This is a genomic window from Streptomyces sp. NPDC019937, assembly GCF_040631655.1.
Classification (GTDB): Bacteria; Actinomycetota; Actinomycetes; order Streptomycetales; family Streptomycetaceae; genus Streptomyces.
The window spans coordinates 1-57,671 of record NZ_JBEYAL010000044.1 but is presented as its reverse complement, the minus strand read 5'-3'; the positions used below and the strand labels follow the sequence as shown (position 1 = coordinate 57,671).

46 protein-coding genes (1 of these 46 running past the window's edge) are annotated in these 57,671 nt (G+C 72.6%); 26 read left to right on the top strand and 20 right to left on the bottom strand.

The genetic code is table 11. The features are described 5' to 3' along the window. Positions 1-115, bottom strand: the start of a protein-coding gene (locus tag ABZ562_RS33845; protein WP_361487170.1) for an acyl-CoA dehydrogenase. The gene continues 1,712 nt to the left of window position 1, outside the view; only the first 115 of its 1,827 coding nucleotides appear in the window; it begins with the start codon at positions 113-115; its stop codon lies beyond the left edge, outside the window. A gap of 158 nt (positions 116-273) precedes the next feature. On the opposite strand from ABZ562_RS33845, the gene ABZ562_RS33840 reads away from it, so the two are divergent. Both ABZ562_RS33840 and ABZ562_RS33835 read left to right on the top strand, forming a co-directional pair. Continuing rightward, entirely contained in the window at positions 274-771 is a 498-nt protein-coding gene (locus ABZ562_RS33840) for an SseB family protein (RefSeq protein WP_055545813.1), read from the top strand. A 131-nt stretch (positions 772-902) separates the two neighbouring features. Then, positions 903-1,874, top strand: coding sequence for a pirin family protein (locus ABZ562_RS33835; protein WP_361487167.1), 972 nt, complete (start codon positions 903-905; stop codon positions 1,872-1,874). Between the two features lie 85 nt (positions 1,875-1,959). Here the strand turns inward: ABZ562_RS33835 and ABZ562_RS33830 are convergent, their stop codons facing one another. Further along, positions 1,960-4,356 (bottom strand): SdrD B-like domain-containing protein, encoded by a 2,397-nt coding sequence (locus ABZ562_RS33830; protein WP_361487214.1) that lies wholly within the window; start codon positions 4,354-4,356, stop codon positions 1,960-1,962. 705 nt (positions 4,357-5,061) lie between these two features. On the opposite strand from ABZ562_RS33830, the gene ABZ562_RS33825 reads away from it, so the two are divergent. Further along, positions 5,062-5,742, top strand: coding sequence for a hypothetical protein (locus ABZ562_RS33825; RefSeq protein WP_361487212.1), 681 nt, complete (start codon positions 5,062-5,064; stop codon positions 5,740-5,742). An 18-nt stretch (positions 5,743-5,760) separates the two neighbouring features. Here the strand turns inward: ABZ562_RS33825 and ABZ562_RS33820 are convergent, their stop codons facing one another. Further along, entirely contained in the window at positions 5,761-7,104 is a 1,344-nt protein-coding gene (locus ABZ562_RS33820) for a right-handed parallel beta-helix repeat-containing protein (protein WP_361487164.1), read from the bottom strand. 67 nt (positions 7,105-7,171) lie between these two features. On the opposite strand from ABZ562_RS33820, the gene ABZ562_RS33815 reads away from it, so the two are divergent. After that, entirely contained in the window at positions 7,172-8,323 is a 1,152-nt protein-coding gene (locus ABZ562_RS33815; protein ID WP_361487162.1) for a Dyp-type peroxidase, read from the top strand. A 21-nt stretch (positions 8,324-8,344) separates the two neighbouring features. On the opposite strand, the gene ABZ562_RS33810 is transcribed toward ABZ562_RS33815, so the two are convergent. After that, a complete protein-coding gene (locus ABZ562_RS33810) occupies positions 8,345-10,465 on the bottom strand; it encodes a SpoIIE family protein phosphatase (RefSeq protein WP_361487159.1) in 2,121 nt (706 codons plus the stop codon). A gap of 118 nt (positions 10,466-10,583) precedes the next feature. Between ABZ562_RS33810 and aspS the strand changes: the two genes are divergently transcribed. The 3 genes from aspS to ABZ562_RS33795 all read left to right on the top strand — a co-directional run bounded on the left by aspS (position 10,584) and on the right by ABZ562_RS33795 (position 14,287). Further along, positions 10,584-12,413 carry an aspartate--tRNA ligase gene (gene aspS, locus ABZ562_RS33805; protein WP_361487209.1) on the top strand — a complete coding sequence of 610 codons (1,830 nt, stop codon included), beginning with the start codon at positions 10,584-10,586 and terminating at the stop codon, positions 12,411-12,413. Positions 12,414-12,481: 68 nt separating this feature from the next. Then, entirely contained in the window at positions 12,482-13,288 is an 807-nt protein-coding gene (locus ABZ562_RS33800) for a L,D-transpeptidase family protein (protein WP_361487206.1), read from the top strand. A gap of 84 nt (positions 13,289-13,372) precedes the next feature. Further along, the gene (locus tag ABZ562_RS33795) at positions 13,373-14,287 is read left to right on the top strand and encodes an intradiol ring-cleavage dioxygenase (RefSeq protein WP_361487156.1); all 915 of its coding nucleotides are present in this window, start codon (positions 13,373-13,375) and stop codon (positions 14,285-14,287) included. 84 nt (positions 14,288-14,371) lie between these two features. Here ABZ562_RS33795 and ABZ562_RS33790 read toward each other — a convergent pair whose 3' ends face one another. The 3 genes from ABZ562_RS33790 to ABZ562_RS33780 all read right to left on the bottom strand — a co-directional run bounded on the left by ABZ562_RS33790 (position 14,372) and on the right by ABZ562_RS33780 (position 18,607). Further along, entirely contained in the window at positions 14,372-14,761 is a 390-nt protein-coding gene (locus ABZ562_RS33790) for a DNA-binding response regulator (protein ID WP_361487153.1), read from the bottom strand. Positions 14,762-14,864: 103 nt separating this feature from the next. Then, positions 14,865-16,619 carry a methionine--tRNA ligase gene (metG, locus tag ABZ562_RS33785; RefSeq protein WP_361487151.1) on the bottom strand — a complete coding sequence of 585 codons (1,755 nt, stop codon included), beginning with the start codon at positions 16,617-16,619 and terminating at the stop codon, positions 14,865-14,867. 152 nt (positions 16,620-16,771) lie between these two features. Continuing rightward, complete coding sequence (locus tag ABZ562_RS33780) at positions 16,772-18,607, bottom strand: VWA domain-containing protein (protein ID WP_361487148.1); 1,836 nt, start codon at positions 18,605-18,607, stop codon at positions 16,772-16,774. A 290-nt stretch (positions 18,608-18,897) separates the two neighbouring features. On the opposite strand from ABZ562_RS33780, the gene ABZ562_RS33775 reads away from it, so the two are divergent. Next, the gene (locus ABZ562_RS33775; RefSeq protein WP_361487147.1) at positions 18,898-20,961 is read left to right on the top strand and encodes a PhoX family phosphatase; all 2,064 of its coding nucleotides are present in this window, start codon (positions 18,898-18,900) and stop codon (positions 20,959-20,961) included. Positions 20,962-20,976: 15 nt separating this feature from the next. Here ABZ562_RS33775 and ligD read toward each other — a convergent pair whose 3' ends face one another. Beyond that, on the bottom strand, positions 20,977-21,900 hold the full coding sequence (gene ligD / locus ABZ562_RS33770) for a non-homologous end-joining DNA ligase (protein ID WP_361487144.1): 924 nt from the start codon (positions 21,898-21,900) through the stop codon (positions 20,977-20,979). 140 nt (positions 21,901-22,040) lie between these two features. Here ligD and ABZ562_RS33765 point away from each other — a divergent pair, with 140 nt between their 5' ends. Then, positions 22,041-23,105 carry a LysR family transcriptional regulator gene (locus ABZ562_RS33765; RefSeq protein WP_361487203.1) on the top strand — a complete coding sequence of 355 codons (1,065 nt, stop codon included), beginning with the start codon at positions 22,041-22,043 and terminating at the stop codon, positions 23,103-23,105. Here ABZ562_RS33765 and ABZ562_RS33760 read toward each other — a convergent pair. The 3 genes from ABZ562_RS33760 to ABZ562_RS33750 form a co-directional block, all read right to left on the bottom strand. Next, a complete protein-coding gene (locus ABZ562_RS33760) occupies positions 23,102-24,127 on the bottom strand; it encodes an endonuclease/exonuclease/phosphatase family protein (protein ID WP_361487141.1) in 1,026 nt (341 codons plus the stop codon). The two genes, ABZ562_RS33765 and ABZ562_RS33760, sit on opposite strands and share 4 nt — an antisense overlap. A gap of 140 nt (positions 24,128-24,267) precedes the next feature. Then, positions 24,268-25,806: an ATP-dependent DNA ligase gene (locus ABZ562_RS33755; RefSeq protein WP_361487138.1), complete on the bottom strand. Its 1,539-nt coding sequence runs from the start codon at positions 25,804-25,806 to the stop codon at positions 24,268-24,270. Positions 25,807-25,919: 113 nt separating this feature from the next. Then, positions 25,920-26,564 carry a hypothetical protein gene (locus ABZ562_RS33750; protein WP_361487135.1) on the bottom strand — a complete coding sequence of 215 codons (645 nt, stop codon included), beginning with the start codon at positions 26,562-26,564 and terminating at the stop codon, positions 25,920-25,922. A gap of 276 nt (positions 26,565-26,840) precedes the next feature. Here ABZ562_RS33750 and ABZ562_RS33745 point away from each other — a divergent pair, with 276 nt between their 5' ends. The 7 genes from ABZ562_RS33745 (at position 26,841) to ABZ562_RS33715 (ending at position 35,108) form a co-directional block, all read left to right on the top strand. Then, positions 26,841-29,630, top strand: coding sequence for a SpoIIE family protein phosphatase (locus ABZ562_RS33745; RefSeq protein ID WP_361487132.1), 2,790 nt, complete (start codon positions 26,841-26,843; stop codon positions 29,628-29,630). 225 nt (positions 29,631-29,855) lie between these two features. Further along, positions 29,856-31,520 (top strand): ATP-binding protein, encoded by a 1,665-nt coding sequence (locus tag ABZ562_RS33740; protein WP_361487129.1) that lies wholly within the window; start codon positions 29,856-29,858, stop codon positions 31,518-31,520. 14 nt (positions 31,521-31,534) lie between these two features. Further along, positions 31,535-31,966 carry a roadblock/LC7 domain-containing protein gene (locus ABZ562_RS33735; RefSeq protein ID WP_361487127.1) on the top strand — a complete coding sequence of 144 codons (432 nt, stop codon included), beginning with the start codon at positions 31,535-31,537 and terminating at the stop codon, positions 31,964-31,966. Beyond that, positions 31,963-32,325, top strand: coding sequence for a DUF742 domain-containing protein (locus tag ABZ562_RS33730; RefSeq protein WP_361487125.1), 363 nt, complete (start codon positions 31,963-31,965; stop codon positions 32,323-32,325). Before ABZ562_RS33735 ends, ABZ562_RS33730 begins: the two co-directional genes overlap by 4 nt. After that, the gene (locus ABZ562_RS33725; RefSeq protein WP_361487123.1) at positions 32,306-32,926 is read left to right on the top strand and encodes an ATP/GTP-binding protein; all 621 of its coding nucleotides are present in this window, start codon (positions 32,306-32,308) and stop codon (positions 32,924-32,926) included. The genes ABZ562_RS33730 and ABZ562_RS33725 overlap by 20 nt, the downstream gene beginning before the upstream one ends. Next, a complete protein-coding gene (locus ABZ562_RS33720) occupies positions 32,923-34,194 on the top strand; it encodes a cytochrome P450 (protein ID WP_361487120.1) in 1,272 nt (423 codons plus the stop codon). The genes ABZ562_RS33725 and ABZ562_RS33720 overlap by 4 nt, the downstream gene beginning before the upstream one ends. Before the next feature lie 275 nt (positions 34,195-34,469). Continuing rightward, on the top strand, positions 34,470-35,108 hold the full coding sequence (locus ABZ562_RS33715; RefSeq protein WP_361487117.1) for a TetR-like C-terminal domain-containing protein: 639 nt from the start codon (positions 34,470-34,472) through the stop codon (positions 35,106-35,108). 37 nt (positions 35,109-35,145) lie between these two features. Here ABZ562_RS33715 and ABZ562_RS33710 read toward each other — a convergent pair whose 3' ends face one another. The 4 genes from ABZ562_RS33710 to ABZ562_RS33695 form a co-directional block, all read right to left on the bottom strand. Further along, the gene (locus ABZ562_RS33710) at positions 35,146-35,733 is read right to left on the bottom strand and encodes a DUF305 domain-containing protein (RefSeq protein ID WP_361487201.1); all 588 of its coding nucleotides are present in this window, start codon (positions 35,731-35,733) and stop codon (positions 35,146-35,148) included. A 98-nt stretch (positions 35,734-35,831) separates the two neighbouring features. Beyond that, on the bottom strand, positions 35,832-36,497 hold the full coding sequence (locus ABZ562_RS33705) for a DUF3105 domain-containing protein (RefSeq protein ID WP_361487114.1): 666 nt from the start codon (positions 36,495-36,497) through the stop codon (positions 35,832-35,834). A gap of 73 nt (positions 36,498-36,570) precedes the next feature. Next, complete coding sequence (locus ABZ562_RS33700; RefSeq protein WP_361487111.1) at positions 36,571-37,050, bottom strand: hypothetical protein; 480 nt, start codon at positions 37,048-37,050, stop codon at positions 36,571-36,573. A gap of 94 nt (positions 37,051-37,144) precedes the next feature. Beyond that, positions 37,145-37,504, bottom strand: coding sequence for a metalloregulator ArsR/SmtB family transcription factor (locus tag ABZ562_RS33695; RefSeq protein WP_361487108.1), 360 nt, complete (start codon positions 37,502-37,504; stop codon positions 37,145-37,147). Positions 37,505-37,572: 68 nt separating this feature from the next. Here ABZ562_RS33695 and ABZ562_RS33690 point away from each other — a divergent pair, with 68 nt between their 5' ends. Next, a complete protein-coding gene (locus ABZ562_RS33690) occupies positions 37,573-38,616 on the top strand; it encodes a cation diffusion facilitator family transporter (protein WP_361487105.1) in 1,044 nt (347 codons plus the stop codon). Between the two features lie 18 nt (positions 38,617-38,634). On the opposite strand, the gene ABZ562_RS33685 is transcribed toward ABZ562_RS33690, so the two are convergent. Next, positions 38,635-38,979, bottom strand: a complete 345-nt coding sequence (locus ABZ562_RS33685) for a hypothetical protein (RefSeq protein ID WP_361487103.1) — start codon at positions 38,977-38,979, stop codon at positions 38,635-38,637. A gap of 264 nt (positions 38,980-39,243) precedes the next feature. Here ABZ562_RS33685 and ABZ562_RS33680 point away from each other — a divergent pair, with 264 nt between their 5' ends. Then, positions 39,244-39,954, top strand: coding sequence for a hypothetical protein (locus tag ABZ562_RS33680; RefSeq protein WP_361487100.1), 711 nt, complete (start codon positions 39,244-39,246; stop codon positions 39,952-39,954). Between the two features lie 67 nt (positions 39,955-40,021). Here the strand turns inward: ABZ562_RS33680 and ABZ562_RS33675 are convergent, their stop codons facing one another. Continuing rightward, positions 40,022-41,758, bottom strand: coding sequence for a cellulose-binding domain-containing protein (locus ABZ562_RS33675; protein ID WP_361487098.1), 1,737 nt, complete (start codon positions 41,756-41,758; stop codon positions 40,022-40,024). Positions 41,759-42,056: 298 nt separating this feature from the next. Continuing rightward, positions 42,057-43,907, bottom strand: coding sequence for an asparagine synthase (glutamine-hydrolyzing) (gene asnB / locus ABZ562_RS33670; protein WP_361487096.1), 1,851 nt, complete (start codon positions 43,905-43,907; stop codon positions 42,057-42,059). 331 nt (positions 43,908-44,238) lie between these two features. On the opposite strand from asnB, the gene ABZ562_RS33665 reads away from it, so the two are divergent. From ABZ562_RS33665 to ABZ562_RS33635, 7 genes are all read left to right on the top strand, one after another. Further along, positions 44,239-46,221, top strand: coding sequence for a TerD family protein (locus ABZ562_RS33665; protein ID WP_361487094.1), 1,983 nt, complete (start codon positions 44,239-44,241; stop codon positions 46,219-46,221). 153 nt (positions 46,222-46,374) lie between these two features. Next, positions 46,375-50,586: a bifunctional nitrate reductase/sulfite reductase flavoprotein subunit alpha gene (locus ABZ562_RS33660; protein WP_361487092.1), complete on the top strand. Its 4,212-nt coding sequence runs from the start codon at positions 46,375-46,377 to the stop codon at positions 50,584-50,586. Between the two features lie 109 nt (positions 50,587-50,695). Next, a complete protein-coding gene (locus tag ABZ562_RS33655; protein WP_199830837.1) occupies positions 50,696-51,088 on the top strand; it encodes a helix-turn-helix transcriptional regulator in 393 nt (130 codons plus the stop codon). A gap of 37 nt (positions 51,089-51,125) precedes the next feature. Further along, complete coding sequence (gene modA, locus ABZ562_RS33650; protein ID WP_361487089.1) at positions 51,126-51,962, top strand: molybdate ABC transporter substrate-binding protein; 837 nt, start codon at positions 51,126-51,128, stop codon at positions 51,960-51,962. Then, positions 51,959-52,792 carry an ABC transporter permease gene (locus tag ABZ562_RS33645; protein ID WP_361487087.1) on the top strand — a complete coding sequence of 278 codons (834 nt, stop codon included), beginning with the start codon at positions 51,959-51,961 and terminating at the stop codon, positions 52,790-52,792. The genes modA and ABZ562_RS33645 overlap by 4 nt, the downstream gene beginning before the upstream one ends. Beyond that, complete coding sequence (locus ABZ562_RS33640; RefSeq protein WP_361487084.1) at positions 52,789-53,880, top strand: ABC transporter ATP-binding protein; 1,092 nt, start codon at positions 52,789-52,791, stop codon at positions 53,878-53,880. The genes ABZ562_RS33645 and ABZ562_RS33640 overlap by 4 nt, the downstream gene beginning before the upstream one ends. Before the next feature lie 13 nt (positions 53,881-53,893). Next, complete coding sequence (locus ABZ562_RS33635) at positions 53,894-54,640, top strand: hypothetical protein (protein WP_361487082.1); 747 nt, start codon at positions 53,894-53,896, stop codon at positions 54,638-54,640. Positions 54,641-54,715: 75 nt separating this feature from the next. Here the strand turns inward: ABZ562_RS33635 and ABZ562_RS33630 are convergent, their stop codons facing one another. Together ABZ562_RS33630 and ABZ562_RS33625 are read right to left on the bottom strand one after the other, a co-directional pair. Next, positions 54,716-55,747: an NAD(P)-dependent alcohol dehydrogenase gene (locus tag ABZ562_RS33630; RefSeq protein ID WP_361487079.1), complete on the bottom strand. Its 1,032-nt coding sequence runs from the start codon at positions 55,745-55,747 to the stop codon at positions 54,716-54,718. Continuing rightward, positions 55,744-56,595, bottom strand: coding sequence for a PhzF family phenazine biosynthesis isomerase (locus tag ABZ562_RS33625; protein ID WP_361487077.1), 852 nt, complete (start codon positions 56,593-56,595; stop codon positions 55,744-55,746). Before ABZ562_RS33625 ends, ABZ562_RS33630 begins: the two co-directional genes overlap by 4 nt. An 85-nt stretch (positions 56,596-56,680) precedes the next feature. On the opposite strand from ABZ562_RS33625, the gene ABZ562_RS33620 reads away from it, so the two are divergent. Then, positions 56,681-57,580, top strand: a complete 900-nt coding sequence (locus tag ABZ562_RS33620) for a LysR family transcriptional regulator (protein ID WP_361487074.1) — start codon at positions 56,681-56,683, stop codon at positions 57,578-57,580. Positions 57,581-57,671: the final 91 nt, after the last annotated feature.

The following is a 57,671-nucleotide window of genomic DNA, read 5'->3' as shown; positions in this document are numbered from 1 at the left end:
TGGCGGTCTCGACGTCCATCTCCGCGAACGGTCCGGTGCCGTACAGCTTGTCGCGGCCGAGCACCTCGAAGAGGTTGAACTCGATGTCGCGGAGATTCGACTTGTAGTGCCCCATGGCGACGGCTCCGTAAGGCTCGGGAGAGGCGGGACCTCTTCGTGGCGCGGTATCGATCAGCAGTCCGGCGCAGTCAATCCGGTTCCGCCATGATGCTACCCGTGGGTAATAAAGGGCAACCCTCAACCGGGTAACTGTGACTCAGTACGCTTCGGGGCATGTACGGCTACGACCAGAACGCGAGCGCAGGGCAGGGCTACGCCGCTCCGCCACCTCCGCCGCAACAGCAGCCGCATTCGCCACACCACTCACAGCCGGGTCCCGGCTACGGTGGGCAGCCGCTGTACCCCGAGCCCTCGCCGCCGTCCCTCGCGGACGCGGTGCGCGCCTTCACCACGGGCTCGATGGCGGCGGAGGACTTCCAGCAGATCTTCGCGACCTCCAAGGTCTACTGCCCGCGCGGTGACAACCCCGGCTTCCTCGCGCTGCACAACACCCAGCAGCCGGTGATCCCGATGTTCACCTCGCTCAAGGAGCTGCGGCGGTACGCGGGGAAGGAGTCCAAGTACTTCGTGATCACCGGTGCCGAGGTGATCGACCTGCTGCCGACCGGCTACGGCTTCGTCCTCGACATGGAGGGTGAGCACCGCATGGTCTTCGACGCGAAGGCGGTGGAGCAGATGGTCGACTTCGCCATGCGGCGCATGTATGGCTAGACGCCATCGCTTCGCGGATGGCTGACCCGCACCTCACGCCCCTCGTGTCCCACTAGGGCGGGAATAGGGTCCCTCTTGCGAGTCGTTCAGCCTTCAATTAAGTTGAATGGTGAACGACCGAGGAGGCCGTCATGCCCGCAGTGACCGTAGACAACCCCCTGACCCTGCCCCGGGTCGTCGCGCCCGCCGAGGCGCGCCCCCGCCCGGTGCTCGGCGTCACCACCGCGCCCAGCGGCTTCGAGGGCGAGGGATTCCCGGTGCGGCGTGCCTTCGCCGGGATCGACTACCAGCACCTCGACCCGTTCATCATGATGGACCAGATGGGCGAGGTGGAGTACGCGCCGGGCGAGCCCAAGGGCACCCCCTGGCACCCCCACCGCGGCTTCGAGACCGTCACGTACATCATCGACGGGATCTTCGACCACCAGGACTCCAACGGCGGTGGCGGCACCATCACCGACGGTGACACCCAGTGGATGACGGCCGGCTCGGGCCTGCTGCACATCGAGGCGCCGCCGGAGCACCTCGTCGTGTCCGGCGGCCTCTTCCACGGCCTCCAGCTGTGGGTGAACCTCCCGGCCGAGGACAAGATGATGCCGCCGCGCTACCAGGACATCCGCGGTGGCCAGGTCCAGCTGCTGACCTCCCCGGACGGCGGCGCGCTGCTGCGCGTCATAGCCGGTGAGCTGGACGGTCACGAGGGACCCGGCATCACGCACACCCCGATCACGATGGTGCACGCCACGCTGGCGCCGGGCGCCGAGATCACCCTGCCCTGGCGCGAGGACTTCAACGGCCTCGCGTACGTGCTCGCGGGCCGTGGCACGGCCGGTGCCGAGCGCCGCCCGATACACCTGGGCCAGACCGCGGTCTTCGGCGCCGGCTCCTCGCTGACCGTGCGCGCGGACGACCAGCAGGACTCCCACACGCCGGACCTGGAGGTCGTCCTCCTCGGCGGCCGGCCGATCCGTGAGCCCATGGCGCACTACGGCCCCTTCGTGATGAACACCCGCGCCGAGCTGCAGCAGGCGTTCGAGGACTTCCAGAAGGGCCGGCTCGGCACGATCCCCGCGGTGCACGGGATGTCCGAGGACGGAATGTAGGGACGCAACGCGACCGGTGGTCCGCCCGCCCGCGACAGCGCGGGCGAGCGGACCACCGGTCTTCGAGCGGTCTTTCAGCGGTGTCTCACTGCCGCCTGGCGCGACGCTTCCGGGCCACGAAGGCGAAGGCCGCGCCCGTACCGGCCAGCAGCGCGGCGAGCGAGATCATCTGCACCACGCCGGACCTGCCCGTGTTGGCCAGCGAACCCGATACCGATCCCGATCCTGGGCCTGAACCTGAGCCCGAGCCGGTCTGAGGGCCCGGCCTGTTGGGTGGCAGGGACGCGGGCGGCTCGGCACCCGACGGCACGGACGGCGTCGGGCCGGACGACGGCGGCTCATGGCCCGGCGGCTCGGACGACGGCGGCGGGGTGCTCGGAGGCGGAGTGGTCGGCGGTTCCTCCTTGGGGATGTACACGCCGGCGTCGATCGTGTGGTCGACCTCTCCCGGCTTGTCCGGCGCCGTGACGGGCGCCTGTCCGGCGCACGGCTGCCCGGTCTTCGGCGGGGTCACATTCGAGTCGTGTGCCCGCTTCTCCCCGGCCCGGGGGAGCGTGAACCGCAGCTCGGTGGCCGGCGGCTGAGTCGGCACCTTGCCGGTGTCCGCGGTGCACACGTCGAACTGCACCGTGTACTTCGCGCCCGGCTTCAGCTCGTAGTCGGCGCCGACCCCACCGAAGTAGTACTCGCCGGCGGCGTCGGTCCTGGTCGTGGCGACCTGCTTGCCATCGGCGTCCAGCAGGTTGATCGTCGCGTCCGGCAGCGGCACCTCGGCGGGACCCTCGGGATCCTGGATCCCGTTGTGGTCGCCGTCGAACCACACCCGGTTGCCGATCTGGATCGGCGCGTTCGCCGCCTCGTAGGCGACATCGCCGAGCCCACCGGCCTTGCCGAACCCGCTCTGTTGCTGACTGACGAACTGGTACGCGTTGGCGGCCGGAGCGTTGCCCGGGCCCTGACCGGTCGTGACGTTGTGGTAACCGGTCCCGGAGGTCGCGACGTTGACGGTCGGGTCGAACTCCGTGCTGATGACCCACTGCTGCTGCGGGATGTAGGCCACCGACCCCAGCGAGGTCTCCGCGTGAACTCCGTTGCCGAAGAAGTCGCCCGGGAAGTACTCGACGACACTCGCGTCCTGGCCGCCACCGGTGGCGGGGCCGGCATGGTTCGGGCAGCTCCCGGTGCCTTCCCACTCGTATGCACCGGTGGGAGTGGCACAGGCCATGTTGATGTCGCCGCCGGCCATGCCGCTTTCCGGGGCGTCGTTGCCCGGCCTCGGATCCAGTCCACCCCAGCTCACGATGTCCATGAACCGGTCGCGGAAACCGAGGACCATCGAACCGTCGCGGGTGAAGGCGAGGGAGGCGAGCTCCGGCTGCGGATCGATGAAGACGTTGCCCACCTTCCGCTCGTCCCACGTGGCCAGGGAGGTGTTCCACGGGTTCCAGTGGGTGGCCTGCTCGACATCGTTGGAACCGAAGACGGAGCCGCGCTTGGCGGTGAGCGGCTGGGTCAGCACGGTGTCGAACTGTCCGCCGTCGTAGGCGTAGACGACGGCTTTCAGGTCTTCGCGCTTCTGTGTGCTCTCAGCGCTGCACACGCCACCGACGTAGAGCTTGTTGTCGTGGACCTGAAGGCTGAACGGCCGCCAGTCGCCGGGGCTCGCGCAGCCCGGGTCCGGGATGCGCACCGTCGCCTTGGGCGCGGACGCGGTGGTCCCGGTCGCGTCGAAGCTGACCAGGGACCGGGTCCGCAGGTTCATCGCGTACAGCGTCGAGCCGTCCTCCGACAGGGCCAGGCCGCCGACGCTCTCCTTCCCCGGCGCGTCGGTGAACCCGGCGTCCTTGTTCATGTTGGTGGCGTCGTGCGGCGTCTCCGCCGCGCCCGGCACCTTCGCGAACAGGGTCGGCGCGCTCCCGCCGTCGGACGGCGTGGTGTAGATCGCGTCACCGCCGCCCGGCCCGTACGGGGTGTACCGCCGGGCGAACGCGCCCTGGAAGATCCGCTTCTGGTACTTGTCGTGGGCCAGCGCGAACGTCGTGCCCACCTGGTCCTGCGTGTTGAGCGCGGTCGGGCACGCCGTGTCACCAGGACACGTACCTCGTTTGTCCGTCCCGAACGCCACCAGTGCCCGGGTGTCCTGTGCGTTGGCGGTGTTCTGGATCGGCACGAAGTACCGCGTGTCCGGCAGCGCGTAGTCGGCCGGGTTCCAGACCCCGGTGATCACCGAGTCGTCCTTGCCGTCCGCCACGTCCACGAACGTCGTGAAGCTGTCGAAGTGGTTGTCCGCCGTCGAGGCCGGAGCCGCCCGCAGATAGGTGTCGTACGGCGCCGGGATGGTGACGTCGACGCGGTACTGGCCGCCGGTCAGCGCCGTCGACGGCGGGACCAGCACCTTTCCGGTGGCATCCGTGGTGCCGGTGACCTTGTGGCCGGCCGGGTCGGTCACCTCGACCTTCATGCCCCGCTGCGGCACATCCATGGCCGTGTTGATCACGCCGGTGCCGAAGAAGTCCCGCAGCACCTCGACGGTCAGTGTGCCGTCGCCGGTCGAAGCGGCGGCCGTCCCGGCCGTCCCGGCCGTCGCGCCCAAGGCGCTGCCCAGCAGCGCGAGAACGCATAAGCCCCCTCGCGCCGGACCTAATCTCGTACGCACTCTCACATCCATCTCGCTCCCCTCATGTGAATCGAACACCCGTTTACAGCTGTGCATCCGCGTTCCGGTCCGGGGCGTGCGGCCATGAAAAAGCGCCCACCGCTGTTTCGATGGGCTCGGCCGCACTCGGCCGTCGTGGCGGATGGCGGGAATTCGGGGAGCCGGGAGTGCCTTCCCCAGGCCAGTCGCACTCGTCCTCGCTTCCCCCTGGCTTCGAACGCCTATCGGAGTGGCTCTCTCATGGGCCCCCGCGCAGGAGGTGATATGCCCCCGAAACGATTACGGTCAACGCTTCATGGAAATAGCGCAAGAGTCCGAATAGTCATCCTGAATTGCCCCACCAGGCACGATACTGTAGCGGGTGGGCATCAAGATCGGGGGAATCAGAGGATGAATAGGCGGAACGAGTTAGCGCTGCGCCGCGTGGGGAGCGTGGGACTCCAGCGCATTCTCTCGCGGCGCGCGGGCGGCCGCCGCCGGTGGCCGCGACCGCTCTGGGTGGCGGTCGTCCTCGGCGGTGTGGCCGTCGCGGTGGCCGCGTTCCTGGCCGCCGACGGCGACTCCGCCCCCTCCGGTCCCAAGGCTTTGACCTCGGACCAGGCGAACCTTCTGGCGGTCACGCGGTTCCGCAACTACCAGGAGGGCGGGCGTGCCGTGACGATCGACGTCCCGGGCACCGCCGGCCGGCTCGTCGTCACCGGATCCCTCGACTTCCGCGCCAAGACCGGTTACGGCGTGGTGCGCGGCACGGGGCGCGACGCGTCCAGCGACGGGCTGATCCAGTGGACGGCCACCACCGTGCTGGTCCACCCGATGGCGAACCCCCCGGCGAAGGCACCGGCACGGCCGCCGGGGTCGGGCTGGTACAGCCGCCCGCTGCGAACGTCCGGCAGTTCGCTGGACAGTTCGCTGGCCATCGCGCTGAAGCTCGGCAATGACCGGCCGGACAACGCCGAACTCCTGCCCCAGAACGGTGCCGCCTGGGTGGGACGGGACCGGCTGGACGGCCATCAGGTGGACATCATGACCGGGCCGAGCGCCCGTGCCAGATCCGGTACGGCGGGTACCGTGCGCTACTGGATCGGCTCGGACGGCACCATGTACCGGGTGCGCGTCGCCGTGGCTTCCGCGTCGCGGCCGGTGGTCATCGATTTCGACACCCACACCTACGTTCCCGTCCGGCCGGTGCCCCAAGGCACCCCGGCGCGGTAGCCGCCGCGGCGACGCCGCTCAGGGCGTCTTCACCCGCGCGCCCGCGGCGAGCAGCGACGCCGACGGCAGCCGGATGCCCGCCGTGTCCGGGAGCGCCGGAACGGCCGGAACGGCGGTGGCGCCCGTGGTGGTGGCCTTCGGGAACCGCGGCTGTCGCGGGGGCGCCGCCACCTCGGTGAACGGGATACCGCCGGGTGCCGCCGGCTTCGCCCAGGTGCCGGACGGGGAGGGCGACCGGGCGGGGCGCGGGCAGGACGCGGTGGTCGCGAGCCGGGCGGGCACCGTCGTGCGCAGCTCGTTGCCGCGCAGGCAGTTGCCCCGTCCCTTGGTGGCGGTGGGGAACGTCCAGCCGACGTCGAGGCCGTTGGCGGCGAAGGTGTTGTCCAGGATCCGGTTGCCGTCCGGCCGCAGATCGGCGGTCGCGGTGATCATCAGCCCGGCGTTGCTGTTGCCGGTGACGCGGTTGCGGACGAACCGGTTGCCGCTGCCGCCGTCGATGCCGATGCCGATGCCCCACCCGCCGTCGGCCTGTTCGGGGGTCGCCGCCTGCTGGTTGGCCGCGATCAGGTTGCCCGCGATGACGGCGTCCTTCTGCGGGAGCAGCTTCTCCTGGTGGTCGGAGTTGGTGGTGAGCCCGACCCGGTTACCGGCGAAGCGGTTGCCGGTCACGTACATCTCGCCGCCGGCGTTGGTGCCTTCGTAGCCGACCGCGTTGAGTTCGGCGATGTTGTCCCGGACCGCGATGCGACAGGGCCTGCACTGTCCGACGTAGATCCCCGAATCGGCCGAGCCCGACGCGTACGAGTGCTCGATGACACCGTTCTGCGCGGAGAACGCGTAGATGCCGTACAGCCCGTTGCGGGTCGCGGTCACGTGGGAGACCAGGAAGGACTTCAGGAAGGTGACGGGTTCGTCGCCGGTGTCGTAGCCGCCGGACTGCCCCGGCGATCCGGCGGCGGCCTTCGCCGAACCGGTGACCAGGACCCCGTTCTGGGTGTTGTTCTTCACGGTCAGGTTCTCCACGGCCACCCCGGGAGCGGTGACGACGACGCCGTTCGGCTGCCTCAACCGCCCGTCGATGACGACCTTGTCCCGCACCGCGCCGCGAAGGGTGACGCGAGCCTTGGAGATCTTCACCGACTCGTGGTAGACGCCCGGCGCGACCAGCACGAGATCGCCGGGCCGGGCCAGGGACACCGCGTCCGAGATCGTCGGGGCGTCGGCCGGCACCTTGATCGTCACGTGCTCACCGGGCGGCCGCCGCCCGTCGCTCGATCCGCCGTCGTCGGCGTCGCAGCCGACCAATAAGGGTGCCAGTGTGCCGAGCACCGCGGCCATCAGGCGAAGCCGGAGACGAGGCATGGCCTCATCCTGGCACGGACGCCGTCCCGGCCGGAGGTGCCGGAACGGATATGGCACAGTTCACATTGTGCGCCAAGCCGACTTCAATCCGCCACGTCGCTTATTTCTCGGTGCCACCGGTACGGCCGCGGCCGCCGGCCTCACCGCCGGGTGCCAAGCGCGTCCCGCCCCGCCGGACCGGTCCGACGCCCCCGCGCCGACCCCGCCGGTGTCACCAACGGGCCGGTACCAGGCGGGCATCGCGCGCCCGCAGCCGGCCCAGCCGAACCTGCTGGCCGTGGTGGCCGACCTCGACGACGCCGCGCCGGTCCGCCCGTTGCTGGCCGAACTCGGCCGGGCCGTCCGCACGCTCACCACGGGGTCCGACGCACGGCTGATGGGCCTGCCGCCCGGCGATCTCACCGTGACGATCGGGGTGGGCCCCCGGCTGGTGCGCACGGTCGATCCCGCCCTCCCCGGCGCGACGGACCTCCCGCGGTTCTCCCGCGAGCGGATCGCCCCCGAGGCACGCGGCGGCGACCTGCTGATACAGATCTGCGCCGGCGACCCCATGGTCGTCACCGTCGTGGCCGCCGCGCTTCTGGAGCAGGCCGGTGACCGGATACGGGAACGCTGGCGGCAGTCCGGACGCCGCGGTGCGAACGTGCCGGTGCGTCAGGGCCTCGCCGCGCCACGGAACCTGTTCGGGTTCGTCGACGGCATCGTGGGCCCCCACACCAGGGCCGAACAACAGCGCCACCTGTGGCTGGCCGGACCGGCTCCGGTCGCCGGCGGCACCCTGGCCGTCCTGCGGCGCATGGAACTCGACCTGTCGCGGTTCGCCAGGCTGCCGGTCGCCGAACAGGAAGCCGTCTTCGGCCGGCACCGGGCCACCGGCGTGCCCCTCTCCGGCGGCACCATCGCCTCGGGCCCGGACCTCGGCGCCAAGACACCGGACGGACGCTACCTCGTCCCGGCGGACGCCCACGCCCGCAGAGCGCACGCCAACGTGGTCGGCGTCGGCCTCATGCTCCGTCGCTCCTACAGCATCGACGAACCCGCCCCCGGCCTGCTCTTCATGAGCTTCCAGAACGACATACGCACGTTCACCGCCACCCTCACCAGCATGGACAACTCCGACGCCCTGCTGGGATTCACGACCACGACCGCCAGCGCGACCTTCCTGATCCTTCCCGGCTTCGACGGACGACGCCCGCTCGGTGACCGGCTCTTCCGCTGAACAGGCCAACCGCTCAGCCCTCTAGCCCGCCGCCTCCGGCGGGCGCTCGTGGAGTTCGTACCAGATGCACTTGCCGTCGCCCCGGGGGTCGACACCCCAGGCGTCGGCCAGCATCTCCATCAGCAGCAGTCCCCGCCCGGACGACGCGAGTTCGCCGGGGCGGCGGCGGTGCGGCAGCTCGTCGCTGCCGTCCGCGACGTCCAGCCGCAGCCGCCTGGACCCGCGCCGCCCGCTGACCTCGGCGACCAGCAGGGCGTCCCCGTCGGTGTGCACCAGGACGTTGGTGACCATCTCGGAGAGCAGCAGCACCGCCGACTCCACCTGGTCCGGGTCCGCCCAGTCGTGCAGCATGTCGCGCAGCTGGCGGCGGGCGCCCGCTATCCGCTCCGGCTCGGCCTGGGCGAGCGTGATCGCGGTACGCCGCACCGGCGCCGAACCGGGGCCGACCAGGCACACCTCCGCGTCCCGGCGGATCAGCAGCAGCGCTATGTCGTCCTCGCGGCGGTCGGCGAGAGGGCCGGTGGTGTGGTGCGAGGGCGGCCCGTGCACGGCCTGCACCAGGGCCTCGGCGAGCGCTTCCAGGTCGTGGGGGCCGTCGGTCGCGGTGGCCGGGTGCTCGAAGACCGACCGGATCCGGTCCCAGCCGGTCTCCAGGTCGTGGCCGCCGGTCTCGATCAGCCCGTCGGTGCACATCAGCAGCGTCTCGCCGGGCTCCAGCACGACCCGGGTGGTGGGGTAGTCGCCCTCCGGGTCGACGCCCAGCGGCAGCCCGCCCGCGGTGGGACGGATCATCAGCGTGCCGTCGGCCAGCCGGACCGCCGGGTCCGGATGGCCCGCGCGGGCGATGTCCAGGGTGCCCGCGACCGGGTCCACCTCCATGTACAGACAGGTCGCGAACCGCGGATCGTCGGACCCGTCCCCATTGGGGTCGGCCAGTCCGCACAGGAAGCGGGAGGCGCGGGCGAGCACCGCGTCCGGGTGGTGGCCCTCCGAGGCGTACGCCCGGACCGCGATCCGCAGCTGCCCCATGATCCCGGCGGCCCGGACGTCATGCCCCTGGACGTCGCCGATCACCAGGGCGGTGCGCCCCGAGGGCAGCGCTATCACGTCGTACCAGTCGCCGCCGACCTGGAGCCCGCCGCCGGTCGGCACATAGCGCGCGGCCACGGTGAGCCCGGGGATGTCGGGCTTGGCGGCGGGCAGCATCGAGCGCTGGAGGCCGTCCGACAGCTCGCGCTCGGTCTCCTGGAGGGCGGCCCGGGACAGCGCCTGGGCCAGCATCCGCGCGATCGTGGTGAGCACCGAGCGCTCGTCGGGCGAGAACGCCACCGGATGTGCGAAACCGGCCATCCACGCGCCGATGGTGCGGCCCGCGACGATCAGCGGCAGGAAGGCCCAGGAGCGGCGCTTGCGGGGCCGTACCCGGTGCCAGGCGGCCGGGAACCGGCCCCGGTACTCGTCGGGCGAGGGCAGATAGACGGCCCGGCCGGTGCGGACCACCTCGGCCGCCGGATAGTCGGTGTCCACCGGCATCTCGGAGAAGGGGTGCTCGGCGTCGGCCCGGGGCCCGTGGTGGCCGATGAGCGAGATCCGGTCACCCTTGAGGCCGAAGACGGTGAGCCCGTCCGGCGAGAAGCCGGGCATGGACAGCCCCGCGGCCACCCGCAGCACCTCGGCGGTGGACATCGCCTCGGCCAGCGCCCGCCCCGCGTCCAGCAGGAACGCCTCGCGGTTGCGCCGCCAGTCGCCGGTGACCGGGGTGCCGCCCGCGGTGGTGCCGGGCAGCGGCTCGGCGACCTCCTGGAGCGTGCCGAGCAGATGGAAGCCGTCGCGGCCGTCGGCGCGGGGGACGGGCCGGGACCGGGTGCGCACGGTGCGCAGGACCGTACCCTTGTCGTCCACGATGCGCAGCCGGGTCTCGGCGAGGGTGCCCTCGGCCACCGCCAGCTCCACGATGGCCTTGACCTCCAGCCAGTCCGCCGGGTGGAAGCAGGCCCGGGCGGCGGCCTCGGGGAGCGTGACCGCCTCGGCGGGCAGGCCCACCAGACGGGCCGCTTCGGCGTCGTAGGAGACGGCGCCCGAGACGCTGTCCCACCGCCACAGGCCGGTCGCTATGGCGGCCAGCAGGTCCTCGGTGCGCATTGCGCTACCTTATGGGCATTTTCCGCGCGCTTACCAGTGAGGGTCATGGCGCCGGTAGGCTTGGCCGGAAGCTTCACGAGGGTACGCAAGCCTCCCGACCAGACGACTTGGATGAATGATGCATCGGTACCGGTCCCACACCTGTGGCCAGCTCCGCGCCGCTGACGTCGACACCGACGTACGGCTCTCCGGCTGGCTGCACAATCGACGGAACCTGGGCGGCATCCTCTTCATCGATCTGCGCGACCACTACGGCCTGGTGCAGCTCGTCGTCCGGCCCGACACCGCCGCCAACGAGAAGCTCAGCTCGATCACCAAGGAGAGCGTCGTCCGCGTCGACGGCCGGGTGATCGCCCGCGGCGCCGACAACGTCAACCCCGAGCTGCCGACCGGCGAGATCGAGGTCGAGGTCGCGGACGTCGAGGTGCTCGGCGCGGCCGACCCGCTGCCCTTCACCGTCTACCCGGAGGACGGGGTCGGCGAGGAGCGGCGTCTCGAGCACCGCTTCCTGGACCTGCGCCGGGAGCGGATGCACCGCAACATCATGCTGCGCTCCGCCGTGATCTCCGCGATCCGGCAGAAGATGACCGCGCAGGGCTTCAACGAGATGGCGACCCCGATCCTGTCCGCCACCTCGCCCGAGGGCGCGCGCGACTTCCTGGTTCCGTCCCGGCTGCACGCGGGCCGCTTCTACGCCCTGCCGCAGGCCCCGCAGCAGTTCAAGCAGCTGCTGATGATCGCGGGCTTCGACCGCTACTTCCAGATCGCGCCCTGCTTCCGCGACGAGGACGCCCGCGCCGACCGCTCGCCGGGCGAGTTCTACCAGCTCGACGTCGAGATGAGCTTCGTCGAGCAGGAGGACGTCTTCGAGGTCATCGAGAAGGTGATGACCGAGCTGTTCGAGGAGTTCGGCGGCGGCCGCCACGTCACCTCGCCGTTCCCGCGGATCCCGTTCCGCGAGGCCATGCTGAAGTACGGCTCCGACAAGCCGGACCTGCGGGCCAAGCTCGAATTGGTCGACGTCAGCCACGTCTTCGCGGGCTCGGGCTTCAAGGCATTCGCCGACAAGCACGTGCGCGCGCTGGCCGTGCCGGACACCGCCGAGCAGCCGCGGAAGTTCTTCGACCAGCTCGGCGAGTTCGCGGTGGAGCAGGGCGCCAAGGGGCTGGCCTGGGTCCGGATCGGCGAGGACGGGAAGCTCACCGGGCCGATCGCCAAGTTCCTTGGCGACGAGGACGTCGAGAAGCTGGTCGCCGAGGTCGAGGGCAAGCCCGGCACGTCGGTCTTCTTCGGCGCGGGCGACTTCGACGAGGTCTCCAAGATCATGGGCGCGGTGCGGGTCGAGGCCGCCAAGCGGACCGGCCACTTCGAGGAGAACGTCTTCCGCTTCTGCTGGATCGTCGACTTCCCGATGTTCGAGCGGAACGAGGACACCGGCGAGATCGAGTTCTCCCACAACCCGTTCTCCATGCCGCAGGGCGGTCTGGAGGCGCTGGAGAACCAGGACCCGCTGTCCATCCTGGCGTGGCAGTACGACATCGTCTGCAACGGCACCGAGCTGTCGTCCGGCGCCATCCGGAACCACGAGCCGGACGTGATGTTCAAGGCGTTCGAGATCGCCGGGTACTCCCGCGAGGACGTCGAGCGGGAATTCGGCGGCATGCTGCGAGCGTTCCACTTCGGGGCGCCGCCGCACGGCGGCATCGCCCCCGGCGTCGACCGCATCGTCATGCTGCTCGCCGACGAGCCGAACATCCGCGAGACCATCGCCTTCCCGCTCAACGGCAACGCGCAGGACCTGCTGATGGGCGCGCCCAGCGAGGTGGACGAGGCCCGGCTGCGGGAGCTGCACCTGTCGGTGCGCAAGCCGCAGGTCAAGCAGGCGGCGGAGAAGGCCGGGAAGACCGAGACGGCTGAGAAGCCGGTTGAGGGGAAGAACGCCGAGTAGCGGCGCGGAGACGAGAGGAGTCCGTGCCCGGTGCGTTCCCAGGGGCGGAGGACACAGTGAGGGTACGGATTCCGGCCGTGGCCACGGCCTTGGCCATCGCGGTGCTCGCGGGCTGCGCGGGGCCCGGGGACGGGTCCCGTAAGCACGCCACGGACACCAGGGGCACCGCGGACGCCAAGGGCACCGCGGGCCGGTCCGGCACGCAGAGCCCCGCCGGGCGGCCCGCCCCCGCCGAGCGGGCGGACGACCTGCCCGGGCTCGGGCCGCGCACCCGCGCCGAGGTGCCCCGGGACGCCGAGCAGGTCGTCGTCGTCACCGGCAGCGGCCGGGACGCGTCCCGCTCCACCGTCGTGCTCTACGAGCGGTCCGCGGCGGACGCGAAGGCCGGCGACCGGGAGGACGGCACCGGCGGCGGCACCGCCTGGCGGGCGGGGCCCTCGTGGAAGGCGCACAACGCCGCCCGCGGCTGGACCGAGCACCACGAGCAGGGCGACCTCCGCTCCCCGATCGGCGTCTTCGGCCTGACCGACGCGGGCGGCAAGCTGCCCGATCCGGGCACCCGGCTCACCTACGACCACGCCGTCCGGGGCTTCACCATCAGCGGCACCGGCGCCGAGGGCGAGCCGCTGGCCGGGGCCTTCGACTACGTGGTGGCGATCAACTACAACCGGAAGGCCGGGACCTCCCCGCGCGACTGGACCCGGCCGCTGGGCGCGGAGCGGGGCGGCGGCATCTGGTTCCACGTCGACCACGACGGGCCCACCCAGGGCTGTGTCAGCCTCTCCAAGGCGCATATGCGGACGCTGCTGCGCACTCTCGACCCGGACCGCCATCCGGTCGTGGTGATGGGCGACGCGGGCTCCCTGGCCCGTTGAGTTTGGCGCATTGACGCCGTTCGCACAGGCATTCACAGCCGGCACCCATGTGCCTGCCAGGTTGCGGTCCTAGCGTCCCCTGCCATGACCGAACCCCAGAAGAACACTCCCGTCACCGCACGGGACATGACGAGGCGCCGGGTCGTCGTGGCGGGCGGCGCCGCGGTCGCGGCAGCCGGTTTGGGCACCGCCGTCGCCACCGCCGCATCCGCCGACGGCTCGTCCTCCGCCGCCTCCCCCTCGGCGTCGGCCTCCTCCCCGTCCCGGGAGGTCTGCTACCGGCTCACCTCGGAGACCACCGAGGGCCCGTACTACATCGACGCCGACAAGATCAGAAAGAACATCACGGAGGGCAAGGAGGGCATCCCGATGACCCTCCGGCTCAAGGTCATCGACTCCGAGACGTGTAAACCCCTCGCCCAAGCGGCCGTCGACATCTGGCACTGCGACGCGCTCGGGCTGTACTCCGGCTACGAGGACTCCAGCACCGGCGGCGGCACCCCGCCCACCGGCGCCCCGCCCACCGGCACGCCGACGGGCACGCCGACCGGAAGGCCGCCCGGCGGCGGGGGCGGCCACCAGGACCCGACCGACGACAAGCGGTACCTGCGCGGTACCCAGCTCACCGACCGGCACGGGTTCGTCGAGTTCACCACCGTCTTCCCCGGCTGGTACCGGGGCCGGTGCGTGCACATCCACACCAAGGTGCACGTGGGCGGCAAGCTGACCGACTCCGGCTACGAGGGCGGCCACGCCTGCCACACCGGGCAGCTCTTCTTCGCCGAGGAGGCCGTGCTCGCCTCCGCCGAGGTCGCGCCGTACAGCACCAGCACCACCCCGCGCACCACCCTCGACGAGGACGGCATCTACCCCGGCAACGGGGCCGAGGGCGGTCTGCTGCGGCTCCAGTACCGCAAGGGGAAGATCGCCAAGGGGGTCGTCGGCTCGCTGACCCTCGGGGTCGACCCCGACGCGACGAACGACGGCACCGGTATGTGACGGCGGCCCCCGGGGAGCCGTGGGGGCTCTCCGGGGACTTCCGGCTCTCCGCGTTGATCGGCCGCTCAGCGCGGGAACAGGTCGTCAGCGCGGGAACAGGTCGGTCAGCCGCCGGTCCACGCCGCACGGCTCGCCCCGCTCCGCGCGGGCGACCCGGTGCACCGCGCGCAGCAGCCGCCGGGGCGTGGTGCGGTGCTGCCACAGCACCGCCCGCACCCCGTACTCCATCACCGTCAGCAGCTCCGTCTCGCGCAGCTCGCCCGCGACCAGCACCACCCGCTGCAGCCCTCCCCGCACCAGGCGGCGCAGCTCGGCCCCGGCGCGGGCGTCGAGGCGTTCGGCGAGCATGACGGCCACCGTGCCGGTCGGGCGCGTCAGCTCGACGCTGGGCTGCTGATCCAGATGACGGACGACCCCGGCCCGCGCGAGCGGATCGGGGCCGTGGACCGACACCGTGACACATGGGTCCGGCACTGGGTTTTCCTCGACTTCCCGGTGGATGGTGCTCCACAGGGTCATCGAGCGGGCTAAACATCCGGTTGCCGAACGATCGACGCGACCGCCCGGCCCGTTTCCCCTACTTCGCCTTGGGCTCCGTGGGCTCCTGGGCCGCCACCGGCTCCTCCGTGCCGCCGAAGCGCTCCCGGTAGGACTCCAGGTCCTCCTCGGTGATCTTCGCGAAGAGCACCGGCGGCACCGTGAAGCCCGTGCCCGCCGGGACCGCGGCCAGCGCCCGGGCCTCCTCCTGGCCGACCCACCGCGCGGTGTCCCCCTCCAGCGCGAACGCCGACCGCATGGCCGCCGCCGACGCCGGGATGAACGGCTCCGAGACGATCGCGTACAGGTGGATCAGGTTCATCGCCGTACGGAGCGTAAGCGCCGCCGCCTCCGGGTCGGCCTTGATCTCCAGCCAGGGGGCCTTCTCCTCCAGGTAGGAGTTGCCCGCGCTCCACAGCGCGCGCAGCGCTGCCGCCGCCTTGCGGAACTGGAGCGTGTCCATGTGCTCCTCGTACTCCGCCAGCAGCCGCGCGATCTCCTCGCCCAGGCGCTCCTCCGCCTCCCCGGCGGCCTTACCGGCCGGGACCTCGTCGCCGAACCGCTTGCGGGAGAACGACAGCACCCGGTTGACGAAGTTGCCGAGGGTGTCCGCCAGGTCCTTGTTGACCGTGGCGGTGAAGTGCTCCCAGGTGAACGACGTGTCGTCGGACTCGGGCGCGTTCGCCATCAGGAAGTAGCGCCAGTAGTCGGCGGGCAGCACCTCCAGCGCGGCGTCCGTGAACACCCCGCGCTTCTGCGACGTGGAGAACTTGCCGCCGTAGTACGTCAGCCAGTTGAACGCCTTGACGAAGTCGACCTTCTTCCAGGCGTCCCGGGTGCCGAGCAGCGTGGCCGGGAACATCACCGTGTGGAACGGGACGTTGTCCTTCGCCATGAACTCGGTGTAGCGCACGCTCGTGTCCACGTCGTACCACCACGACTTCCAGTCGCGGTTCTCCGGGTCCTGGTCCGCCCACTCCTTCGTCGCGCCGATGTACTCGATCGGGGCGTCGAACCACACGTAGAAGACCTTGCCCTCGGCCGCCAGCTCCGGCCAGGTGTCCGCCGGGACCGGAACGCCCCAGTCCAGGTCGCGGGTGATCGCGCGGTCCTGCAGCCCCTCCGTCAGCCACTTGCGGGCGATGGAGGAGGCGAGCGTCGGCCAGTGCTTCCCGTGCTCCTCGACCCAGGCCCCGACCTCCTCGGCCAGCTTCGACTGCAGCAGGAACAGGTGCTTGGTCTCCCGGATCTCCAGATCGCTGCTGCCGCTGATCGCGGAGCGGGCGTCGATCAGATCGGTCGGGTCCAGCACCCGGGTGCAGTTCTCGCACTGGTCGCCGCGGGCCTTGTCGTAACCGCAGTGCGGGCAGGTGCCCTCGATGTAGCGGTCGGGCAGGAACCGGCCGTCGGCGTTGGAGTACACCTGCCGGATCGACCGCTCCTCGATGAAGCCGTGTCCCTTCAGCTCGCGCGCGATCCGCTGGGTGATCTCGACGTTCTGCGCGGAGGAGCTGCGGCCGAAGTAGTCGAAGGCCAGGCCGAAGCCGTCGTAGATCGCCTTCTGCGCGTCGTGCTGCTGCGCGCAGAACACGTCCACCGGCAGCCCCGCCTCCTTGGCGGCCAGCTCGGCCGGGGTGCCGTGCTCGTCCGTGGCGCAGATGTACAGCACGTCGTGGCCGCGCTGCCGCATATAGCGGGAATAGACATCGGCCGGGAGCATGGACCCCACCATGTTGCCCAGGTGCTTGATCCCGTTGATGTAGGGAAGGGCGCTGGTGATGAGGTGTCGAGCCATTACAGGCTGCTCCCAAGTCGGTACGGTGGGTGACGTCGGGCCCGCCGGGCGGATGGCAGCCGCCGTACGAGCCGCCCATATCGTATCCGAGCGGCGAGGGCCACCCGCCCGGCGTTTCGCCGTACGGATGGCCCTCCCCGGTTACTGATGCCCTACGCGAGGACGCCCGCGGCCCGGGCCTGCTCCAGCCACCCCGGGAACGCCTTCAGCAGCTCCTCGTACACCTCCGCGTCGGAGAGCGACCGGGGGTCGAGACCGGCGTGGAAGAACGCCGCGTTGTCCAGCGCCCGCTTCTCCGGCACGGCGAGGGCCGGGGAGGTGCCGAGCTTACGGAGGAAGTCGAACCCCTTGGCCTCCGGATCGCCGAACCCGACGAACTGCCAGAACAGCGGCAGCCCCGCCGCCTCGCACAGCGCCTTCTCCGCCGCCGCCTTGCCGGTGGGCGCGCCGTCCGTCTGGAACAGCACCAGCGCCGGGGCGGTCGTGCCGGACGCCTTGTAGTGGTCGATCACCGCTTCGATCGCCCGGTGGTAGTTCGTCCGCCCCATGTGCCCGAGCGAGGCGTGCAGCTCCTCGACCCGGCCCTGGTAGTCGCCCAGGCCGATCTCGGCGGTGCCGTCGATGTCCGTCGAGAAGAACACGATGGGCAGGGTGCCGCTGTCGCCGACGCTCGCGGAGAGCGCGAGCGCCTGCTCGGCGAAGTGCTGGACGGTGCCGTCCTTGTAGTAGTTCCGCATCGAGCCGGAGCGGTCGAGCACGAGGTAGACGACGGCGCGGGTGCCGGTGAGCTCGTGCCCCGCGAGCACGTCCCCCGCGGCCGCCCCCATCCCGGCCAGCTCGCCGAGCCCCGCGCTCGCCGCCACGGGCTCGTCGTCGGCCTCGGTCTTCGCCGCCGGGGCGGGCTTGTCGTCGGCGGCCGCTGCTGCCTCCGGCTCGGGCGTCGAGGCGTCGGCCTCGGCCTCGGTCATGGTGACGGCCACCGGGGCCTCGGCGGTGTCCGGGGCGGCGGGGGCCGTGGGCTCGGGCTCGGGTTCGGCGGTGGTGTCGTCCGCGGCGGCGGGCGTCTCGGCCTGCTCGGGCTGGGCGTCTTCTGCCGCGGGCTCGTCGTCGGCCTCGGTCTTCGCCGCCGGGGCGGGCTTGTCGTCGGCGGCCGCTGCTGCCTCCGGCGCGGGCGTCGAGGCGTCGGCCTCGGCCTCGGTCATGGTCGCGGCCACCGAGGCCTCGGCGGCCGTCGGCTCCGGCTCCGGCGCGGTGTCGGTCGTGACGTCGGCCGGGGTGGCGGATTCGGCCTCGGCGGCCACGGCCGCCTCGGGCTCGGGCTTCGCTTCCGGGGCGGCGTCGGTCGGCTCCGGCTTCGCCTTCGCCGCAGGGGTCTCGGCCGTCGGTTCGGCCTGCGCGGGCGCCTCTTCGGCCTTCGCCGCAGGGGTCTCGGCCGTCGGTTCGGCCTGCGCGGGCGCCTCTTCGGCCTTCGCCGCAGGGGTCTCGGCCGTCGGCTCGACCGTCGCGGGCGCCTCTTCGGCCTTCGCCTCCGGCTCGCTCTCGGCTACCGCCTCCGCCTTGGCGTCGTCCGCCGGGGCGTCCTCGGCGGCCGGGGCCGCCACCGGCTCCGGGGCGGTGTCGGTCGTGACGTCGGCCGGGGTGGCGGTCTGGTCCCCGACGGGCGTGACCACCTCCGGCTCGGGCGCGGCTTCGTCCTTCGCGGCGGACGTCTCCGCCTGATCCGCCTGCTCCGGCTCGGCGTCCGCCGCCTGGGCGGGCTTGTCCTCCGTGGTGACGGTCGGTTCGGCGGGGGTGCCCAGGATCTCGTCCAGGGTCTTCAGGGGCTCGCCCAGCGCCGGGTCGTGCCGGGGTTCTTCGGGGGCCGGGGCAGGAGCCGGGTCCGGAGCGGGGTCGGGCTTCGGGTCGGGAGCCGATTCAGCCGGGTCGGGGGCCGACTCGGGCTGGGGGGTCGGGACAACTGCCGCCTCCGGCGCAGCGGAATCGTCCACCCGGGTTGTTCGGGAGCGTCCGAATACTTTGCGCAGTAGGTCCCGTATGCCCATGGGAGATACCTCTCACGTGTTCGAGTGCGGTGCATGTCGTCGCATGACCGTGGTGCCGAAAGGCTAGCGGGCCGACCGGCTGGTTCCGGCCGTCGATTCCGGTCGCCGGTCGTTCACCCCCGGTTCACGACGTGGTCGTCGCCATGCGGTTCTACACGCCTAGCTTCGCGGCCAATGGATTCCGACGTCATGTCGGCGGGGGCTGCCCGGATGTGACGTCCTACGGAGGGGAAGTCGTGCCCAAGCTCCTGCCGCTCATCAGCTCGCATCCGGGCGGTCGTTCCGCGCTGACCTGCCGGTACCGCTGTGGCGACGCGTGTCTCCATGAGACCCCGAACACGAGTGGAAACGCCTACGTGGGGGACCTGATCGCGGGCGCCGTGTCGCGCCGTTCCCTGTTGCGGGCGAGCGCCGTGGTGACCGTGGCGGCCGCCACCGGGACGGCGGCCGCGGTGGGGCAGGCGTCTCCGGCCGCCGCCGCCGCGTCCGGTGACGCGGCCAAGGCCGGCAAGCCCGCCCGTGGGCTGCGGTTTTCGCCGGTCGCGCCGAACACGAAGGACGCGGTGGTCGTCCCCGAGGGACATGACCAGAACCTTGTCATCCGCTGGGGCGACCCGATCCTGCGCGGCGCGCCCGCCTTCGACCCGGACAACCAGTCGGCGAAGGCGCAGGCGGGCCAGTTCGGCTACAACAACGACTACATGGCCGTGCTGGACGTACCGCACGAGCGTGACCGGCAGCTGCTGGTGGTCAACCACGAGTACACCGACGAGGTGTTGATGTTCGCGGGGTACGACGCGGACAACCCCACCCGCGAGCAGGCCGAGATCGGCTGGGCGGCGCACGGCCTGTCGGTGGTCGTGGCGGAGGAGCACCGGGAGGCCGGCAAGCTGACGGCCGTACCCAGGCACCGCCTCAACCGGCGGATCACGGCCACGACGCCGTTCGAGGTGACGGGCCCGGCGGCGGGCAGCAAGCTGCTGCGGACGTCGGCGGACCCGTCCGGCAAGCGCGTCCTGGGCACGCTGAACAACTGCGGCGGCGGCATCACCCCGTGGGGCACCGTGCTGTCGGGCGAGGAGAACGTCAACCAGTACTTCGCAAACGGCGGCTCGGTGACCGACCCGACGGCCGCCGCCCGGCTCAAGCGGTACGGGATCACCGGTGCGGCGTCCGAGCGCAAGTGGGAGCGTTTCGACGACCGTTTCGACGTGGCGAAGGAGCCCAACGAGCCCAACCGGTTCGGCTGGGTGATCGAGGTGGACCCGTTCGACCCGGAGTCCACCCCGCGCAAGCTGACCGCGCTGGGCCGCTTCAAGCACGAGGCCGCCGAGCCGCGGCTGACGACCGACGGCCGCCCGGTCCTGTACATGGGCGACGACGAGAAGTTCGACTACTTCTACAAGTTCGTGTCGTCCAAGCGCATGATGAAGGGCGGCAGCCGCACCGCCCGCGAGCACAACCGCACGCTGCTGGACGAGGGCACGCTGTACGTCGCCAAGTTCACCGGCGACAGCCCGGCCTCGCAGATCGACGGCTCCGGGAAGCTGCCGGACGACGGTGAGTTCGACGGCTCCGGCGAGTGGATCCCGCTGGCCACCGGCGACACCTCGCATGTGGAGGGGATGACGGCCGAGGAGGTGTACGTCTTCACGCGGCTCGCCGCAGACAAGGTGGGCGCGACGAAGATGGACCGCCCCGAGGACGTCGAGCCGAGCCCGCGCACCGGCCGGGTGTACATCGCGCTGACCAACAACACCGACCGCGGCAAGGACGGCAAGGCCCCGGTCGACGAGGCCAATCCCCGCAAGAGCAACAAGCACGGCCAGATCCTGGAGCTGACCGAGCGCCTCAACAACCCGGGCTCCACCCGCTTCAACTGGCGGCTGTTCCTGGTGTGCGGCGACCCGGAGGACCCCAGCACCTACTTCGGCGGCTTCCCGAAGGACCAGGTCAGCCCGATCTCCTGCCCGGACAACCTCACCTTCGACGCGTTCGGCAACCTGTGGATCTCCACCGACGGCAACGCCCTGGGCAACCACGACGGGCTGTTCGGGGTGGCGACGGCGGGCGGCCGGCGCGGTGAGGTGCGGCAGTTCCTGACCGTCCCGAACGGCGCCGAGACCTGCGGGCCGATCGTGCAGGACCGGCGGGTGCTGGTGGCGGTGCAGCATCCGGGCGAGCTGGACGGGGCGAGCGTGGAGAAGCCCGCGTCGACGTGGCCGGAGGGCCCGGGCACGCTGGTCCGCCCGGCGGTGGTCAGCGTGTGGCGGCGCGACGGCGGCGATATCGGCGCGTAACGGCCCGCCCCCCGTTCAGAGCCGCGACAGCCGCCGTCGCGCGGTGCGCAGCGAACGACCCCTGGTGTCCGCGTGGGCCCAGGGGTCGTCCCGTAGCCGCTCCTCGAAGGTGCGCAAGCTCCAGCGGTCCGGGGCCAGCGCGGGGTCGTCCAGTTCCGTGGCGTCGATCGGCGCGGCGACGGGGGCGCCGGGGCGGGCGCGCACGGCGTACGGGGCGACCGCGGTCTGCGCGTAGGCGTTGCGCTGGATGTCGAGGTAGAGCCGGCCGCCGCGCTGGTCCTTGCGCATCTCGGTGGTGAGCCGGTCGGGGTGGCGGGCGGCGAGCGTGTCGGCGGCGTCGCGGGCGAAGGCCCGTACGGTGTCGAAGTCGGCGCGCCGGTCGAGGGGGACGACGACGTGCAGCCCGCGCGAACCGGTGGTCATCAGCAGTCCGGGCAGCCCCAGTTCACCGAGCAGTCCGCACATCCGCCGGGCCGCCCACCGCACTTCCTCGAAGGCGGAACCCTTCCCGTCCGGCGGGTCGAGGTCGAAGACGAGCCGGTCGGGGTGGTCGGGCCGGTCGGCGCGGGAGAGCCAGCGGTGCGGGGTGACGCACGCCTGCCCGGCGAGGTGGAGCAGGGTGGCGGTGTCGTCGCACACCGGGTGGGTGACCTTGCCGCCCTCCTTGGGGAGAACGGCCCGGCGCACCCATTCCGGAAAGTAGTCGGGGGCATTCTTCTGCATGAGCGGCTTGCCGCCGATTCCGTCCGGGTGGCGTTCCATCATCAGCGGGCGGTCGCGCAACTGCGGGACCATGAGCCGGGAGACCGCACGATAGTGATCGACGAGATCCGATTTGGTGATTCCGTCGCCAGGGAAGAGCACCTTTTCCGGGCGGCTGATCTCGACGGTGTGCCGACCGGCCCTGACCTTCCGCGCATCGGTGGGTATCTCGCTCATATCCGCCCGGGTTACCAGGGGGTGGCCGCGTAAACTCGGGCCCCTTGGCGGGAAGCGAGGGAAACGGGGAAACGGGGAGGAAAAGAATCATGACGAGGTCCGGACTGCTGGACAGTCCGCTCGCGCTCATGGACACCACCATGGACCAGCTCCGCACGCTGGTCGTCGTCCATGAGACGGGTACGGCGCTGGGCGCCGCCCGGGCGCTCGGGCGGGAGCAGGCCAGTGTGCAAAAGCAGCTCGACACCATGAACCGCAACTTCTCCGAGCTGTGCGGCGAGCCGCTGGTGCTCAAGCAGGGGCGCGGGAAGGACGTGCTGTTCACCGGCACCGGGTCGACCCTTGTCGCATTGGCCCGGGGAACGCTCGGCGACTGGCTGGACGGCATCCACAGTTCCCGTCGGCGCCTCGGTCGCAGTCTGATGGTCGGCACCACGCGTTTTACGCTCGGTTATCTCGCCGGCGCCCGGGAACGGGTCGCCGGGGAATTCCGGGAACGCGGGATCGACCTCAAGGTCGGTCATGTGCGGACCCGGGACGTCCTGACCAAACTCCGCGCCAAGGAAATCGATCTGGTGTGCGGAAGTGTGGTGACGGAATCCGGCGCGGAAACCTCCCGCGCACTCGACGCCTTCGACGTGATGGAGTGGCGGCGCAGCGCGGTGTCGCTGGTGACCAATCTGCCCGTGGACGAACTGCCCGGCCCGGCCGTCGAGCGCGGCGAACTGGCCTCGCTCCCGCTGGTGGTCTCGGCCGGCGGGGTGATGGCCGGGGTGCTGCACACCTGGTTCGGCCCCGGCCACCGCGACAGCCTGCGCATCGCCGCCGAGATCGACAACGTCAACTACGGTCTGGAGCTGCTGCGTTCCGGGGTGGTGCGCGGCTGCATGCTGGTCACCGAGGGCGTCGCGGAGGCCACGGGCGACCCGCAGGCGGCGTACGCGCGCGGGCTGCGCGCCGTCGGACTGGTCCATGACACCGGGCCGACGCTCGAAGTGCTGCTGGGCGCCTTCACCCGCCGGGGCGAGCGCGCGGGGTACGCCGACGACCATCCGCTCAACCTGCTGTGGAACGCCCTGGAGCGGGAGAAGGAGCGGTGGCGGCGCGAGCGGCACGGGCCCGGCGAGGGCCCGGCCCAGGACCCGTTCGAGCTGGCCACCGCGCAGGACCCGGACGAGGGCCTGCGTCAGGGGGCAGGACACTAGCCCGCGTGCAGGTCGAGGTCGACCAGCAGGGCCCGGTGGTCGGTGTCGCCCAGGTCCAGGAAGCGGGCGGTGCGCGGCCGCAGCGCGTCGCTGACCAGCACATGGTCGATCTGCGCGCCCAGCACCGGGGCCGTCGCGTTCGGCCAGCTCGGCGTCCGGGGCACACCGGCGGCCCGTGCGCTGTCCCGCATGCCGGTGTCCAGCAGGGCGCGGAACGCGGCGTGGTCCTGGGTCGCGTTGAAGTCGCCCGCGATCAGCGTGGGTCGCCCACCGCGCCCGGCCGCGTACGCGCGCAGCCGCCCCAGTTCGGTGCGCCAGACGCCCAGCTGCCCCGGCATCGGCGGCATCGGGTGCGCGACCTGGAGCCGTAGCGGCACGCCCCCGATCCGCGCGACCGCGCCCGGCATCGACAGCTCGCCGTCCACGCCCCGCTCCTTCGTCAGCGGATGGGCGCTGAGGATCGCCGAGCCTTCGGCGGGGCTGCCGGTGACGATGTCCCGGTACGGGTACGCCCTGCGGACGGCCGGCGAGCGCAGCGCGTCCGCGCACGTGTCGTCGCACTCCTGGACGGACACCACGTCCGGCCGCTCCCGGCGCAGTGCGGCCAGCAGCCCGTCCGTGGCCCGGCCGAACTCCAGGTTCGCGGTGAGCACCCGCAGCCGGGCCGCCACCGGGCCGTGCGGCGCGGGCGCCGGGCCGGGGTCGTACGGCTGGATGAACCAGCCGGTCACCGCGGCGGCCAGCAGCGCCCAGCCGCAGCCCAGCGGCCAGCGCGCGGCCACGCTGAGCAGCAGCCCCAGCAGCGCGGGGACCAGCAGCCAGGGCAGGAAGGCCAGCAGCTGCGGTACGGGCGTGACGCCGTCGGTGCCCACGGCCCGGCAGCCCAGCACGACGCTCACCACGGCCAGCGTCACCAGCGCGCACCAGGCCGCCACCCGGCGCGCCCGGCCCCCGCCGGGCAGCCGCACGAGGCGCCGGGCGGCTGCGGGGGCGGCGCGGTCCGTCGCGGCAGTCGTCTCCACGCGGGGCCTCTCGGTCGGAGTCGGTCGGGGCTAGGGGGTGTCTTGTCGATCGGGCCCGGCATGATCGGCGAGACACCGCCTATAAGGCGCGCACATTGTCCCCCGCCCGCCCGTGGCGCCCTGACGCGACGGGCGGCGGCTCACGGCCGTCGCAGCGCCAGCACCGTTTCGACCGTGTCCGCCTGGTCCGCCGGCTTGTCCTCCCGGTAGCGCAGCACGCGCGCGAAGCGCAGGGTGACCCCGGCCGGGTAGCGGGAGGAGCGCTGCAGGCCGTCGAAGGCCACCTCCACCACCAGCTCGGGCCGTACCCGCACCACCCAGCCGTCGTCGCTGACCGCGATCCCCAGCAGCGCGTCCGTCTGCCACTCCAGCAGCGCGTCGGTCAGCCCCTTGAAGGTCTTGCCGAGCATCAGGAACGTGCCGTCCGGCCGCCGGGCGCCCAGGTGGAGGTTGGACAGCTTGCCGGTGCGGCGGCCGTGTCCCCACTCGGCTGCCAGGACCACCAGGTCGAGCGTGTGCACCGGCTTGACCTTCAGCCAGGACGCTCCGCGCCGCCCCGCGCCGTACGGGGCCTCAAGGCCCTTGACGAGCACGCCCTCGTGGCCCCTGGCCAGCACGTCGGCGGCGAAGGCGCGGGCCTCCCGGCGCCGCTCCGGGTCCGCCGGGTCCTCGGCGACCAGCCGCCGCACCCGGCGGGGCGCGGGGGCCACCCGGGCCAGCTCGGTGTGGCGCTCACGGGTCGGCAGCGCGAGCAGATCGCGGTCGTCCACGGCGAGCAGGTCGAAGAAGACGGGGGACAGCGGCAGCGCGGCGGACGCCCCGGCGATGTCGAGCCGGGAGCCGACCCGGGCGGAGACCTCCTGGAACGGCCGGGGGCGCCCCGCCTCGTCCAGGGCGATCACCTCGCCGTCGAGGATGGCCCGCTCCACCGCGAGTTCGCGGGCCGCCGTCACGACCTCGGGCAGCCGGTCGGTGATCTCGTCCAGGGTGCGGGTGTAGACGCGGACGTCGTCCCCGTCCCGGTGCACCTGGACCCGGATGCCGTCCAGCTTCTCCTCGACCACGCACGGGCCGAGCCGGTCCATGGCCTCGTCCAGGTCCGCCGCGCTCTGCGCGAGCATCGGCAGCACCGGCCGCCCCACCTCCAGCCGGAAGTCGGCCAGCGCGGCCGGGCCGCGCGCGAGCAGCGCCTCGGCGACCGCGCCCAGCGAACCGCCGAGCATCACCGCCCGGCGCACCTCGGCGGGCGGCGCGCCGACCGCCTGCGCCAGCCCCTCCACGGCCAGCGCCTCCAGCGCGCCCTGGCGCAGCTCGCCGCCGATGAGCCCGAGCAGGAAGCGCTGCTCGTCCTCGGTGGCATCGGCCATCAGCGCGCCCACCAGCCGTTTGCGCTCCGCCCCGGCGCCGGTGCCGGACACGGCGGCGATGCGGCTCAGCGCGCGGTCCACGTCGAGGACGGCGAGCCGTGGCGCGGTGGCGGGCTCGCGCCGCTGCCGCAGGGTGGACCAGCCGACGCCGGTGCGGCGCTGGGGCAACTTCCCCGCGAGGTAGGTGATCACCACGGGGGCCTCGGCGGGTTCGGTGCGGCGGAACAGCCCGGCCAGGGCGGCGATCTTCTCCGAGCGGGCGGCGGTGGCCGCGACCTGGCGGGAGGTGCGTGCGACATCGGCCAGCAGCATGGCTCCAGCCTGCCTCCGCCGACGCCGTGCCGCACGCGATCCGTGCTAGACCGACGGGGGCATCGAGCTCGGCGCCACCGGCGGCCGGGCCGCCGATGACACCGCTCTGGCCGTCATCGGTCCTCGGGCCCCGGTCCGCGGCCCTCGTAGCCCGGTCCGCGGCCTTCGTAGCCCGGTCCGCGGCCCTCGTAGCCGGGCCCGCGGCCTTCGGGACCCGGCTCGCGGGCCTCGCGGGCGTCCGGACCGGCTCCGCGGCCTTCATAGCCCTGTCCGCGGCCTTCGTACTGGGCCTCGCGGCCCGCCCCGCGGCCCATGGACCCCGCGCCGGCCATCCCCGCCTCGTAGCCCTGGCCCCCGGTGCACAGGGCCCAGATGATGAACGCGTCGATGAGCAGCAGCGCCACCGCCCACAGCGGGGTGTACGGCAGCCACAGGAAGTTGGCGATCAGGGCGAGCCCCGCGATCACCACGCCCACGGCCCGGGCCCACATCGCGCCGGTGAACGTCGCCAGGCCGGCGACCACCAGGACGATGCCGAGGATCATGTGGATCCAGCCCCACCCGGTGAGGTTGTAACTGAAGATGTAGTTCGGGGTGGACACGAAGACCCTGTCGGTGCGTACGGCGGCGACGCCCTGGGCGAGGGTCATCAGACCGCCGAAAAGCATCATGACGGCCCCGAAGACGAGACGTCCGCTGACTCCGCCGTAGCTGCGGGGCGCGGTTCCCGGGTGGACTCCACCCGCGTGAGTGGCCATGTCGGGCTCCTTCGTCAGGCGCGACCGGCGACACGGTGGCCGCCGTTTCGCGGCAATTCGGGTGAATTGCCCTGTTGTCAGGTTTGCACAGTCCGCCGGGCTCGGCACCCCGCGCCCCCGTGGCTCCTCGCCCCGGCGTCCCGCACGCAAAGTCACCCCCTCTCGGCGCAAGGTGCTTTTGTGGGCATGGCGGGCAGAAGGGGCTCGCCTTCCGGGGCATCCCGGTGTAGATGTATCTCTATGGCCCGGTTTATGGGTCGATCGTGGGTTGCCCGCGTGTTCCCCGGTCGGCGCCCACGGAGTCGGCGGCGTGAGCGCCCTCTGGAGGCGGGACGGCGCACTCGGGTGTTGCGACACGTCCGCAGCGTCGCCGGCCAGGTCTTCGTCCTCCAGCTGATCATCGTGCTGCTGCTCGGCGCGGCGGCGACCGCCGCCCTGGTGCTCCAGGTGCGGCACGACGCCACCAACGAGGCCCGCGGCCGGTCCGTCGCCGTCGCCGAGTCCTTCGCCAACGCGCCGGGGATGGTCCGGGCCCTGCACAGCCGCGATCCGACCGCCGTGCTGCAGCCGAAGGCGGAGGCCGTCCGCAAGAAGACCGGGCTCGACTTCGTCGTCGTCATGAAGACCGACGGCATCCGGCTCACCCACCCCAACCCCAAGCGCATCGGACACCACTACATCGGCACCATCGGCCCCGCGCTGCACGGGCACCTCACCACCGGTACCGGCCCCGGCACCATGGGCGAGGCGATGGACGCGGTGGCGCCCATCTTCGACAGCCACCACAAGGTCGTCGGCGCGGTCGGCGCGGGCGTCACGATCAAGACGGTGAGCGGGCTCGCCGACCGCCAGCTGCCGCTGCTCATCGGCGCCGTCACCGCCTCGCTCGCCCTGGCCACCGGCGGCACCGCCCTGGTCACCAGGCGGCTGCGGCGCCAGACCCGGGGCCTGGACCCGGCCGAGATGACGCGGATGTACGAGCACCACGACGCGGTGCTGCACGCCGTGCGGGAGGGCGTGCTGATCGTCGACGGCGACGGGTGCCTGGTGCTCGCCAACGACGAGGCGTCCCGGCTGCTCGGCCTGCCGCCGCGCCCCGAGGGGCGCCCGGTCCACCTGCTGGGGCTGGACCCCGGGATCGCCGGTCTGCTGGTCTCCCGGCGCGTCGTCACCGACGAGGTGCTGGTGGCGGGCGACCGGCTGCTGGCGGTGAACAACCGGCCCACCGACCGCGACGGCGGCCCGCCCGGCAGCGTCACCACCCTGCGCGACTCCACCGAGCTGCGCGCCCTCTCGGGCCGCGCCGACGTGGCCCAGAAGCGGCTCAAGCTGCTGTACGACGCCAGCGTGGAGGTCGGCACCACGCTCGACGTGGGGCGCACCGCCGAGGAGCTGACGCGGGTGGCGGTGCCGCGGTTCGCCGATTTCGTCACGGTCGACCTGGTGGAGTCCGTATCGCGCGGGGAGGAGCCGTCCGCGGCCGGCGGCGCCCAGATGTGCCGGACGGCAGTCCACGGCTTCCGGCCCGACCACCCCTTCTACCCCGTCGGCAAGCGGTTCTCGTTCACCGACTCCGCGCCCCAGGCGCGGGGCATGGGCAGCGGGCGGCCGGTCGTCCAGGACGATCTGACCCGGGCGGACGGCTGGCATGCCCACGACCCCGCGCAGACGGCCAAGATCCTCGACTACGGCGTGCGGTCACTGGTCACCGTGCCGCTGCGGGCCCGCGGCGTGCTGCTCGGCGTGGTCAACTTCTGGCGGATGGCGGAGCGCGACACCTTCGAGGAGGAAGAGGTGACGCTCGCCGAGGAGCTGGCCTCCCACGCGGCGGTGTGCATCGACAACGCCCGCCGCTACACCCGCGAGCACACCATGGCGGTGACCCTCCAGCACAGCCTGCTGCCCCGCGCCGTGCCCCCGCAGAGCGCCCTGGACGTGGCCTTCCGCTATCTGCCCGCCGAGTCGGGCGTCGGCGGCGACTGGTTCGACGTCATCCCGCTGCCCGGTGCGCGGGTGGCGCTGGTGGTGGGCGACGTCGTCGGGCACGGGCTGCACGCGGCGGCCACGATGGGCCGGCTGCGGACGGCGGTGCACAACTTCTCCACCCTCGACCTGCCGCCCGACGAGATCCTGACCCATCTGGACGACCTGGTGGCCCGCATCGACCAGGACGAGAGCCCCCTCGGCCAGGACCTCCCCGGCGGCGGGGGCGAAGCGCTCACCGGCGCGACCGGCGCCACCTGCCTGTACGCGATCTACGACCCGGTGACGCGGCGCTGCACCATGGCCCGGGCCGGGCATCCGCCGCCCGCGGTGGTGAGCCCGGACGGCTCGGTGGAGTTCCCGGATCTGCCCGCCGGCCCCCCGCTGGGCCTGGGCGGGCTGCCGTTCGACATGGCCGAGCTGGAGCTGGCCGAGGGCAGCCATCTCGTCCTCTACACCGACGGGCTCATCGAGGACCGCCGCCGGGAGATCGACATCGGTCTGGAGATGCTGCGCGGCGCCCTGTCGCATCCGGGGCGGTCGCCCGAGGAGATCTGCACCGAAGTGCTCGACGCGATGCTGCCGACCCAGCCGGGCGACGACATCGCGCTGATCGCCGCCCGGACCCGGGTGCTGGGTCCGGGCCGGGTGGTGTCCTCGGACGTGCCGTCCGACCCCGCCGCGGTGGCCGGAGTGCGCGCCGGGGCGCTGCGGCAGCTGGAGGAGTGGGGCATGGAGGAGGTGGCGTTCACCGCCGAACTGGTCCTCAGCGAACTGATCACCAACGCCATCCGGCACGCCACCGGCCCGATCCGGCTGCAGCTGGTCCGCGACCGGGGTCTGATCTGCGAGGTGTCCGACACCAGCAGCACCTCACCGCATCTGCGGTACGCGGCGACGACCGACGAGGGCGGCCGCGGGCTGTTCCTGGTCGCCCAGTTCGCCGAGCGCTGGGGGACGCGCTACACGGCGGGCGGCAAGGTCATCTGGGCGGAACTGGCGCTGCCCGAACCGCCGGAGCCGCACGAGGTCCCGCCGGCGGATCGGTCCGCCCGGCCGCCGGTGGTGCCGGAGCCGTCCTGACCGGCTCCGGCACCCTGGGATACGTGACTTCGGATCAGAACCGTTCAGCTTTGGCGGGATCGGGCAACCTGCCGCCTCCGGCCGTGATGCTGACGGTCCGTCATGGTCCATGTGCCGAGCGCGGTCGTTCAAAATTCTCTGAGCAGTACTACCATGTGCCGCCCACGGCTTGATGTCCGCGTGGTCCACCCTCAACCCTCGAACGCGCCCATGAGGACCTGATAGATGTCAGCACATATATCCAGCCATCCCTACAAAGGGCCTGCCGTGACCCGGCAGGCCCTGGCCGTGCCCCTGCTGGCCGCGGTCGTCGCCGGCGGGGCGGGAGCGTGGGTGACGGCAGAGGTGCCCGAATCCCGGCGCGTCCTCGTCGCCGTCTTCTGCGCGCTGGTGGCCGTGGCTCTGGGCGTGGCCCTCGCGGTCGCCGCCCACCGGTCACGGACCATCGGCCGGCTCCAGTCCCGGATCGCGAGTCTGGAGGCCGCGGCCGCGCAGCACGCAGCGGAGGCCGCCCGGCTCGCTGACGAAACGATTCCCGCTGCGGTGAAGGGCCTGCGGGAGGGCGGCTCGGTGGACACCGTGCTGATGCGGGTGACCAAGCCCGGCGACCAGGCGCACGGCCGGATCCTGCGCAGGGTGGTGCAGGAGATCGGCACCGGTGAGCGCATGCGCGCCTCCGCGATGGCGGCCTGCGCCAACGCCGCGGGCCGGGTCCAGGCCCTGGCCACCAGCATGCTCGCGGACCTGCGCGAGATGGAGAACCGGCACGACGAGTCCGTCCTCGGCGACCTGCTGAAGCTCGACCACACCACCGCCCAGACGGGCCGCATCGCGGACAGCATCGCGGTCCTCACCGGCGCCCGCTCCGGGCGCCGCTGGACCAAGCCCATCGTGATGGAGTCCATCCTGCGCGGCGCGGTCGGCCGGATCAGCGCCTATCAGCGGGTCCGGGTCCACGCGGCCAGCAACGCGGCGGTCGCCGGTTACGCGGCCGAGGGCGTCATGCACGCCCTCGCCGAGCTGATGGACAACGCCACCAGCTTCTCGCCTCCCACCGAGGAGGTGCACGTGTACGTCGAGGAGACGCACACCGGCGTCGTGGTCACCATCGAGGACGGCGGCCTGGTCATGGGCCCCTCCGCGCTGGCCCGCGCCCAGAAGGCGGTCTCCTCGCAGACTCTCGACCTGACGACCCTGTCCGGCACCCGGCTCGGCCTCGCGGTCGTCGGCTGTCTGGCCCGTAAGCACGGGCTGACGGTCTCCTTCCGCCCGTCCGCCCGGGGAGGCACCGGCGTCGTGGTTCTGATCCCACAGCAGCTGATCACGCACATCAACCAGGACGCGGTGCCCGGGGCACCCGCGCGGAACCGCGCCGAGCCCGCCCGGCCGCGGACCGCCGCCGCTCCGGCGGCGCGGGCGACCGGCTCCCAGGCCGCCGCGAGCGCCGAGCCGGTGGCCGAGGCGCCCACGGCCCCTCCCGCCCCGGCGGCGGCCACGCCCTCCGCCCCGGCTCCCTCCGCACCGTCGGCCCCTTCCGCCCCGTCGCCCGCGACGGAGCCCTCCGGGCCCTCCGGCACGTCCGGCGGCCCCTCCGCCGACGACCCCGCGGAGCCGCGCGTCAACGGGCTGCCCCGGCGGCGCCGCGGCGAGACGCTCGCCGCCGCCACGCGGGCCACGCCCCGCCCCGCTCCCGACGCCAAGCCGAAGGCCCCGCGGACCGACGCCGGTGCCCGCTTCGGTGCCTTCCGCGACGCCACGCGCGGCGGCTGCCCCACCGGTGACACCCCCGGGCGTAACACCACGTCGGACGCGTCCGCAGAAGCCACCGGGCCCGCGCCGTCCGCGGAGCCCGCACAGTCCGCTGAGTCCGCTGAGAACGACCAGCCGTGATGATAGGAACGCCGATGAACACCACAGACCGCAGCTTGGACTGGCTGTTGGAGAACCTGCTGGAGAAGACGCCGGGGGCCCGGCACGCGCTGGTGCTGTCGCGGGACGGCCTCAAGCTGTGCCTCACGTCCGGTCTCTCCGTGGACCAGGCCGACCAGCTGGCGGCCATCGCCTCGGGCATCCAGAGCCTCTCCCACGGCGCGTCCATCGAGTTCGGGGACGGCAGCGGCGGCGTCCGGCAGTCCATGACGGAGTTCCACGGGGGAATTCTGTTCATCGTCGAGGCCGGCGAGGGCGCCCATCTGGCCGTCGTGGCGCACGACGAGGCCGACGTCGGCATCATCGGGCACAACATGAACGAGCTGGTCGAGCAGATCGGCGACCATCTGCGGGCGGCGCCCCGCACCTTCGCGAACGGCGGCCGTGGCGGCGGGGCGAACACATGATCCGAGGGCCGCTCGACAGCGAGGACCCTGACCGGCTGTACACCGTCACCGGTGGCCGCAGCCGCGCCGACGAGAGCGTGTTCGACATGGTCACGCTCATCGTCAGCGAATCCGATCCCACCCTCGGCATGCAGTCCGAGCACGTCAAGATCCTTCGGATGTGCCGGCGGCCCATGGCGGTGGTGGAGATCTCCTCGTACCTGGGACTGCCCGTCAGCGTGGTCAAGATCCTGCTCTGCGACCTGCTCGACATGGGCAAGATCACCGCACGCCACCCGCATGCCGCCCGCCCCGACAACGGAGGGCTGCCGGAGCCCGAAACGCTGAAGAAGGTGCTCGTTGCACTCCAGAACCTCTGACCGCCCCGACGTCCGGGCGCCGCTGCGGGCGAGCGCGAGCGACGGCCTCAAGATCGTGATCGTCGGCGGCTTCGGTGTGGGCAAGACGACGATGGTCCAGTCGGTGAGCGAGATCCGCCCGCTCAGCACCGAGGAGACGATGACCCAGGCGGGCGTCGGGATCGACGACGCCTCGTTCGTCCAGTCGAAGACGACCACCACGGTCGCCTTCGACTTCGGCCGCATCAGCCTGGACGAGGAGATGGTGCTCTATCTGTTCGGCGCGCCCGGGCAGGAACGTTTCTGGTTCCTGTGGGACCGGCTCTTCGCCGGGACCCTGGGCGCGGTCGTCCTGGTGGACACCAACCGGCTCGCCGACTCCTGGTACGCCATCGACCGGCTCGAATACCACGGGACGCCGTTCATCGTGGCCCGCAACAACTTCACCGAACCGCAGCACACCCTGGAGGAGGTCCGGGACGCGCTCGATCTGCCCCCGGACATCCCCGTGATCGACTGCGATGCCCGTGAGCGCGACTCCAGCAAGGCCGTCCTCGTCGCGCTCGCCCGCCACCTCTACTCCCTGTCCACCTCCTCCGCCGCCCGGGAGACCACCGCGTGACCACCCCGGACCCCATGCCCCCGCCCGAGGACCCCTTCGCCCCCGCCGCACCGCTCCAGGGCTGGCCGGAGCAGCCGGACGCGGTGCGGCTGGACATGGATCTGCTCCGCGCGGATCCGGACGAGCTGTACCGCAAGCTCCGCCGTGAGCACGGCCCTGTCGTCCCCGTGCTGCTCGAACCGGACATCCCCGTCTGGATGGTGCTCGGCTACCGGGAGCTGCTGCGGGTCACCACGGACCCCAACCTGTTCGCCCGCGACTCCCGCCGCTGGCACTCCTGGGACCGGGTCCCGCCCGACTGGGAGCTGATGACGTTCGTCGCCTACCGGCCGACGATGCTGTTCTCCGAGGGCGCCGATCATGAGCGCCGGTCCGAGGCGATCATCGACAGCATGGAGTCCGTGGAGCCGTTCGAACTGCGGGCGCAGTGCGAGCGGGTCGCGGACCAGCTGATCGACGTCTTCGCGGGCAGCGGCCGCGCCGATCTGATGGCCGAGTACGCCAGCCAGATCCCGCTGCGGGTGCTGAACCGCATGTACGGCCTGGACGACGATCCCGCGCTGACGCAGGAGACGGTCGACCTGGTCAGCGGGAAGGCGGGACCGGCCGCCTTCGACCGGCTGACCAACCGGATGGTGGCGCTGCTGGAGCACGCCCGGTCCAACCCCGCCGCGTCCAACATCGCCTCGGTCCTGGCGTTCCACCCGGCGGGCCTGACCGACGAGGAGATCATCAACGACCTCCTGGGCAACGTCTACGCGGCCCACCAGCCCACCACCGACCTGATCGGCAACGCGCTGCGGCTCATGCTCACCGACGAGCGGTTCGCGGTCACCATGTCCGGCGGGCGGCGCAGCGTGGGCCAGGCGCTCAACGAGGTGCTGTGGGAGGCCACCCCGGTCCCCAACTGGGTCGGCCGCTGGGCCTCGGAGGACACCATGTTCGCCGGGCGTCACATCCGGAAGGGCGACTGCCTGATGCTGGGCCTCGCCGCGGCCAACGCCGACCCCGACGTACGCCCGGACTTCCGCGCCGGGGCGTCCGGCAACCAGGCCCACATGTCCTTCAGCCACGGCACCCACGGCTGCCCCCAGGTCGCCCGCGAGCTGGCCGAGAACATCGCCATGGCCGCGATCGAGGTCCTGATCGACCGCCTCCCGGACGTGACCCTCGCGGTCGCCCCCGACGAACTGGAGTGGCGCTCGGCGCTGATGATGCGCGGCGTCTCGTCGATCCCGGTCGAATTCACCCCGGCCTTCGCCCGCTGACCGCTCCCGCCCCGGCGGCACACACCGCCGGGGCCGTCAGCGCGCCGGACCTTCCCTCCCCGCGTACGGAAGGTCCAGCACGCACTCCCTCGCGGCTCGCCCTTAATGCTCATGGGCGCGCGTTAAGCTGGGGGCGTCACCGTATCCGGACGTGGGCACGACACGCAATGGCGTACTGGCCGGTAGTGACTTGAAGTAGTGAAGATCTCGTGCGCCGGGGTTTGGGCGGGACATAGGGTCGGCCCGTTACCGACCCCATCCGCGGCACAGGAGACATGGCGGGCTCACCATCCATGAACGCGCGACCACCCCACGGCTCGGCGCGCCCCGGCGGGCGCACGGCACGCACGCGCGCCGCCGTGCTGGCCGCCGCCTACGAAGTGCTGGACGCCGACTCGTTCAGCGCCCTCACCCTCGACAAGCTCGCCCAGCGCTCCGGGGTGCACGTGTCGACCATCCGGCGGCGCTGGCGGACGGTGGAGGGGGTCGTCCTCGATCTGCTGGCCGAGCGCGCCGCCACGCTACCCACCCCCGACTCGGGCGACTTCCGGCGGGATCTGCACGAACTCGCCCAGAGCGTCGGCGACTTCAACAACGCGCTGCGCAATCGCAACGTCATCCAGGGGCTGGTGGCGGCCGCCGCCCACGACGCACGGGCCGAGGAGGTCGTCCGCGACACCTTCGTCGGCCGGATCGAGGAGCGGGCCCGGATCGTGCGGTACGCGATCGACCGGGGCGAGGTGCCCGCGGACACCGACGCCAAGGGCGTCATCGCCGCGCTGGTCGCGCCCTTCTACTACCGGGTGCTCATCCTGCGCGGCTCCATCGACGCCCGGCTGGTGCGCATCAGCGCCGAGGCGGCCTATGCGGCGGCGCGGGCGGGGGTGTTCCGGACCGGAGTGGACGAGGAGTGACGCCCCCGGCCCGTGGGCCGGGGGCGTCACCGGGTGTTCAGGAGCGGGCGCCGCGCTCCTTCAGCATGTCGGCCATCAACTGGATCTCCGACTGCTGGGCCCGCACCATCGTCGTGGCCAGCCGCTTCTCGGTCGGGTCCTGGACGAGCCGGACCGCGCCCTCCGCCATCTCGACACCGCCCTTGTGGTGGGCGGTCATCAGCTTCAGGTACAGCACCTCGGCCGCCTTGCCCTTGGCCTTGCGCAGCTCCTCCATCTCGGTGTTGGTGGCCATGCCCGGCATGAGCGAGCCGTCGTGCGGCTTGTATGCGTGGTCCATGCCCTTCATGCCGTCCATGGAGCCGTGCTTCATCCACGTCATCGGCGCATCCTCGGACGTCCGGTCCAGCCCCCACCGGTCCAGCCAGCCCTGCAGGATGCCGCGCTCGGTGGCCTGCGCGGTGAGGATGTCGAACGCCAGTCGCCGCACGTCCTCGTCGTCGGTGCGGTCGCGCACGATGAGCGACATCTCCACCGCCTGCTGGTGGTGGGTGGACATGTCGCGGGCGAAACCGGCCTCGGCGGAGGTGTCCTTCGGGGTGCCGGTGCCGGTCGTGCCCTCCGAGCGGTCGCTCATCAGCCACATCAGCCCCACCGCGACCAGCGTCAGCACCGCGAGGGCGGCGGTGATCCCGGCCACCAGCGGCTGCCGCGACGCACGGCCGACGGCGGTGGTCCCCTCCGTCACGACGACTTCCCGTTGGTGCAGTAGGCGTTCGGCTCGGGGGTCTGCTTGCCCTGGACGAACTTCTTGAAGAAGGCGGCCACCCGCGGGTCGGAAGCCTTCTGGATGTCCAGCTGGTTGCCCCAGGCGTTGAGGACGATCGGCGCGTCCTGGTCCTGGTAGGGGCTCATCAGCGAGTACGGGGTCTTTTCCACCCGGGCCTTGAGGGTGGCGATGTCCTCCTTGGACGCCTTGTCGCTGTACGTCACCCACACCGCGCCGTGCTCCAGCGAGTGCACCGCGTTCTCCTTGGTCAGCGGCTTGGTGTAGACGTCGCCCTGGCAGTTCTGCCAGACCTGGTTGTGGTTTCCGCCGACCGGCGGCGACATGGCGTACTTCACGGTGCCGCCCACATGGGTGCGGCCCAGGTTCTTCCAGGTCTTCATGCCCTTGAACTCACCGGTCTTCACGACCGAGGAGGTCACCTTCGCCGCCTTCTCCTCCTTGTCGTTGCCCGCTTCGACCAGGAAGAAGCCGCCGACGGCCAGAGCGGCGACGATCACCGTGCAGGAGGTGATGGTGATGATCCGGTACCTGCGCTCGCGTGCCTTCTCCGCGCGGCGCAGCTCTTCTATCTTCGCGCGGCGCTCGGCCGCGCCCTTCGTCTTCGATCCCTTGGAAGCCATGGCTGTCCAGTCCTCGCAGTTCTCGCACTGTCGCACTGAATGAGTGATGGGGTGGCGGAGGCCGGGGTTCGGCCTAGGTGCGGAGTACTTGGAGCTGATGGAGGCCGAGGGCGTGGACGACCGTGTCGGGCGGTGCCCGTACGGCGTCCCTGCCCCGCGGGGCCTCCGGCGGCCGGAAACCTGCGGGCGCGGGCGGCGGGACGGGAGCGGGGACCAGGGCGGGGTTCCCGCCGCGGGGACCCGCCACGCAGTCGTCGCTGCCGCCGTCCGGGGCTTTCGGGTGGTCCCCGGCGGCCGGGCCGCCGGGAGCGGTGTGGAACCGGGTGACGGGGTCGGCCGGGGCCGGTGGCGGCCATTCGAGCTGCGGCTCGGCCACGAGACGGTGCGGGCAGCCCGCCGACATCGGCGGGTGGTCACCGCCGGAGTGGAGGCACAGCGGCGCCACCCAGAGCAGCACGGCGAGGAGGGGGGCGACACGCCGGAGCGCGGAGCGCGCGGTGGCTCGCACCGCGCGCTTCCGTATGCCGTCGTCTCCGCCCCGCCCTCTGCCCATCGCGCCAGATCGTAACCAGTGGGCCTGCCGGGGCTGAACGGGTAGCACGGCAATCGCGTCAGTCGCGCGGCCGGTCGCGCGGTCGGGAGTGCGGTCAGTCGTGCCGGGGGAGGCCCGACAGGTCGTGGTCGGCGTGGCTCAGCGCCTCGGTCACCAGCCGGGCCAGATGCCCGTCCCGGAGGGCGTAGACGACCCGCCGGCCGTCCTTGCGCGAGGTGACGACCCCGGCCAGCCGCAGCTTCGCGAGGTGCTGGCTGACGGCCGGGCGGGCCGCCCCGCAGACGGCGGTCAGCGCCGTCACATCGGCCTCGCCCGAGGCGAGGGTGTGCAGCAGAGCCAGCCGGGTGCGGTCGGCGAGCAGGCCCAGCACCTCGGCGGCGCGGGCGAACTGCCCGGCGCTCGGGGTGCGCGGATGCGCATCGTGCGCATCTGATAGGTGCATGCGTGCGCTCATACGCACATAATGGTGTCCGGGGCGGACCGTGTCCAGTACGGGAACGCACGGCGAGGAAGGCGGAGGCCATGGACGACCGGCACGGGCACGACCACGAGCACCACCACGAGCACGCCCGTGGCCGCGGCGCCCGGTGGCGCCACCGGGCGGGCCATCTGCTGCGCCCCCACTCCCATGACACGGCCGACAAGGTGGACCGGGCCCTGGAGTCCTCCGCCCGCGGCCTGCGCGCCCTGTGGACCTCCCTCGCCATCCTCGGCGCGACGGCCGTCGCGCAAGCGGCCGTCGTGGTCGCCTCCGGGTCCGTCGCGCTGCTCGGCGACACCGTCCACAACGCCGCCGACGCCCTGACCGCCCTCCCGCTCGGCCTCGCCTTCCTGCTCGGCCGCCGCGCCGCCACCCGCCGCTTCACCTACGGGTACGGGCGGGCCGAGGACCTGGCCGGGATCGCGATCGTGCTCACCATCGCGGCCTCCGCCGCGTTCGCCGCCTGGACCGCCACGGACCGGCTGCTGCACCCGCGCGACATCGGGCAGCTGCCCGCCGTGGCCGCCGCGGCCGTGGTCGGCTTCATCGGCAACGAATGGGTGGCCCGCTACCGCATCCGGGTCGGCCGCGACATCGGCTCGGCCGCCCTCGTGGCCGACGGCCTGCACGCCCGTACCGACGGCTTCACCTCGCTGGCCGTCCTGGTGAGCGCGGCCGGTGCCGCTCTCGGCTGGCGCCTCGCCGACCCCCTCGTCGGCCTCGCCATCACCGCCGCGATCCTGCTGGTGCTGCGCGACGCCGCCCGCGAGGTGTTCCGCCGGGTGATGGACGCCGTCGACCCGGCCCTGACCGACGCCGCCGAGCGGGCCCTGCGGGCCGTACCGGGCGTACGGGACGTCGGCGAGCTGCGGCTGCGCTGGATCGGCCACCGGCTGCGCGCGGAGGTCGCGGTCGTGGTCGGCGGCGAGCTGAGCGTACGGGAGGCCCACCGGGTCGCGGTGGACGCCGAACACGCCCTGCTGCACGCGGTCCCCCGGCTGACGGCCGCCCTGATCCACGCCGACCCGGCCCCCACCGACCGAAGCCCCGACCCGCACGCCCCGCTGGCCCACCACGCGGCGTGAGCGGGGCGCCGCACCGGCTCAGACCGCGCTGACCGGGGCGATCAGTCCCGCGGTTGAGGCCGGGGGCACGGGGCCCACACGGGCGCTGACCAGGTCGCCGCGCTCCAGGAAGCCCGTACCGCTCAGGTCGACGTGGACGCGCAGCCCGTACGTGTCGTCGGGGTCCAGCTCGCCGGGGACCGTGACGCTGAACGGGATGTGGCCCGCCGGGCTCAGCGGCACATCGGTCTGCACCTGCGCCCCCACGACGGAGGCGGTCACATCGGGGCGGGACACGTTGCGCACCTCCACCACCACCCGTGCCGCCCGGACCGTGGGGGTGTCCGGGGGCAGGGACACGATGCCGCTCAGGACACTGCTCATGCGCGCCATTACATGTCACCCGCGCCCGTCGTGTAACGCGGTCGGGGGTCCCGTACGGCCATCCGGGTGGGGATGGGGCGGGGGCGCCGTAGGTCCCGATCCGGTCATGATCCGGTCATGATTGCGCTCCCCCGGGTGGCGCTGTCCGCCCGCGCCCGCAGAATCGGGGCGGAAGCTCACGGACCGCCGGCCGGGCGGAGAGTCGTCATGTCAGGACGACCGCGGCCGTGTGGACGGGGAGCGACCGCCAACGGGAGAACACGGATGAAGAGAATCGGCATCGTCGCCGTGGCCTCGGCCACGGCGCTGCTGGCCACGGGCGGCGTCGCCCACGCCGCGAACAGCGGGGTGGGCTGGAAGCTGGAGAGCGGCAGCCCGTACTACATCGAATCGCTGCGCCACCACTCCACATACACCCTGTCGTTCGTGACCAAGGCCGCCCGGGACCGGATCACGCCGTATCTGAGGATTCCGGTCGCCCAGCTGAACGCCATGCCGGAGGTCAAGGCCGCGGGCATCACCTTCAAGGTGTCCACCACGATCGAGGGCGGGACGAACCTCAAGAACAAGAAGTACTGCGCGGGGCCCCGCAACCACATCATGTTCACGCTGGCCCACCGCCCGCTGAACGGGCAGAAGGGCATGTCGCAGGCCAAGCCCTGCTACAACACCACCGACAACAGCGCCTGGGGCGGATACGTCCTGATGGACGACGAGTACTGGAACAGCGCGGGCAAGGAGAACGGCTGGTTCAGCGCCGACAAGGCCAAGAACACGGCCATGACCCGCAACGCGGTCACCCATGAGCTGGGCCACATGATGGGTCTCGACCACCCGGACCCCTCGTCCTTCGACCCGAAGGAGAACAAGCCGGTGATGACCTCGCCCAACGGCGGCTATCTGAACGCGGGCGGCGGGAAGTACACGGCAGCGGATCAGCGGGGCGTCAGGAAGCTCGTCTCCAACGGCGCCTGACCGCCGCTGAGGGCGCCCCGTACGCGGCCCGGGACCCCGGGCCGCGTACGGCGGCGGTGCGAAAGGCTCAGGCCGAGCAGCGCTCACCGTTCAGCGTGAAGGCGCGGGGCGGGGAGTTCCGGTTGTGCCAGGTGGCGAGGAAGCCCACGGAGAAGGGCTTGTCGGCGTCCACCCGGTGGTTGTAGTCGGCCGGTGTGGTGGTCACCGTGGAACCGCGCTGGGTGAACTCGCCGTTCCACATCTGGGTGACGCGCTGGTCGTCGGGGAAGTCCCAGGAGACCCGCCAGGTGTCGAGCGCGCTGCGGGAGGTCAGCGTGACCTCGGCCTTGAAGCCGTCGGGCCATTCGGTGACCACGTCGTAGCGGGCCGTGCAGGCCGGCTCGCCGGGGGGCTTCCGGGAGGAGCCGTCGGAGGGCTCGTGGCCCTCGCCCGAGCCCTTCGAGGCGGACGGTGAGGCGGGCGGGTCGGTGCGCTTCCCGTCCTTGTCGCCCTTGCCCCCCTTGCCCCCCTTGCCCCCCTTGTCCTCGTCGCGGTCCTCGCGCCGCGGGTCGTCCTTCCCGGCCTTGCCGCCCACGCCGTCGCCACCACGGGAGGAGGACGGCTCGGCGGACGTGCCCGGGCTGCCCGGGGTCCCGGTGCCCACCGGGGTCGTGTCCGAGGGCGTGCCGCCGGGCGCGGTGGTGTCCCGGGTCACGCGGTTGGTGGCCTGCTCCCCGTCCCCGCCGCCGGACACCGCGGCGGTCCTGGTCAACGCGACCGTCGTGGCCAGCGCCACGACGGCCACCACCGCCAGGGCGACCGTCGCCGTACGGGCTCTGCGCACCCCGTGGACGGCTCTTCTGCGCCCCGTCGGGCCGAGTCTCTGCCGCAGCAGGCGCGGCGCCATCATCAGCGGTCCGCCGACCTTGTCCAGGACCCGGTCCCGTAACGGGATGTGGACCGCGTGCGAGGCCGGCGCGGGCGGCGCGGGAGTGGCGCCCGGGGCCCGCTCGACGGCTCTTCGCCGCCGCGCCACATAGCCGTGCCCGCCCCAGCCCAGCACCCCGCCGGCCAGCGCGTTGGGCAGCCCGCCCCCGTGCAGGTACAGGCAGGCGGCGGCCTCGCGGCAGTTCCGGCAGCGGGCGAGGTGCTGCCACAGGTCCGCGGGGGAGTGGGCGTCCGGCGAACGCGTGGCGGCGTCCAGCAGCTTGGCGTAGCTGCGGCACTCCTCATGCGCGAGGGTGTCCAGATGGTTGCGCTGGCAGCGCTGCCGGAAGGCGGCCCGCACCCGGGCGATCTCCTCGGTGGCGTACGCGATGTCGCCGCCCAGCTGCCACGCCACCGCCTCGACCGGCTGCGACTCCACCTCGACGGACCACAGCAGCGCCCCGTCGTATTCCCCCATGTCGCGCAGCCCGCGCAGGGCGAGCGGCTGTTCGCGGGGCGGGACGGCGTAGCGGGCGACGCCGGTGGAGGAGAGCCAGACCCGCAGCTCCGGGTCGAGCCGGTCGCCGTCCCGGTGGGTGTGCCAGTCGGCGGCGGTCTTGCGTACGGACGTCAGGAGCAGCGGAAGCCACGGCAGCCGCGGGCCCCAGGAACGGGCCCGGCGGTTGCGGGCGGCCCTGATGCCGCGCCGGAACGCCTCGGTGGCCAGCCGCATGCCGTCTTCGGGGGTGGTGGTGCACAGGTCCGCGTAGTCGGCTACCGCGTCCCAGTAGAGGTTGAGCAGGGCCGTCGGGGAAACGGCGTCGGTGTCCGCTGCGGAGACGGACGGTTGGCCGGGCGACGCGAACGCGCCGTCCCGGGATGCCGAGTGGTCGGGCATGGAGGCACATTCCTCACTCACGAACAGTGGCGCCCCCGCCAGGGGGGCAAGCCTCTCACATGGGGCCGCGGGGTTGGGCAGCCAACAGCACAGATCTGACTCGGAGTTGGGGATTCCCCTTCACGGGTGGGCCGAGCCTTTCACGTCTGTGAGTCGGCTGACAAGAGACGATAGAGGAGTGAGGGAGGTGTTGTGTCCAAGGGGCCCGAACCGTGGTGGTCCGGGCCCCGGGACTGATATATGACGTGACGTCAGAAGTGTCGGTGACGCAACGTCAGAAGACGTGCCTGACGCACCCTCAGACCGACAGCTCCACCCCGTACCGGCGCAGCCAGGAGTCGAGGCCCAGCGCCACTTCCATGCCCTGCCGGGACTGGTGTCCCGTCCCCTTCGCCGCCTGCTCGGCGGCCTCCTGGTCGATCAGTGGCCGCGCCGGGGAGGAGGAGTCGGCCGCCAGCGCCCGCACCCGGTCGCGCAGGGCGTCCGTGTAGCGGGTGTCCTGGGTGCTGGGATACGGGCTCTTCACCCGCTGGGCCACCGACTCGGGCAGGACGTCCAGGGCGGCGGCGCGCAGCAGCGACTTCTCCCGGCCGTCGAACGTCTTCAGCGACCACGGCGTGTTGAACACGTACTCCACCAGCCGGTGGTCGCAGAACGGCACCCGCACCTCCAGGCCCACCGCCATGCTGGCGCGGTCCTTGCGGTCCAGCAGGTACTGCACGAAGCGGGTCAGGTGCAGATACGAGACCTCCCGCATCCGGTGCTCCAGGCGCGATTCGCCCGGCAGATGCGGCACCTCGGCCAGCGCCTCGCGGTAGCGGGCGTCCCGGTAGCCCCTGATGTCGATCCGGTCGAGGAGGTCGCGGCGGAGCAGCCCCGTGCGGCTGCCCGACCCCCGGCCCGCGAAGCCGTTCGTGCCGAACGCGGTGATCCACGGGAAGGTGTCCCCCCACACCGCGTCCTCGTCGTGGAACCAGCGGTAGCCGCCGAACACCTCGTCCGCCGACTCACCGGACAGGGCGACCGTCGAATGCTTGCGGATCTCCTTGAACAGCAGGTAGAGCGAGGTGTCGCTCTCCCCGGTGCCGAACGGCAGATCGCGCGCGAACAGCACCGCGTCGCGGTTCCGGCCGTCCATCAGGGCGGCGGTGTCGAGCACGATGTCCTGGTGGTCCGAGCGCGCGTGCTCGGCCAGCGCGTGGGCGTACGGGCCGTCGGGGGTGCCGCGCAGCGCGTCCGCCTGGAAGTTCTCGGTCTGGCCGACGAAGTCCACCGCGAACGACCGCACCGGCCCCTTCCCCGCCGCGCCCAGCCGCCGCGCGGCCAGGGCGGTGATCACCGAGGAGTCCAGCCCGCCGGAGAGCAGGGTGCACAGCGGTACGTCCGCGATCAGCTGCCGTTCCACGATGTCGTCCAGCAGCTCCCGCACCCGGCGCACGGTGGTCTCCTGGTCGTCGGTGTGCTCCCGGGCCTCCAGTGCCCAGTACCGCCGCTCGGTCAGCCCCTCCGGCCGCACCCGCACCACATGCCCGGGCCGCACCTCGTACATCCCCCGGTACACGGCGTGGCCGGGCGTCTTCGTGAACGCCAGCAGCTCCGCCAGCCCCTCCCCGTCCACCGCCGGACGCACCGCCGGATGGGCCAGGATCGCCTTGGGCTCGGAACCGAAGATCACCCCGTCCGGGGTGGGGTAGTAGTACAGCGGCTTGATCCCCATGCGGTCGCGGACCAGCAGCAACTGCCGCTCCCGCGGCTCCCACAGCGCGAACGCGTACATCCCGTTCAGCCGCTCGGTGAAGTCCTCGCCCCACTCCAGATACGCGTGCAGCGCCACCTCGGTGTCGCTGCTGGTCCGGAAGGAGTGCCCGCGTGCGGTCAACTGCTCCCGCAGCTCACGGTAGTTGTAGATCTCCCCGCTGTAGGTGGTCACCAGCACCGTGCGCCCGTCGTGCTCGACCGGCATCGGCTGCTTCCCGCCCTCGATGTCGATGACGGCCAGCCGCCGGTGTCCCAGCGCCGCATGGGTGTCCGTCCACATCCCACTCGCGTCCGGACCGCGGCAGCTCATGGTGCGGGTCATCGCGTCGAGCGCCTCGCGCTCGGCGGTCAGGTCCTTGTCGTACGCGATCCATCCGGTGATGCCGCACATCGGCGGAACACTCCCTCCGGTCGGCTCGCCCCGGTGTCCCCGGAGCCTCGGTACACCCCCGTCAGCAGGGCTTTTCCCGCCACCGTCCTGCGGCGGGCGCCCTTCGCCTCACCGTACGCCCAACTCGTTGCATTAACCATCGGTCGCTTGAGGCAATCATTATTTCCGGCCAGGCGCGGGGGTCTTCGGTGCCAATCGCCCCATCACTCCGCGAAACGCGTGGTTCGGGAGTTAAGGTTCACTCCACTCATGCGGATGTAGCCATCACGCATCGCACCACGGGTAGCCGCGCGGGAACGTCCGAAGCGGCTGTGCACATAGGGGGGAACCTATGCACGAGATGGTCAAGGGCGGCAATGTCGGACTCGCCGCGCTGAGCGAGGACACCGGCTCGGTGATCCTGAGCCTTGGCTGGAGCACCGCCACCGGGGAGGGGGACGCGGACGTCTCCGTCCTGCTGCTGAACGCGGACGGCAAGGTGCGCGGCGACGCGGACTTCTACTTCTACAACAACCCGGCCGCGGCCGACGGCAGTGTGCAACTGCTCGGCAAGGCGCCGACCGCCGACGGCAGCGAGGACCGCGTCAGCCTCGATCTGACCGCCGCCCCGGCCGGCGTCGAGCGCATCGTCGTGGCGGCCAGCCGGTACGGCGGTGCCCGCTTCGGCGACCTCGCGGACCTCCGGATGACGCTCGCCGACCGGGCCGGGGAGACCCTGCTGGGGTTCAGCATCGAGGACGCGAGCGTGGAGACCGCGTTCATCTTCGGGGAGCTGTACCGGCGCGGCGAGGAGTGGAAGTTCCGGGCCGTCGGCCAGGGGTACGAGTCCGGGCTGGCCGGGCTGGCGACGGACTTCGGCATCGACATCGACGATGACGCCGCCGACGCCGACGGGCGCGACCAGGAGGCGGAGGAGGCCGTCGCGGTCGAGCAGGAGACGTCCCCCGCGCCGCAGCGGACCGTCCCCGCCCAGGCGGCACCGGCGGCCGCGTCCAAGCGGCCCCGTACGGCGAAGAAGAAGGTCACGCTCCCCAAGGTCGCCAAGAAGTCGCTGGCCGAAAACGACTCCTGGCGGCTGGCCCGGCTCTTCCCGGTCTCCTCGCTCAAGAGCGACCGCGAGCGCGAGACGCGGGCCACGTCCGTGCTGCTGTCGGTGATCGCCCAGGTGCCGGAGTTCGGGCGCCGGCTCACCGCCGCGTTCGGCGCGCCGGCGGGCCGTATGGAGACCTTCACGGAGGTCTCGCTGCCGCATGGGGGCAACGCTCCCAGGCGTCCCGACGGTGTGATCCGCGTGGAGCGGGCGGGCAAGCTCTGGACCGCCCTGGTCGAGACCAAGACCAACGGCAATCCGCTCAAGTCCGAGCAGGTGCAGGACTACATGGACATAGCGGCCCGGCGCGGCTACGAAGCCGTGATCACCCTGTCCAACGACGTCGCCCTGGACGGCAGCCCGCTGGTCGACGTCAAGATCGACGGACGGCGCAAGCACAAGGTCGCGCTGTGGCATCTGTCCTGGGCCGAGGTGACCCACCACGCCCAGATGCTCATCCGGCACGAGGGCGTCGGCAACCCCGCCCACGCCTGGCTGCTCCAGGAGCTGCTGCACTACCTGCAGCACGAGAACTCCGGCTGCCACGGCTTCCAGAACATGGGCCCCGCCTGGGTGCCGGTGCGCAACGGCATCGACGACGAGACCCTGTGCCAGGGCGACCGGCGCGCCGTCGACGTGGTCGAGAGCTGGGAGCGGCTGATCCGCCAGGTGTGTCTGCGGCTCGGCGGCGAGCTGGGCCAGAAGACGCTGCCGGTCCAGCGCGCCAAGCGCGGCACCGACCAGCGCTCCCGCCGCGCCGCCCTCGCCGACCAGCTGTGCCAGGACGGCCGCCTCCACGCCGAGCTGCGCATCGAGGACACCACCGGGATCCTCGCGATCGTCGCCGATCTGCGCACCGGTAAGCTGCGCACCTCCCTCGAGATCCCGGCTCCCGACCAGGGCTACCCCCTGACCTGGGTCAAGCGGCTGGTGCGCCGGCTCGCGGAGGCCCCGGCCGACCTCCACATCGAAACCCTCGTCGAGGGGCAGGGCGGCGGCCCGCGCGGCACGCTGGAGCGGCTGCGCCCCGAGCCGGGCGATCTGCTCCCCAAGGACGGCGACCGGATCACCGGCTTCCGGCTGTCGCTCTTCAAGAGCATGGGCAGTACCCGCGGCAACGCCGAGTCCGGCTTCATCCGCAGCGTCGACGAGGCCGTGGACCGCTTCCACGCCGGGGTCGTCGCCCAGCTGGAGCGCCGCCCGGCCCGGCGCGCCGCCGAGTAGCCCCGAGGGGAAGCGAAGCTCACACCCGGCGGAAGGGGACTGTGCAGGGGACGTAATCGCCCGCGATCGGCGGCTGTGACGCGCTCGCAACCGGGGGTTTTTACGGTGTGCGGCAGTGGGAGACGCCCACCGCGAGCGTGGAAGGGGCCAGGCGTGACGGCATCGGCTCGGTCGGCGGAGCCGGTGCGTACCGGCTCCGCCGCGGTGCGGACGGTGTGCTCGTACTGCGGGGTCGGGTGCGGGATCGTGCTCGACGTCGGGCGGGATGCGCAGGGGCGCCGGACGGTGCTGAAGGCGTCCGGGGACAAGGCGCATCCCGCCAACGCGGGGCGGCTGTGCACCAAGGGGGCCACCAGCGCGGAGATGCTCGCGGCGGACGGGCGGCTGGAGACGGCGCTGTCGCGGGACGACCGGGGCGCGGAGCCGTCGCCGACCGGGGTGGACGAGGCGATCACGGCGACCGCGCGGCGGCTGCGGGCGATCCTCGACGAGCACGGGCCGGACGCGCTCGCCCTCTATGTGTCCGGGCAGATGACCCTGGAGGCGCAGTACCTGGCCAACAAGCTGGCGAAGGGGTTCATCGGCACCAACCAGATCGAGTCCAACTCGCGGCTGTGCATGGCGAGCGCGGGCAGCGGCTACAAGCTGTCGCTGGGGGCGGACGGGCCGCCCGGTTCGTACGAGGACTTCGAGCACGCCGACGCGTTCCTCGTCATCGGCTCCAACATGGCCGACTGCCATCCGATCCTGTACCTGCGGCTGATGGACCGGGTGAAGGCGGGCGCCAAGCTGATCGTGGTCGATCCGCGGCGCACCGCGACCGCCGCCAAGGCGGACCTGTTCCTGCAGATCAAGCCGGGCACGGACCTGGCGCTGCTCAACGGGCTGCTGCGGCTGCTGGTCGAGGGCGGTTACACCGATCAGGAGTTCATCGAGGAGCACACCAAGGGCTGGGAGACCATGCCCGCCTTCCTGGAGGACTATCCGCCCGCGCGGGTCGCGGAGATCACCGGCATCCCGGAGGAGGACATCCGCCGGGCCGCGCGGTGGATCGGGGAGGCCGGGGAGTGGATGAGCTGCTGGACGATGGGGCTCAACCAGTCCACGCACGGCACCTGGAACACCAACGCGCTGATCAACCTGCATCTGGCCACCGGCGCGATCTGCCGCCCCGGCAGCGGCCCGTTCTCGCTCACCGGGCAGCCCAACGCCATGGGCGGCCGGGAGATGGGGTACATGGGCCCTGGACTGCCCGGGCAGCGGTCGGTGCTGGACGCGGCGGACCGGGCGTTCACCGAGGAGCTGTGGGGGATCGCGCCCGGCACGCTGCGGGCGGACGGGGCCGGGCAGGGCACCGTCGAGATGTTCCGGCGCATGGCGGACGGCGAGATCAAGGCGTGCTGGATCATCTGCACCAACCCCGTCGCCTCGGTCGCCAACCGCCGGACGGTGATCGAGGGCCTGGAGGCGGCCGAGTTCGTCGTCACCCAGGACGCCTTCGCCGAGACCGAGACGGGCGCGTACGCGGATGTGGTGCTGCCCGCCGCGATGTGGGCCGAGGCCGACGGCGTGATGATCAACTCCGAGCGCGATCTGACCCTCGCCCGGCAGGCGGTCGACCCGCCCGGCGAGGCGCTGCCGGACTGGCAGATCATCGCCCGGATCGCCTGCGAGATGGGGTACGGGGACGCCTTCGGCTATGGATGCGCGGAGGAGATCTTCGAGGAGATCAAGCGCGCCTCGAACCCGAGGACCGGCTACGACCTGAGCGGGGTGACGTACGAGCGGCTGCGCGAGGCCCCGGTGCAGTGGCCCGCGGCGTCCGGTGACGGCGACGACCGCAACCCCGTCCGCTACCTCAACGACGGCGTCAGCCAGACCCTGACCGTACGGGAGGACGGCACCCGGCCCCGGCTGGCGTTCCCCACGCCGAGCGGCCGCGCCGTCTTCCACGCCCGCCCGCACATGGACGCCGCCGAGCTGCCGGACGACGACTTCCCGTTCGTGCTCAACACGGGGCGGGTGCAGCACCAGTGGCACACCCTCACCAAGACCGGCAAGGTCGCCAAGCTGAACAAGCTCAACCCGGGGCCGTTCGTCGAGCTGCACCCGAGGGACGCGGAGCGGCTGGGCGTCGGCGAGGGCGACGCGGTGGAGGTGGCCTCGCGGCGCGGGCGGGCGGTGCTGCCCGCGGTGGTGACCGACCGGGTGCGGCCGGGGAACTGCTTCGCGCCGTTCCACTGGAACGACCTGTTCGGCGAATACCTCGGCATCAACGCGGTCACCAACGACGCGGTCGATCCGGTGTCCTTCCAGCCGGAGTTCAAGGTGTGCGCGGTGTCGCTGGCCAAGGTGGCGTCGGCGCCGTCCCCGCCCGAAGCCGCCCCGGCCACGAGTGCCGACGGGCTCGCCGGGACGTTCGGCGTCGGCGACCTGGCCCCGCCGGTCCTCACCGCGACCGAGCGGCAGTATCTGCGCGGCTTCCTCGCCGGGCTGCACGGCACGGCGCCGGGCCCGAGCGCCCGGGCGACCGCCGCCGTCCCCGTCCTGCCCCAGGACGCGCCCTTCTCGCCCGAGCACGCCCTGTGGGTCAACGGCGTCCTGGCCGGGGCCTTCTCCCGCGCGCCCGCCCCCGCCCCCGCCGCGCCCGCCCCCGCCGCCGCCCCGGAGACCGCCGAGCCCGGGACGGCCGTCCGCGAAGTGGTCGTCCTGTGGGCCTCCCAGACCGGTAACGCCGAGGACGTCGCCGGGGCCGCCGCCCGCCGCCTCACCGAAACGGGGCGGCAGGCCCGGCTGCTGGAGATGGACGGCCTCGCCGCCGCCACCCTCCCCCGCCCCGCCGACCTCCTCGTCATCACCAGCACCTTCGGTGACGGCGACGCCCCCGACAACGGCTCCGGCTTCTGGGAGTCCCTGGCCGCCCCCGACGCGCCCCGCCTCGACGGCACCCGCTACGCCGTCCTCGCCCTCGGCGACTCCAGCTACGACGACTTCTGCGGCCACGGCCGCCGCCTGGACCAGCGCCTCGACGAGCTGGGCGCCGTACGCCTCGCCCCCCGCACCGACTGCGAACCGGACTACGACGAGCCCGCCCGCGCCTGGCTGGACACCGTCCTCGACGCCCTGGGCACCGCGACGTCCGAGGCGGCGCCCGCCCCGGCTCCGAAGGCCCCGGTCGCCCCCGCCGCCCCGGCCGTCTCCACCCCGAAGGCCCCCGACCGCCCCACCAAGGCCGAGCCCTTCACCACCCGCCTCACCGGCAACCGGCTGCTGAGCCTGCCCGGAGCGGCCAAGGAGGTGCGGCAGTTCGCGTTCGACACCGGCGACGGCGCGCTCGCCTACGAGGCCGGGGACGCGCTCGGCGTCTGGCCCGAGAACTGCCCCGACCTGGTCGCCGAATGGCTCGACGTCACCGGCGTCGACCCGGCCGCCGAGGTGGCCGTCCAAGCGGTCCGGGGCGCCGCCGGCTCAGGCCCGCGCGTGATGCCGCTCGCCGACGCCCTCCGGCACCATCTGGAGATCGCGAAGATCACCCCGGATCTGCTGCGCTTCGTCCTCGACCGCACCCACGACCACGACCTCAAGCGGCTGCTGCGCCCGGACAACAAGGACGGTCTGGCCCAGTGGACCTGGGGCCGCCAGGCCGTGGACGTCCTCGCCGCATACCCGGTGCGCGCCTCCGCCCAGGAGTGGGCCGATGTCCTCAAACGGCTCCAGCCCCGGCTGTACTCCATATCGTCCAGCCCCCTCGCCCACCCCCATGAGGTGCGGCTGACCGTCTCCGTGGTGCGCTTCGAGAGCCGTGGCGGAACGCTCCGCAAGGGCGTCGCCTCCACCCACCTCGCCGACGCCGACGCCGACCGCCCGGTGCCCGTCTTCGTGCAGCGCGCCCCCGCCTTCCGGCCCCCGGCCGACCCCACGACACCGATGGTGATGGTCGGCCCCGGCACCGGCGTCGCCCCGTTCCTCGGGTTCCTCCAGGAGCGCAGGGCGCGCGGCGCGACCGCCCCCAACTGGCTGTTCTTCGGCGAACAGCGCCGCGCCACCGACTTCTACTACGAGGACGAACTCGACCAGTTGCGCCGCCACGGCACCCTCACCCGGCTCGACACCGCCTTCTCCCGCGACCAGCGGTCCAAGGTGTACGTCCAGGACCGGATGCGCGAACACGGCGCCCGGCTGTGGTCCTGGCTCCAGGACGGCGCCCACTTCTACGTGTGCGGGGACGCCACCCGGATGGCCAAGGACGTCGACCGGGCGCTGCGCGACATCGCCGTCGCCCACGGCGGACTCGACGAGGACGCGGCCGAGTTGTACGTCAAGCAGCTCGCCGCCGACAAGCGCTACGCGCGCGACGTGTACTGAGGCGGACGCCCGGCTGAAACGCAAGAGCCAGGGTTCGTTGCCCGATCGTTGGGCCGATGCAACCCAATGGATGAGCCGCACCTCGCAAACGCGCTCGTATCATGGGCGGATGCACACGTACCGGATCGGAGAGGCGGCGGCCCTCATGGGCGTCAGCGCCGATACCCTGCGCCGCTGGGTCGACAGCGGACGGCTCACCGCCGAGCGGGACGACCAGGGCCGCCGGATCATCCCGGGCCCGGCGCTGGCCGCGTTCGCCCGGGAGCTGAGCCGCGGCACGGACCGGGAGGGCAACGGCGTCTCCTCGGCCCGCAACCGCTTCGCGGGCATCGTCACCGAGGTGATCCTCGGCGATGTGTCCGCACAGGTGGAGATCCAGGCGGGGCCGTTCCGCGTGGTGTCCATGATCAGCCGGGAATCCGCGGAGGAGCTGGGCCTGGAGCCGGGCGTCCCCGCGGTGGCGGTGATCAAGTCGACCAACGTGGTCGTGGAGAAACCGTGAGCCCGGCCCCGCCGCGCACACCGACGAGGAGAAACCTGTGACGACCCGTTCCGCGATCCGCCGGAGCCGCACCCTGCGCGTGGCGGGCGGCCTCACCGTGGCCGTGCTGGCGCTCGGCGGCTGTTCCTCCAGCGACTCCGACTCGTCCCAGAAGCCCGACGGGGAGAGCGGATCGGCCGCGAAGGACGGGAAGAAGGTGTCCGGCACGGTCACGGTCTTCGCCGCCGCCTCGCTCAAGGAGAGCTTCACGGAGCTGAAGAAGACCTTCGAGAAGGAGAACCCCGGGGCCAAGGTGACGTTCAACTTCGGCGGCAGCGACGGCCTCGCCGCCAGCATCACCTCCGGCGCCCCCGCCGATGTCTTCGCCGCCGCCAGCCCGAAGACCATGAAGACGGTCACCGACGCGGGCGACGCCCAGGGCACCCCGTCGGCCTTCGTCCGCAACCAGCTGGAGATCGCGACCCTCCCCGGCAACCCGAAGAAGATCACCAACTTCGAGGACCTCACCCGGGGCGGGCTGAAGGTCGCGCTGTGCGCCAAGGAGGTGCCGTGCGGCGCCGCCGCGCAGAAGGTGCTGGACGCGGAGCACCTGAAGCTCACCCCGGCCAGCTACGAGCAGGACGTCAAGGGCGCGCTCACCAAGGTGGAGCTGAAGGAGGTCGACGCGTCCGTGGTCTACAAGACCGATGTGCGGGCCGCGGGCGGCAAGGTCGAGGGCGTTGAGTTCCCGGAGTCGGAGAAGGCCATCAACGACTACCCCATCGCCCAGCTGAAGAAGGCGCCGAACGCCGAGGGCGCCGCCGCCTTCATCGACCTGGTGAAGTCCCCGCAGGGCCAGAAGGTGCTGACCAAGGCGGGCTTCCTCAAGCCGTGACGCCCTCCGCACCGCAGACCCTGGACAACAAGCGGCAACGGCGCACCCGGTCCGGCGTCCCGCTGCCGCTGCTGCTGCCCGCCCTCGCCGGGTTCGCCTTCCTCGTCCTGCCGCTGTCCGCGCTGCTGATCCGGGCGCCCTGGCGGTCGCTGCCGGATCAGCTGACCAGCGTCGAGGTGTGGCAGGCGCTGCGGCTGTCGCTGATCACCGCGACCGCCGCCACCGCCGTCGCGCTGGTGCTGGGCGTGCCGCTGGCCTGGCTGCTGGCCCGGGCCCGCTTCCCCGGCCGCGGCGTGGTGCGCGCCCTGGTGACCCTGCCGCTGGTGCTGCCGCCGGTGGTGGGCGGTGTGGCGCTGCTGCTGGCGCTGGGCCGCAACGGCATCGTGGGCCGCTGGCTGGACTCCGCCTTCGGCGTCACCCTGCCGTTCACCACGGCGGGGGTCGTGGTGGCGGAGGCGTTCGTGGCGATGCCGTTCCTGGTGATCAGCGTCGAGGGCACGCTACGGGCCGCCGACCCGCGGTACGAGGAGGCCGCCACCACCCTCGGCGCCTCCCGCTTCACCGCCTTCCGGCGCGTCACCCTGCCGATGATCGCGCCCGGCGTGGCGGCCGGCGCGGTGCTCGCGTGGGCGCGGGCGCTGGGGGAGTTCGGCGCCACCATCACCTTCGCGGGCAACTTCCCCGGCCGCACCCAGACCATGCCGCTGTCCGTCTACCTCGCGCTGCAGAGCGACCCGGCCGCCGCCATCGCGCTGAGCCTGGTGCTGCTCGCCGTGTCCATCGCGGTCCTCGCCGGGCTGCGCGACCGCTGGATGGGGGCCTCCGCGTGACCACCCGCACCTCCGCCGCGACACGGAAGGGCACCGGCGGCCTCGACGCCCATCTCGTCGTGGACCGCGGCGACTTCAGGCTCGATCTTCGATTGACCGCCGCCCCCGGCGAGGTGGTCGCCCTGCTCGGCCCCAACGGCGCGGGAAAGACCACCGCGCTGCGCGCCCTGGCCGGGCTCACCCCGCTCACGGCGGGCCGGCTGAGCCTGGACGGGCGGGCGCTGGAGGAGCCGGAGCGGCGGCTGCGGATCCCGCCCGAGTCCCGCCCGGTCGGCGTCGTCTTCCAGGACTACCTGCTCTTCCCGCATCTCACCGCCCTCGACAACGTGGCGTTCGGCCCCCGCTGCCAGGGCGTCCCCAAGGCCGAGGCGCGCGCCCAGGCCGCCGCCCTCCTGGCCCGGATGGGCCTGGACGGCCATACGGGCGCCAAGCCGCGCCGGCTGTCCGGCGGCCAGGCCCAGCGCGTCGCCCTCGCCCGCGCCCTGGCCGTCCGCCCCCGGCTGCTGCTGCTGGACGAGCCGCTGGCCGCGCTGGACGCCCGTACCCGGCTCGACGTACGGTCCGGACTCCGCCGCCACCTCGCCGAGTTCGAGGCGGTGGCCGTGCTGGTCACCCATGACCCGCTGGACGCGATGGTGCTCGCCGACCGGCTCGTCGTGCTGGAGGACGGGCACGTGGTCCAGGACGGCACCCCGTCCGAGGTGTCCCGCCGCCCCCGCACCGACTACATCGCGAGCCTCGTCGGCCTCAACCTGTACCAGGGGCGGGCCGAGGGCCACACCGTACGGCTCGACGGCGGTACGGCCATCACCACCACCGACGACCTCACCGGCCCGGCCTACGTCGCCTTCCCGCCCGCCGCCGTCACCCTTCACCGCGACCGCCCCGACTCCAGCGCCCGCAACACCTGGCGCGCCGAGGTCACCGGCCTGGAGTCACACGGCGACCAGATCCGCGTCGCCCTCACCGGCGAACTGCCGCTGCTCGCCGACCTCACCACCGCCGCCGTGGCCGACCTCGGCCTCCACCCGGGCCGCACCGTCTGGTGCACCATCAAGGCCGCCCAGACACACGCCTATCCGGCCTGAGAGGATGCGTTCCGTGAGCGGACGGGGCGAGCGGAATCCGATATGGCGGCGGCGGCTCATCGCGGGGTCGGTGAGCCTGCTGGCCCTCGGGGTGGCCGTCGCCCACCTCGTGGCGCCGGACCTGACGATCGACAACGTCACCGTCGCGCTGCTGGTCATCGCCATCGTGCCCTGGCTGCGTGACCTCTTCACCAGCATCGAACTGCCCGGCGGGCTCCGGGTGGAGTTCCGGGACGTCGAGCAGCGCGTCGAGGCGGCCGAGGCCATGGCCGACGCCGCGCTCGTCGCCGGTGGCGAGGGCGCGGGGCGGACCGACGACCCGGCGGCCCTGGACGAGGTCCACCGGCTGGCCGCCGAATACCTCTCGGTGCGCGACTCCATGCGCCCCGGATCGGCCCGTACGCAGCGCATGAACGGCATCTTCGCCCGCCTGGTGCGCACCACCCAGCGCATCGCGGACCCCGCCCTGGACGACTGGCTCACCTCATCCGACGGCGGCCTCCGGCTCGCGGCCTACGCCCGCCTGTACGCCGTACCGGACGGCTCCACGCTGGACATCCTGGCGTACGCGGTCACCGAGGAACCCCTCGCCTTCGGCCAGTACTGGGGAATCCGCGCCCTCGACAAGGCCGTCGACCTCGTCGGCCCCGAGAACGTGCGGTCGAGCGTCGTCCGCCGCCTGGAGGACTGCCGCCCGAGCGGCGCCGACCGGGCCCATCTGCTGAACCGCCTGACAGCGAAGATCCACGGCCTTCCGTAGGGGGTGTCTTGTGGATCATGCCGGGCTCCCGACGCCCGGCATGATCCACAAGACACCCCCTAAGGGCACAGGGGGTCACGCGTCGGTGATGACCACCTTCCCGAAGTGGCCCCGGTCCGCGAAGTGGCGGTACGCGGCGGGCGCGTCCTGGTACGGGAAGGCGCGGTCGATCACCGGGCGCAGCCGGTGCCGCTCGATCGCCCGGTTCATCGCCTCGAACATCTCCCGGCTGCCCACGAACATGCCCTGCAGCGTGACCCCCTTGCGCACCACCGCCATGGGGTCGACGCCGCTGCCGTCGGCCAGCACCCCGATGACGCTGATCCGCCCGCCGGTGCGGACGGCGGTCAGCGACTGGGGCAGCGTGCCCGCGCCGCCGACCTCCACGACGTGGTCCACGCCGCCGCCGGTCGCCTCGTGCACGGTCCGCCCCCACGCGGGCGTCCGCACGTAGTCGATCCCGTCGGCCGCGCCGAGCGCGCGCAGCCGGGCCAGCTTGGTGTCGCTGCTGGAGGTGGCGATGACGTGGGCGCCGCTCAGCGCGGCGAATTGCAGCGCGAAGAGCGAGACGCCGCCGCTGCCGAGGGTCAGCACGGTCTGCCCCGGCGCGGCGCCGCCCGCCGTCACCACCGCGTGCCAGGCGGTCACGGCGGCGCAGGGGAGGGTGGCGGCCTCGGCGAAGTCCAGGTGGGCGGGGGCGGCGACGAGGGCGTCCTGGTCGAAGAGGACGTACTGGGCGAGGACGCCGCCGGACGGGCCGCCGAGCGCGCCCGCGGTGCGGTCCGCGGTGGCCGCACCGGAGATCCAGTGCGGCATGAAGACGCTCACCACCCGGTCACCGGCCGCCCACCGGGTGACCTCGGCGCCCGCGTCGACCACCTCGCCCGCGCCGTCGGACAGCGGCACCAGGCCGGGGGTGAGGGCGCGCCCGTAGCTGTCCGAAGCGATCATCAGGTCGCGGTAGTTGAGCGACCAGGCGCGCATCCGGACCAGCACCTCGCGCGGCCCGGGGGCGGGCACCTCGCGGGTCGCGGGGCGGAGGGCGTCCACGCCGGTGAAGCGGGGCAGTTCGAAGCAGCTCGTGGTCGTTGTCGTGGTCGTCGTCATGCGGGGATCCTCACGGCGTGGCCGCTGACGCGGACACGGGTGTCGTCGGGGTCGATGTCCACCAGCAGTTCGCTGGGCCGCCCCATGTCCTCGCCCTGCCGGATCCGGACCCGGGACGCCTCGGTGACCAGGCCGTTCGCGCGCAGATAGCCGCCGAACGCGGCGGCCGCGGCGCCGGTGGCCGCGTCCTCCACGACCCCGCCGACCGGGAACGGGTCACGGGCGTCGAAGTCGAGCCGGTCCGGGTCCGGGCGGTGCACCAGATGCACGGTGGTCCAGCCGCGCCGCCGCATCAGCTCCTCCAGCGCGCCGAAGTCGTACGCGAGGTCGGCGAGCCGGGCCCGGGTGGCGGCGGCGAGGATCAGGTGGTCGTTGCCCGCGAACGCGATGTGCGGGGGGAGCGCGGGGTCGAGGTCGGCCGGGGACCAGCGCAGCGCCGCCAGCGCGGGCGCGATCTCGGTGTCCTCGTCGGCGGGACGCGTCCGGGCGGGCACGGAGGTGAGGGTGGCGCGCGGCGCCCCGCCGCCGTCCGTGCTCGTCGTCACGTGGACCTCGCCCGCCGCCGTGTCGAAGACCAGCTCGCCGGGGCCCTCGCGCTCGGCGAGGGCGACGGCGGTGGCGACGGTGGCGTGGCCGCAGAAGGCGACCTCGGCGCGCGGGCTGAAGAACCGCAGCCGGTAGCGGGCTCCGTCGTACGCGGTGACGAACGCGGTCTCGGAGTACCCGACCCGGGCGGCGATGGCCGTCATGGCGGCGTCGTCGAGTGTCCCGGCGTCGAGGACCACACCGGCGGGGTTGCCGCCGGACGGGTCGGTGGTGAAGGCGGAGTAGCGCAGTACCTCGGTCATGGCGTCCACGCTTCCACCGGACGGCCATCGCGTCCAACGATTCCTTTCGCTGGCCTCCATCGGGAAACCCGATACCCTCCTGGTGATGGACACCAGACTCCTGCGGACGTTCGCGGCCCTGGCGAGGACCGGGAGCTTCACCGCCACCGCCGCCGAGCTGCATCTCGCCCAGTCCACGGTCACCGTCCAGGTCCGCACCCTGGAACGGGAGCTGGGCACCCGCCTGTTCGACCGGCTGCCCACCGGCGCCGTCCCCACCAGCGCCGGGCGGCGGCTGCTGACCGAGGCCGAGGACGTCCTCGACGCCGAGGCCCGGCTGCGCGCGGCCGCCGCGGGCGTCGCCGGGGCCCACGGCACCCCGGAAGGGCAGGTCGCCCTCGGCGCGGGCGAGTCCCTGTGCGCCGCCCGGCTGCCCCGCGTGATCGCCTCGCTCGCCCGCAGCCACCCCGGCATCGAACTCAACCTGCACCCGGCGGGCAGCGCCGCCGCCATCGAGGGGCTGCGCGCGGGCCGCCTGGACCTCGCGCTCCTGCTGGAGCAGCGGGTCGACCACGCCGACCTCACCGCCCGCCCCCTCGCCAGCGAACCCCTCGTCTACCTCGCCGCGCCCGACCACCCGTTCGCGGGCCGCACCGTGGGCTGGGCCGAGCTGGCCCGGCAGAGCTTCTTCGTCCACGAGGAGGGCTGCTCGTACAGCGACCACCTGGTGCGCACCCTCCGCACCCTCCCCGGGCCGCCGCCCCGCCTCACCCGCTTCGGCAGCATCGAGGCCGCCCGCTCCTGCGTCGCCGCCGGTCTCGGCCTCACCCTGCTCCCGCGGGCCACGGTGAGGCGCCAGCTGGCCGACGGCACGCTGGCCGAGGTCCACGGCCCCGGCATCCCCCCGGTCCCCATCCAGCTGACCCACGCCCGCCGCCGCTGGACCAGCCCCGCCGCCCAGGCGGTCGCCGCCGAGCTGGCCCGCCTGATCCCGGCGGACACCTAGGGGGTGTCGTGTGGATCATGCCGGGCTCCCGACGCCCGGCACGGCACCTCGCGGCCCCGCGCTCGTCGCACGCAGCGCCGCTGCGCTCTCC

What these genes read in the sequence shown, in the direction of transcription:
- ABZ562_RS33840 (WP_055545813.1), top strand. Translation starts at nt 274, where the DNA reads ATGTACGGCTACGACCAGAACGCGAGCGCAGGGCAGGGCTACGCCGCT.
- ABZ562_RS33835 (WP_361487167.1), top strand. Translation starts at nt 903, where the DNA reads ATGCCCGCAGTGACCGTAGACAACCCCCTGACCCTGCCCCGGGTCGTC.
- ABZ562_RS33830 (WP_361487214.1), bottom strand. Translation starts at nt 4,356, where the DNA reads ATGGATGTGCCGCAGCGGGGCATGAAGGTCGAGGTGACCGACCCGGCC.
- ABZ562_RS33820 (WP_361487164.1), bottom strand. Translation starts at nt 7,104, where the DNA reads ATGCCTCGTCTCCGGCTTCGCCTGATGGCCGCGGTGCTCGGCACACTG.
- ABZ562_RS33810 (WP_361487159.1), bottom strand. Translation starts at nt 10,465, where the DNA reads ATGCGCACCGAGGACCTGCTGGCCGCCATAGCGACCGGCCTGTGGCGG.
- aspS (WP_361487209.1), top strand. Translation starts at nt 10,584, where the DNA reads ATGCATCGGTACCGGTCCCACACCTGTGGCCAGCTCCGCGCCGCTGAC.
- ABZ562_RS33795 (WP_361487156.1), top strand. Translation starts at nt 13,373, where the DNA reads ATGACCGAACCCCAGAAGAACACTCCCGTCACCGCACGGGACATGACG.
- metG (WP_361487151.1), bottom strand. Translation starts at nt 16,619, where the DNA reads ATGGCTCGACACCTCATCACCAGCGCCCTTCCCTACATCAACGGGATC.
- ligD (WP_361487144.1), bottom strand. Translation starts at nt 21,900, where the DNA reads ATGAGCGAGATACCCACCGATGCGCGGAAGGTCAGGGCCGGTCGGCAC.
- ABZ562_RS33765 (WP_361487203.1), top strand. Translation starts at nt 22,041, where the DNA reads ATGGACCAGCTCCGCACGCTGGTCGTCGTCCATGAGACGGGTACGGCG.
- ABZ562_RS33755 (WP_361487138.1), bottom strand. Translation starts at nt 25,806, where the DNA reads ATGCTGCTGGCCGATGTCGCACGCACCTCCCGCCAGGTCGCGGCCACC.
- ABZ562_RS33750 (WP_361487135.1), bottom strand. Translation starts at nt 26,564, where the DNA reads ATGGCCACTCACGCGGGTGGAGTCCACCCGGGAACCGCGCCCCGCAGC.
- ABZ562_RS33740 (WP_361487129.1), top strand. Translation starts at nt 29,856, where the DNA reads ATGTCAGCACATATATCCAGCCATCCCTACAAAGGGCCTGCCGTGACC.
- ABZ562_RS33735 (WP_361487127.1), top strand. Translation starts at nt 31,535, where the DNA reads ATGAACACCACAGACCGCAGCTTGGACTGGCTGTTGGAGAACCTGCTG.
- ABZ562_RS33730 (WP_361487125.1), top strand. Translation starts at nt 31,963, where the DNA reads ATGATCCGAGGGCCGCTCGACAGCGAGGACCCTGACCGGCTGTACACC.
- ABZ562_RS33715 (WP_361487117.1), top strand. Translation starts at nt 34,470, where the DNA reads ATGGCGGGCTCACCATCCATGAACGCGCGACCACCCCACGGCTCGGCG.
- ABZ562_RS33710 (WP_361487201.1), bottom strand. Translation starts at nt 35,733, where the DNA reads ATGTGGCTGATGAGCGACCGCTCGGAGGGCACGACCGGCACCGGCACC.
- ABZ562_RS33705 (WP_361487114.1), bottom strand. Translation starts at nt 36,497, where the DNA reads ATGGCTTCCAAGGGATCGAAGACGAAGGGCGCGGCCGAGCGCCGCGCG.
- ABZ562_RS33700 (WP_361487111.1), bottom strand. Translation starts at nt 37,050, where the DNA reads ATGGGCAGAGGGCGGGGCGGAGACGACGGCATACGGAAGCGCGCGGTG.
- ABZ562_RS33695 (WP_361487108.1), bottom strand. Translation starts at nt 37,504, where the DNA reads ATGAGCGCACGCATGCACCTATCAGATGCGCACGATGCGCATCCGCGC.
- ABZ562_RS33690 (WP_361487105.1), top strand. Translation starts at nt 37,573, where the DNA reads ATGGACGACCGGCACGGGCACGACCACGAGCACCACCACGAGCACGCC.
- ABZ562_RS33685 (WP_361487103.1), bottom strand. Translation starts at nt 38,979, where the DNA reads ATGAGCAGTGTCCTGAGCGGCATCGTGTCCCTGCCCCCGGACACCCCC.
- ABZ562_RS33680 (WP_361487100.1), top strand. Translation starts at nt 39,244, where the DNA reads ATGAAGAGAATCGGCATCGTCGCCGTGGCCTCGGCCACGGCGCTGCTG.
- ABZ562_RS33675 (WP_361487098.1), bottom strand. Translation starts at nt 41,758, where the DNA reads ATGCCCGACCACTCGGCATCCCGGGACGGCGCGTTCGCGTCGCCCGGC.
- asnB (WP_361487096.1), bottom strand. Translation starts at nt 43,907, where the DNA reads ATGTGCGGCATCACCGGATGGATCGCGTACGACAAGGACCTGACCGCC.
- ABZ562_RS33665 (WP_361487094.1), top strand. Translation starts at nt 44,239, where the DNA reads ATGCACGAGATGGTCAAGGGCGGCAATGTCGGACTCGCCGCGCTGAGC.
- ABZ562_RS33655 (WP_199830837.1), top strand. Translation starts at nt 50,696, where the DNA reads ATGCACACGTACCGGATCGGAGAGGCGGCGGCCCTCATGGGCGTCAGC.
- ABZ562_RS33630 (WP_361487079.1), bottom strand. Translation starts at nt 55,747, where the DNA reads ATGACGACGACCACGACAACGACCACGAGCTGCTTCGAACTGCCCCGC.
- ABZ562_RS33625 (WP_361487077.1), bottom strand. Translation starts at nt 56,595, where the DNA reads ATGACCGAGGTACTGCGCTACTCCGCCTTCACCACCGACCCGTCCGGC.
- ABZ562_RS33620 (WP_361487074.1), top strand. Translation starts at nt 56,681, where the DNA reads ATGGACACCAGACTCCTGCGGACGTTCGCGGCCCTGGCGAGGACCGGG.